The organism is Devosia sp. RR2S18 (assembly GCF_030177755.1).
Lineage (GTDB): Bacteria > Pseudomonadota > Alphaproteobacteria > Rhizobiales > Devosiaceae > Devosia > Devosia rhizosphaerae.
Map to the genome: position 1 here is coordinate 3633082 of NZ_CP126539.1, position 55702 is coordinate 3688783.

A 55702-nucleotide genomic window follows, 5' to 3' on the forward strand; every position below is an offset into this window, starting at 1 on the left:
GTGTTCTTGAGCAGCAGCACGGGAACATAAGAGCCGACCAGGCCTGCACCGATGGCGTAGACGAGATTGAGATAGAGTGGCCGGTCACCGGGCACGAGGAAGACGAGGTAGGCGACGGCAGCTACCAGAATGGCAATCGGAGTCACGAAGCGCTGGAAGAGAAAAGTCGTTAGGTGGCCCTGCCCGCGATAGCCCGCCATAGCGAGTTTTTCGACCGTGGCGTCGTCCATGAACGCCTTCTTGAGGTCCAGCCGCTCCACCACCCGCTTTACATAGGCCTTGGGCTCGGCCGTGCGCCGAACCGACCGTCCGTCAACAGCTGCCGCGGAGCCCCGTAGGCGAGCCATCTCCTCGGCCCGCATCTTCTCACGTTCGAGAGCCACCCGCTTGATGCGGTCCCGCATCTCGGACTTGACGATGAAGCTCGAGCCGAAGGTGAAGACCACCGCGCCCGCCGAGATCGCAGCTAGAACCGCGATCAGGAAGTCGCGCTGGGTGAGAAGCTCGACAATGTTCATGCCCGGGCGCCTCTCATCATCAGTAGTCGAACTTGACCATGCGGTTCATGACGAACACGCCCATAGCTAGCATGCAGACGCCAACCCCGAGCCAAATATTGCCCAGGCTGGTGGCGAAAAGCGGCTGAAGGTAGCTCGGGCTGACGAGGCTCACCAGAGTGGCGACGACAAAGGGCAGCGAGCCGATGATGCCAGCGGAAGCCTTGGCCTCTGATGAAAGCGCCTTGACCTTCTGCTTCATCTTCTTGCGGTTGCGCAGCACGCGCGCCAAATTGCCCAGTGCCTCGGACAGATTGCCACCCGCCTGCTGCTGGACCGAGATCACGACCACAAAGAAGTTCACCTCCGGCAGGGGAACCCGATCGAGCAGAACCTGCACGGCCTCGGTCATCGACATGCCGAAAGCCTGCTGGTCGAGCACCCGGCCGAACTCTGACTTTACCGGCTCTTTGGCGTCCTTGGCCACGACGCGAATGGAGTCGTTGAGGGGGAGGCCGGTCTTGACGCCGCGCACGATGGCTTCCACAGCATTGGGCAGTTCGTCCAGGAAACGATCCTGGTAGATGCGGCGCTTGCGGCTGACATACATGCGCGGCAACAGGTAGGCTGCCGCGACGGCGAAGATGGCGGCGAAGTAGAACGGGACCTGCACCACCACCAGAACGACGAACGCTACCGCACCAAAGATCACGCTGTTGCGAATAAAGGTTGCCCGCGACACGGTCATCCCGGCCTGAAACAGCAATTGGGAGAGGTTGACGCGCTTCTTGGCGTTGAGGGCATCGCTTTGCTGCTTGAGAGCTTGCTGCACGCTCTTGCGGCGCTGGTCACGCGTTCGCGCTGCGTCATTCTCCAGTCGGTTCACCCGGACGTTGCCCTGCAGGGCCTTACGGCGCTTGGCCGCCCGGCCGCTGCCGCCCAGCGCCGAAGGCACCAGCGCAAAGCCGACAGCACCGACTGTCACCATGGCCAGGAGAGCAACAAGGATCAGTGTCATGGTCGCTATGCCCCCAGGAGCTCGCGCTGCTCGGTGTTGGACTTCTCCAGCGCCTCGACCAGGTTTAGCTCTTCGTTGAAGTAGCGCGCCCGTTCGGCGAATTGCGGCTTGGTAATGCCCGTCGAGCGATGGCGACCGAGCAGCATGCCGTTCTGGTCCTCACCCATGATGTCGTAGAGGAAAATGTCCTGCGTCACGATCACGTCCCCTTCCATGCCGAGCACCTCGGTGATGTGGGTGATGCGGCGCGAGCCATCCCGCAGACGCGCAGCCTGCACGATTACGTCGATCGAGGAGACGATCATCTCGCGGATGGTGCGGCTGGGCAGCGCGTAGCCGCCCATAGTGATCATGGATTCGAGACGGCTCAGCGCTTCGCGCGGCGAGTTGGCGTGGAGCGTGCCCATCGAGCCATCGTGACCGGTGTTCATGGCCTGGAGGAGGTCGAAAGCCTCCGGGCCACGCACTTCGCCCACGATGATCCGTTCTGGGCGCATGCGCAGGCAGTTCTTGATGAGATCGCGCATGGTGATCTCGCCTTCGCCCTCGAGATTGGGGGGGCGGGTTTCGAGGCGCACCACATGCGGCTGCTGCAGTTGCAGTTCAGCGGAGTCTTCGCAGGTGATGACCCGCTCGTCCTTTTCGATGAATGCTGTGAGACAATTGAGCAGTGTCGTCTTGCCCGAGCCCGTACCCCCAGAGATCAGCACATTGGCGCGCACGCGACCAAGGATGCGCAGCACTTCGGCGCCTTCGGGCGAAATCGAGTTGTATTTGACGAGCTGCTGGAGGGTGAGCTTGTCCTTCTTGAACTTACGGATGGTGAGCGCCGCGCCATCAATGGCCAAAGGCGGCGCAATCACGTTCACGCGCGAGCCGTCGGGCAGGCGCGCGTCACAGATGGGGGAACTCTCGTCGACGCGGCGGCCGACCTGGCTGACGATGCGCTGGCAGACATTCATCAGATGCGCGTCATCACGGAAGCGCACATTGGTGAGGCGCACCTTGCCGCCCACTTCGATGTAGCACTTCTGCGACCCGTTCACCATGATGTCGGCGATGTCGTCGCGCGCCAGTAAGGGCTCGAGCGGCCCATAGCCCAGCACGTCATTGCAGATGTCCTCGAGCAGGTCTTCCTGCTCGGAAATGGACATGATGATGGACTTGAGCGCGATGATCTCGGCGACGATGTCGCGGATTTCCTCGCGCGCGGCGTCCTGCTCCATGGTGGCGAGCTGGCTGAGATCGATGGAGTCGATCAGCGCGTTGAAGATCGCCGACTTGGTCTGGAAATATTGCTTGTCGCGCTGTGCGTCGGCGGGGGAACGGACGTCCACCACCTCCTCGCTCGGACGCATACGTGCCGCCATTGCATCGGTGTCGCTGCTGCGGCGGGCGACAGGCGCCGGCTCCGCACGCGGTGGCGGAGCGCTCGCAATCGGTCGCGACATCTCGCCGATGCCGGGGGTGTTGCCACCAAAAGTTGTGCGCTTGCCAAACATAGTCGTCCTATCGTCCTAGCGCGCCTAAGCCCGCTTCCGGAAAAGGGAGGGAAGCATTGCCAGACCGGAGGTCCGCTCCCCCGCCGCTGCGGCGTGGCGGCCCGTGACCATCATGCCAATCGAGCGATAAACCTCGTTGATCTTGTGGTTGGCGGCGATCTCGGCAATCATCTGGCCGTTATTGGCAGCAGTCCCAAACAGCGCCCCATCGAAGGGGATTTGCCCAACCAACTGACAATCCACCGAACTGGCAAATTCGCCGGCCGTTATCTCCGGTCGCTTGGGCAGCCCGAGCTTGTTGAGCACCAGACGCGGGGCGGTTTCGGTGGGCCGCAGCGCTTTTATGGTGTCAGCTAGGTTCTTGGCGTTGCGCAGATTGGCGAGGTCGGGTTCGGCGACAATAACAACCTCGTCGATGGTGGCGAGGGTGTGCCGCACCCAGGCGTTCCAGGCATGGGGGATGTCCAGGATCACCGCCGGCACCGAGTTCTGGCACATTTCCAGCACCTGCTCGAAGTCGCGCTCTTCGAAGTCGAACGTGTTGTCCAGCGTGACCGGAGCGGTGAGCAGGCTGATGTGACTGGCAGCCTTGCTCATCAGGCGGTCCAGCATGGTCTGGTCGACCTTCTGATTGGCCAGCATGGCATCGGCCAGACCGTGAGGCGGATCTTGATTGAAGTTGAGGCCCACCGTACCGAAGGCCAGGTCCATGTCGAGGATCAGGGTATCCTGCCGCAGGGCGGTGGCGATCGCCCAAGCCACGTTGTGGGCGACAGTCGACCCGCCTGCGCCCCCTTTGGCCGAAACAAACCCGATGGTGCGCCCGATAGGAGCTGAGTTTTCCGACGCAAAGAGGTCGGTCAGGGTCGATACGATCTGCTGGGCGGTCGCCGGCAACACGATGTACTCGGAAATACCCGCGCGGATCAGCTCGCGGTAGAGCAGCACATCGTTGACATGGCCGAGCACCACGACGCGCGTGGTGGCGTCACACACTTCCGCCAACCGCTCTAGCGCACCAGGGATCTCCTGGGGTGGCAGCGAGGTTTCGACAATGATGAGGTTGGGTGTGGGATTGGCCTTATACGTTTCGACCGCGCCGTCGACGCCACCATTGTGGGTGGTTAGGGCCACCTTGGACATGCGCCGGTCGTGGATTGCGCTCTCGACCAGCTGAGCTGTCTGCGAGTGCTCACAAAAGGCCTGGATGGTGATGCGTGGGATGAGGCGCGCGCCGCCGGCGATCTCGGCCACGGGCTCTTCTGCTGCTTTGGGTTCTGGAGTGAGGAAACTCATCGACTACTTCTCCTGGCGCCGGTCTCCCGGCGCACCAACTCAATCGAGGCTGAAGCCCACTGAACCTGCGAAACTGCCACGGATTTCGCCCGAGCCGGCCACGCCATAGAGGCGCTCGATCTTGCCCAGGAAGATCGCTTCGGCGTCACTTGAGGGCGCACTGTGGTCGGTGGGTACGGCCACGTGCCCGGCCGGGCTGGAATTGACCAGATAGGGCGTGACCAGGATCACCAGCTCAGTCTCAAAGCTCTGGTAGGAGCGCGAGCGGAACAGCGCGCCGAGGATCGGAATATTGCCCAGCCCCGGCAACTGGCTGATGTCCTGGGCAGTGCGCTGGTCCAGCAGTCCACCAATGGCCAAAGTGTTGCCGGCCGGCAGTTCGACCGTGGTGACCGCCTGGCGCTTATTGATGGTACCGTCGGACTGCGGCTCGGAAACGGAGGTATCAACCTTGATCCCGACAATACCGGACGATTTAACAGTCGGGGTGAATTCCAACTCAATGCCGTAGGGCTTGAAGATCGTCGTAATATTCCCGTCGGCGTCGCGGTTGGCATAGGGCAGTTCACCGCCGGCAAGGAAATCCGCGCTCTCCCCCGACATAGCGGTTAGTGTAGGTTGCGCGAGCACGTGGATAGCCCCTCGGGTCTCCAGTGCCTTGATGGCAGCATCCAGCTGGACATTGCCCACGGGGAAGCTGCCGGTCGCGGCATCTCCACCCCAGCCGGTGCCGGCCGCAACTTGGTTGTTCAAACCGAGATTGACCGAGCCGATGGTGACCGTGCCGGAGAGATTGATGCCCAGCTGTTTGGCGACGTCGCGGCGGATTTCCGAGACAGTGACCTGCAGCATGACCTGCTGGGAGCCGGCTACATCGATGATGCTGGCGACGTTTTCAGGCGATCCGGCGAACTGAATGGCCACCGCTTCAGCCCGCGTCTTGTCCTCGCCGGAGAGCACCGTACCGGTTAGGACCACGCGATTGGCGTCGCCAAGCGCGATGGACTCAACATGGATGTTCGAGCCCGGAATGACTCGCGCCAGAGCCAGCTCCAGCGCATTGCCGACCTGCGAGGGCTCCTCGATCACTTTGACGTCCAGCACAGCAATGGTGCGGCCCTGGTCATCGATAAAGAAGATGTTGGTATCGCCCCCACTGATGCCCTGGATCATGGCGCGCGTGCGGGTCCGCATGACCGCTGCCGCGACGCCAGGCTGAGAGACAATGACTTCCGCGGCGCCGGCGGGCAGGTCCACCAGAGCAGTCTTGTTGATCTGCACCTCGAACTTGCGCGTCGCACCATAGGATGCCGGTGAAATGGTGAGGTGCGTTTCGCCTGCCGCAAGGGCAGGGCTCGCCGACAACATCGCTGCCACGGCCGGGGCTGTAAGGGCGCCGAGAGCCCGGCGCGCGAAACGAGCCAGCATCTGGTTCATGGGTTTCTCCGCGCTCATTGAGGCACCATTTCGGGGTCGACCGGCAGTTCGGTTGAATTGGGTTGAGAGAAGGCGGGCGAGGACGGAGAAACCGGCACCAACTGCCCGGAGCGACCGGCAAGCACCGATTGCTCTCTGCCGAAGCGGATCAGCCGCACAGACTGGTTGGTGTCGGGGCCCGCGGCCACTGTGTTGTCGTCGAAGTCAACGACCGAGCGCAGCGTCAACGTCAGTTGCCCACGGGTCGAGGCGTTGATCAGGGTCTGCGCCTGGGCGGGCGTCAGTTCGAGCGTGGCGATGGTGGAGCTATCGAAAACCACCGGTTTAGGACGTGGTTCGGACGGGTCGACGGCCCCGCCGCTTTCACCCAGCTCGCCAAGGCGCTGCCCGATTGCGAGCACACGGACGTTGGAGAGGATGACCTCGGACTGCTCACCGGCCTCGCCCTGGGTGGTGAGCACCACATCGACACGATCATTGGGGACTACGAATCCGCCGGCGCTCGACACCGCCGTCACACCGACAGAGACCCCTCGCATGCCTTCGGACAACACAGCCGACAAATAGCCCTGGTCGGAGCGCACGAGCTTGGCTTCGCGAATGGGCTCGCCCGGGAAGAACTCGAAGCGAGCAACGGCGCCGTCGAGTTCGGCAGCCGCATCGGGCATGGCAGAGATGGTGACGTATTCAGCACGGAGGGCGCCCTCGGGCCAGTCCTGCCACTCCAGCGTGTCGGGGCTCAGCCGCTCGCCCATGCCGATGGGTGCCTTGGCCACCAGGATCTGTGTCTGGGGCTCCTGGACGACTTGCGTCTGCACGATCTGTTCGGGCGCGGGACGTGACCCACCACGCGTTACGAGAAACGCGGCCAAACCACCTGCGACAAGCGCAACGACCAGCAAGATGATACGCGCCGGCTTCATGCCCAACTCCGGTTACACGAGGCGCATTTCGCCCCAAGCCATGAGCTGAACAGTGGACTCAAAGGGTCAAAGTTTGGTTAATCGGGGCTTTTTCGAGAGAGTTAACAGAGCGTTATTCTCTATAGGAAGCGGGCTTTGCGGAAACGAGGGGTCAGCCTTTCCTAAGCCGAAGTCGAGCACCGCCGAAGTGATGATCTTAGGCTGCGAGGTGCAAGAAGATGGTAGATTGCGAGTAAGTCAGCAGGCCGGCAATGGCCAGTGCGATCCCATACGGCACACCAGACTTGCGGTCGTGCAGGCGCTCCAACCAGCGATACCGCGCCAAGAATGGAGTAAGGGGCAGGCCGCGAAGCGCCAGAATGGCTAAGGTCAACACACCGCCAAGGAGGCCCGCATAGACAAGATAGGGTAGTGTCAGCCCAAAGCCGAGCCAGAGCGTGGTCGCGGCGGCCAGCTTGGCATCGCCCCCTCCAATGACGCGAAGAGCAAACAAGGCAAACCCCGCGGCGAGTACCACAAAAGCGCAGGCCAGGTGCATGGCAAATTGCTGGAGTGGCATGCCTACCAGCAGTGCCAGCAGAAGGAACGCTCCGGTAAGAAGCAAGACCAGCTTGTTGGAGATGCGCATGGTCAAAAGGTCGGACGAAGCCGCGAACGCCATAGCGAGGGGGAAGACGAAGAGGAGAATTGCGCTCATCGGTGTTCCGTTTCTAGTCGACGGTTTGCCAGGCACCTGTAAGTGCCGCTTGCACTTCGTCTTCAACGTAGTTGAAGAGTACCAACACGCTGTTTCCTGTGGCAGCCACCGCAACTATGAGCGTTATGGTGATAATGGAAGCGATCAAGCCATACTCGATGGCGGTGGCGCCCCGCTCACAGATCCATAAGCTACGAAAGCGCAGCGCCAGACTCTCTGACATCCCGCGAAGCGCTTTCTGTCTATCTGCGCAGGACATGAACACCTTGGCTCTCGACTTACCAGAAGGGTGGCAACGGCTTCGCGGCGGTTATTCGCTAGGCCTTGCGCGGCTGTGAGGAAGATCTTCATCCCCAGGCTGCTGTTTTTCACGTCACTGCGTGGCGCTTTCGTCCGGCACGCCACACATCGAACCTAAGCAAAACGGTAGTCGGGAGCGGTTGAAATTACGTTAAACGAAAGGCGGCTCACTGCGCCAAAACTCTTCAGTGGAAGCATGTGCATCAGCAAACTGGCAGGGCAGGAATCGCCAGCGGCCCCTGACCCGACTGATCTTTGCCAAAAATTCACCATTCGGGGCGAGAGTGGACGCTAGCTTCCTTTAGCCTGCGGACCCCGTATCATGCGTTCAGTTCTTGCCGCCGTTTTCGTGCTTGTGTCCCTGATGGGGGCAGCACCCGCGGTGGCGAATGACGGCGCCCCGATCAATGTGAACGTCAACATGGCACGCATTCTCAGGATCAACGCCGCCGCCGCGACGGTGATCGTGGGTAACCCGGGAATTGCCGACGTTACGATCCAGGACCCGCAAACGCTGATCCTCACCGGCAAGAGCTATGGCCAGACCAATCTCATCGTGCTCGACAGCGCAGGAAATCCCGTAGCCGACACCATGATCGAAGTGGTGCAGATGCAGGCAGGCGTGACCACGGTCTATAACGGCCTTGCCCGACAGAGCCTCTCCTGTGCGCCCGTCTGCCAGTCGGTCATCATGATGGGCGATGACCCGACCTACTCGTCACAAGTGCTGGCCTCAGCGCAATTGGTGCAGTCAAACACCAACTGACCTGCTGTTCACCTATCGTTAAGGCTGCCAGCAATCTGTCAAATCGGTGGCTCTTCAGCTAACGGCTAATTAGCCAAACCGTCCTAGCGTGCTGTGCATGACTGGACGCCTTGCATCGAGAATAGGCCGAAAGCTGCTCGGGAAGCGGCGCCGCTTTGCACGCGATGAACGCGGCGCGACCGCGGTTGAGTTTGGGCTCCTCGCCTTTCCCTTTTTCGCTATCGTCGGTGCCATTCTCGAACAATCACTCGTTTTTCTGTCCGGACAGGTGCTGACTAGCGCGGTTCAGGACGCCTCCCGGCTGATCCGTACGGGCCAAGCAACAGCCACCAACTTCGACATCGATAAGTTCCGCGACATCATGTGCGGTCGACTCTACGGCCTCTTTGACTGCAGCGAAGTCCATCTCATGGTGACAGCTTATACGAACTTTTCTGAGGTCGAGTTCGTGGCGCCAGTCGACTGGGACTGCGAAATCGAGTGTGGCTGGACAGAGGACCAGGAGTTTGCGCCAGGCACGGCCAACTCAGTCGTGATTGTCCAAGCACATTACAAGCGCCCGGTCATCGTGAGCTTTGGTGGCGCTGGACAAGGTAATCTCGGCGACGGACGGCGGCTCCTTGGCGCTGCGGCCGTCTTTATGAACGAGCCGTTCTGATGTGGGTCGCGAGAGCCATTTCGCTCCTCCGGAAGTTCGGCGTCACGGAGGGCGGTGCGGCTGCGGTCGAATTCGCGCTTATCCTCCCTGTCATGCTCCTGGCCTATGTTGGCACAATGGAGGCTAGTGCCCTCATTTCGATGGATCGCCGGATCCAGACCGTTTCAAGCGTGGTGGGCGATCTTGTTGCCCGCAAAGAGGCGCTTGTCGAAAATGACCTGCTGAACTTCTTCGGGGCGTCTACCAGCATCATGACGCCTTACACAACGGCGACACTCACTCAAACCATCACCCAGATTGAAGTGAAAAAAGACCGAACAGTTAAGGTCATCGACTCCTTTGTGTTCACCAATGGCAAGCTCACCAAACGCACCACGGAGGAGACAGATGATACCTACGAACTTCCTGAGCCCATGCTCGACATTTCGTTGCCTGCATTCATCATCGCCTCGGAGGCAAGTTACTCATACACACCGTTCTACGGAATCGTCTTCGACCAGCCGGTAAACCTCTATCGTCAGACTTTCTATCTGCCGCGGCATGGCAGCACCAAAAGGATTACGATGCCCGGCCCCTCCTAGCCGGTTGCGCGGCCTCGTCCCCCATGCCACAAGCCGGCCATCCTTCCTCGATCCGGCTAGATCCTCATGACCGATACCATCGTCCCCGTCTTCGATCTCGGCGGCGTGTTCGTCGACTGGAACCCCATGTACCTGTTCCGCAAGCTCTTCGACACCGAAGAGGATGCGCTGTGGTTCCATCAGAACATCTGCACGCTCGACTGGAATCTTGAGTTCGACGCCGGCGAGATCTATTCGGAGGGGGTGGCCAAGCTCATCACCCGCTTCCCCAGATACTGGCGCGAGATCCAGGCCTACGACCAGCGTTGGAAGGAGACTCTGGGCGGGTTCATCCAGGGCACCATCGACATTCATGACGAGCTGATCGCCAATGAGGTCCCCACCTTTGCCATCACCAACTTCTCGTGGGAAAAATGGGTGAGTTGCCTGCCGGAGTGGCCGTTCCTCGAGAAGTTTGACGGCGTCATCGTCTCGGGTCTAGAGGGCCTGGTGAAGCCGGATCCGCGGCTCTACCGCGTCTTTTGTGAGCGGTACGGCCTTGCCCCCGAAAGCTGCGTCTTTATCGACGACAGCGAGCCAAACATCGTCGCCGCTCGCAAATATGGCATGCATGGCTGCCACTTCAAGAACCCCGAGCTGCTCCGCAAGGAACTGATCGCGCTCGGTTTGCCGCTCGCGGAAAAGTAGGCGTCCGCGCCTACTTCGTCCCATACATGCGGTCGCCGGCGTCGCCGAGGCCGGGAATGATGTAGCCCTTCTCGTTGAGATGGCTATCGATCGAGGCGGTAAATACCGGAACGTCGGGATGGGCGGCGTTGAAACGTTCGATGCCTTCGGGGGCCGCGAGCAGGCAGAGAAAGCGGATATTGTTGGCGCCGCGCTCTTTAAGCTTGTCGATGGCGGCGGTAGCCGAATTTGCCGTTGCCAGCATCGGGTCGACGACGATGATCAGGCGGTTGTCCAGGCTTGAGGGTGCCTTGAAGTAATACTCGACCGGCTCCAGCGTAACGTGATCACGATAAATGCCGATATGGGCAACGCGCGCCGCCGGCACGAGGTCGAGCATGCCATCGAGCAGCCCGTTGCCCGCCCGCAGGATGGAGGCAAAGACGAGTTTCTTGCCCTTGATGGTGGGCGCATCGAGCGGCGCCATGGGCGTCTCGATCCGCACGGTTTCAAGTTCGAGATCGCGCGTCACCTCGTAGCACATCAGGTGCGCGATCTCCCGCAGGAGCCGCCGGAAGCCGGCGATAGATGTTTCCTTGTTGCGCATGATCGTCAGCTTGTGCTGGATCAGCGGGTGACCGATGACGGTGACATTGGCGCGGCTGACATCGTTCATCGGAACACCTTTGCTTTAGAGGAAACTTACGCCATGGCGGCCCGGCGACAGGCCGAGCCAGTGGGCGATGCTCTCGCCTATATCGGCGAATGTGGACCGAATGCCAATCTCGCCCTGCGACAGGCTTGGGGAAAAGACAAGGATCGGCACCTGCTCGCGCGTGTGGTCGGTGCCCGGCCAGGTGGGGTCGTTGCCGTGATCGGCCGTCAGAACCAGCAGATCATCGTGCCGGAGCTTGCTGATCATCTGGGGCAGCAGACCATCGAATAGCTCGAGTGCGGCAGCATAGCCAGGAACGTCGCGGCGGTGCCCATATTCGCTGTCGAAGTCGACGAAATTGGTCATGATGAACGCCCGGTCGGCGGCCATTTCCAGCGCTTCCAGCGTCTTGTCGAACAGTTGAGGAATGCCGGTCCCCTTTATCTTGTGGGTGACACCCTGCCCCGCATAGATGTCCGAAATCTTGCCTATGGCGTAAACTTGGTTGCCGGCCGCCTTGTTCCGGTCCAGCAGCGTCGGCTCGGGCGGCGCGATGGCGAAATCCCGGCGATTGCCGGTGCGCTTGAAGCTGGTCGCGTCCTCACCAATGAAAGGTCGAGCAATCACCCGACCGATCATCAGCGGCTTGGTAAGCTCGAAGGCAATTTCGCAGATTTCGTACAGCCGGTCCAAGCCGAAATGGCTTTCATCGGCTGCGATCTGAAACACCGAGTCGATCGAGGTGTAGCAGATGGGCTTGCCTGTCCGGATCGACTCCTCACCAAGTGCGGCGATGATCTCCGTCCCCGAAGCGTGCTTGTCGCCCAGAATGCCGGGCAGCTTGGCGCGCTGGATGAACTCGGCGATCAGTTTGGGCGGAAAGGTGGGTTCGGACTGCGGAAAGTAGCCCCAGTCAAAGGGCACTGGCACACCGGCGATCTCCCAATGGCCCGAAGGCGTGTCCTTACCCTTGGAGACTTCCCGGCCCACGCCGAAGCGTCCCCTCTTGGCCACTGCAGAGAGCCCTGGCGGCACGGTACCGCTCGAGAGCTGAATGGCCGCGCCAAGGCCCATCGCGTCCATGTTGGGCACGTGCAGCGGGCCATGCCGCAGCCCCTGGCGGTCGGCTCTGCCATCGGCGGCCCATTCGGCGATGTGCCCGAAGGTGTTGGAGCCTTGATCGCCATATTTCTCGGCGTCGGGCGCTCCGCCGATACCAACGCTGTCAAGAATGCAAAGAATGGCGCGTGGCATGGACTACTCCTGGCCCAACGGAGTGGGCGCAACGCTTTCAGGAATGAGGACGTGGATGGTGGCATCTGCGCCCAAGCGATAAGCTTGCTTGAGGCGGCGCTCCGCGTCAGCTGCACTCTCCTCGTCTCGCGCATGAATGCGGGCGATCGGAGTGTGGTGATCGACCGACGTTCCCAGTCCGACAAGACGATCAAAGCCAACACTATGGTCGATGCTGTCGGTGGGACGGGTCCGGCCGCCCCCGAGCGCAACGACGGCCATGCCAACGCCACGGGTGTCGATCTCGGCGACCTTGCCCTCACCATCGGCGTAGACGTCGCGCACGATAGCCGCGTGCGGCAGATAGTTGTCCATGTTGTCGACGAAGTCGCCGGGGCCACCCAGCGCCTGCACCATGATGGAGAAGCGCTGCGTCGCCCGCCCACTTTCAAGCGCGGATTCCGCGAGCATCCGCCCCGCAGCCTCGGTGCCGGCGACGCCAGTCATCTCGGCAACCTTGGCACACAGCGCCAGCGTCACTTCCCGCAGCCGCTCATCTTGGTGCTTGCCGGTGAGGAAATCCACCGCGTTGCGGACCTCCAGCGCATTGCCGGCGGCACTGGCCAGGGGCTCGTTCATGTCGGTGATAAGAGCGCCCGTGCGGAGCCCCGCCCCATTGGCGACCGTCACCAGGCTTTGCGCCAGATCCCGGGAGCGGTCCAAGGTGGGCATGAAGGCGCCCGAGCCCGTCTTCACGTCGAGGATCAGCACACCAAGCCCCGCCGCGAGCTTCTTGGCGAGGATGGACGCGGTGATGAGGGAGATAGACTCCACCGTCCCGGTCACATCGCGGATGGCATAAAGCGCCTTGTCTGCGGGCGCCAAATCGGCGGTTTGGCCGATGATGGCGCAGCCGGCTTGCCGCACGACTTGCCGGAAGAGAACATTGTCGGGATTGGTGTTGTAACCGGGAATGGAGTCGAACTTGTCCAGCGTCCCGCCGGTATGCCCCAGGCCGCGGCCGGAGATCATGGGCACATAGATCCCCATGGCAGCAAGAATCGGGGCCAGCATCAGCGAGACATTGTCGCCGACGCCACCGGTCGAGTGCTTATCAGCCACCGGGCCATCCAGGTCTGACCAATCGAGCACGTCGCCGGAATCGCGCATGGCGAGGGTGAGGGCGACCCGCTCCTCCATGGTCATGTCCTGGAAGTAGACTGCCATGGCGAATGCGGCAGCCTGCGCGTGGGAGACCGTGCCGTCGGCAAAGCCAGCGATGAACTGCGCTATCTCCTCGCGCGACAGCTTCAGGCCGTCGCGCTTGTGGAGGATGACTTCTTGGGGAAGGAAGGTCATGCGGGGTCTTTCGCCCTTCTTGTTAGGCTCCGTAGGGAATCCAGACGTTCTTCACCTGGGTGGCCTTGGTCAGCAGATAAGGACCCTCAAAGCGGCGATCCGCAAAATCATAGGCGCGGCCACCACTGGTCCAGGTCTGCTTGAGATTGCCGGCTGAGCTGCGCTCCACCATGGCTGAACCTTGTGCCGAGCCGGCGTACCAGAGGCCATCCACCCCATCATGCTCGGCCAGCGTCTTGGCAAGTGAAATGGAATTGCCAGTGACGATGTTGATCACGCCGTTGGGCACGTCTGAGGTTTCGATGACCTGGCAGAGATCGGTCATGCTGAGCGGCGCCGCTTCGGAGGGCACCAGCACGACCGTGTTGCCCATCGCCAGCGCCGGAGCGATTAGCGCAACCGAGCCCAGGAGCGGCAGTTCGGGTGGCGCCACGATCCCGAGCACGCCCAGTGGCTCGACCATGGCTGCTGCGACCGCGCGCAGCGGCGGGTTGTGGACGGCGCCATCGAACTTGTCGGCCCAGCCGGCAAAGGCAAAGAGCCGCTCGACGGCAAGCGCGACTTCGTCGCGCCCGTTCCTGCCGGTCTGTGCCGCAATGCGCGCGGCGAACTCGTCCCGCCGGTAATCGAGGTTCTCGGCAAGGAAATAGAGGATTTGTGCCCGCGTATGGGCCGCCGTCGTGGACCAGCCAAGCGCAGCGCGCGCGGCCTCAACGGCGTTGCGGATATCCTTGCGATTGCCGTCACCGACCTCCCCGATGAAGGCGCCGTCTGGCCCATGCACCGGGCGGGAATAGCCACTGTCGGGCCGCGCCTGTTTGCCCCCAATATACATCTTGGCGGTCTGATTGACTTGACCATTGTCGAGGGGATTGCCGGGAGTGGCTGAGAAAGCTTGTGGCTCGGGTATGGCAGCCGCGCCCAAGGTCTTTTCCCAGGCGGGCTTTAGGTACGCAGCCATCCCTTCGCGGCCACCTTCGCGGCCGAACCCGGACTCCTTGTAGCCGCCGAAACCGACTGCGGCGTCGAAATTATTGGTGCCGTTGATCCAGACCACACCGGCCTTGATCTTAGGCGCAATGTCGAGCGCGAGGTTGATGTTCTCGCTCCAGAGTGTCGCTGCCAGCCCGTATTTGGTGTTGTTGGCCAGCGCCACCGCTTCTTCGGGGGTGCGGAAGCTCATCGCCACCAGCACCGGCCCGAAGATTTCTTCGGCCACCAGCGCGTTCGCCGGCGAGACATTGGTTACGAGGGCAGGCTTGAGGAAGCAGCCGGTACTGGGCACCGCGCCATCGGGCTCATAGACCACAGCCCCCTCGTCAATGCCGCGCTGCATCAACTCGCGGATGCGCTCCACTTGCACGGACGCGACCATGGCTCCGATGTCGATGGACTTGTCGAGCGGGTCGCCCACGCGCAAGGTCGCCATCCGCTTCTTGAGCTTGCCGATGAACTGTTCCTCGATGCTCTCCTGGACCAGGAGGCGCGATCCGGCGCAACAGACCTGGCCCTGGTTGAACCAGATGGCGTCCACCAGCCCCTCGATGGCGCTGTCGATGTCGGCATCTTCAAAGACGATATAAGGGGACTTGCCACCCAGTTCGAGCGAAAGGCCCTTGCCCGTCCCCGCTGTCGCCACGCGGATGGCCTTGCCCACTTCGGTCGATCCGGTGAAGGCGATCTTGTCGACGTCGGGATGGGCGACGATGGCCTGACCGGTTTCACCGGCGCCGGTGACCATATTGACGACACCCTTGGGCAGCCCAATCCGCTCGCAGATTTCGGCAAAGAGCAGCGCGGTCAGCGAGGTGAACTCAGCTGGTTTTAGCACCACCGTATTGCCCGCTGCCAAGGCCGGAGCGATCTTCCAGGCCAGCATCAAAAGCGGGAAGTTCCAGGGGATGATCTGGCCACACACGCCATAGGGCACGTGGTCGGGGAACTCGCGGCTCAGATGCTGTGCCCAGCCTGCGTGATGATAGAAATGGCGGGCGACCAGCGGAATATCGATATCGCGGGACTCGCGGATTGGCTTGCCATTGTCCATGGTTTCAAGAACGGCAAAGAGCCGGGCGTGCTTTTGCACCGCGCGGGCGATCGCATAGAGGTATTTGCCGCGCTCGTAGCCCGAAAGGGCGCTCCAGCCGGGGAAAGCTGCCCGGGCGGCGCGCACTGCAGCGTCGACGTCGTCGGCGGTGCCATCGGTGATCTCAGCCAGCCCGGACCCGGTCGCCGGATTGTTCGAAGCGAACGTCTTGCCAGGTTCGGTCCACGCGCCACCGATGAAATGGCCAAAGGCGCGGCCATGGCTATCGAGCCAGGCGATCGCCTGATCCGGGCCTTCGGGCGCCGGGCCGTAGTCGAGCGTTTCGAATATTTGCGCGATCTTGTTCATTGGTGGCCTCCTGGCGAGCGCCTTTTATTCTTCTCTGCAGCGGAGCAACGCCCGCCCGCTAAACCATTGGCTGCCGGTAGTCGGCAGCGTAGTGACCGGTGATGCCGTGCTCCAGCTGCCGCTCGATATCGGTCAACAGCGAACTGGCGCCAAAACGGAAGAGGTGCGGCTGCAGCCAGTGCGTGCCCAGCTCTTCCTTCATCAGCGCCATGTATTTGACTGCATCGCCTGCCGTGGCGATCCCGCCGGCGGGCTTGTAGCCGATCTCGATGCCGGTCTCTTCGGCGAACCAGCGAATCATGCGGATCATCGACAGCGAGGTCACGAGGTTGGCGTTGACCTTCTCCTTGCCGGTCGAGGTCTTGATGAAATCGGCGCCCGCCATCATGCAGACCAGCGAAGCCTTGGCGACGTTGGTCTGGGTCGCCAGTTCCCCGGTCCCCAGAATGGTCTTGATGTGCGCCTTGCCGCAGGCCTTGCGGAACGCGCGCACCTGATCGTAGAGCGCCTGCCAATCCCCCCGCAGCACCATGCCGCGCTCGATGACGATGTCGATTTCCTCGGCTCCATCGGCGACCGAGGCTTCGATTTCCTTGAGCTTGGTGTCAACTGGCGCAAGGCCATGCGGGAACGCAGTTGATACGGCCGCCACGGGAATACCCGTGCCCGCCAGCGCCTCGACCGCCGTCTGGACGAAGGTATGGTAGACGCAGACGGCGCCGGGCAGGATGCGAAGTTCGCCGACGCCGAGCCGGTCGATGATGTCGGTGCGCAGCGGATGGCGGGCCTTGGCGCAGAGGCGTTCGACGCGTCCGGGGGTGTCATCGGCGTTGAGCGTGGTGAGGTCGATCAGGGTTATAGCCTTGACCAGCCACGCCAATTGGTAGTCTTTCTTGACCGTCCGGCGGGTGCCGATGGTACCGGCACGACGCTCCAGCGCCGAGCGGTTCATGCGCACGCGGCCGACCCAATCGAGGTCCAGCGGAAAGCCGGGATTACGTTTATGAACGACGTCTGAACGGTGGGTATCGACGATCTTGAGACTCATAGCTCCTCCACCAGCGCGGGGATGAGTTTGCTCAACTTCTCCGCGCCCGCAACCGCCATGGCCTTGGTGTGCTCATGGCTGATGTTCTCGGCCGACAGCCCCGCCCCCATATTGGTGATGGAGGAACAGGCCCAGACCTTCATGCCCAGGAAACGCCCCAGGATCACTTCGGGTGCCGTCGACATGCCCACGGCATTGGCGCCCAGGCGAATGGCCATCTGGATCTCGGCGACGGTCTCGAAGCTGGGACCAGAATACCAGAGATAGACGCCTTCGCCGAGGCCGATATCCAGCCGCTCGGCGACTTGCTTGGACTTGTCGCGCAGCTCGGGCGCGTAGCAATCGACCATGTTGACGAACCGCCGGTCGGTGGCCTCCCCGATCAGGGGGTTCATGCCGGCATAGTTGATGTGGTCGGCAATCAGCATCAGGTCGCCCGGGCGGAAGCGTTCATCCACCGAGCCAGCCGAATTGGTCAGCAGCAGTGTCTGCGTGCCGAGCTCGGCCAGCGTTTCGAGCGCCGGGCGCATGGCCGCAGCATTGCCATGCTCATAGTAGTGCTCGCGGCCCGTCAGAATGGCGATGCGCTTGCCGGCCATGGTCCCGATCAGGAGGTCACGGCCATGGCCGGAGACGCCCGCCCCCGGAAAGCCATTGAGCTCGGCATAGGGAATGGCAATGCGGTCCTCGAGCAGATCGCCGATGGCCGATAGTCCGGAGCCCAGCACCAGGGCGGCGACGATAGGCTCGCTGCCGGCGATCTTGCGGATGGTCTTGACGGGTTTGCTCATGCGATCACTTTCCCAGATGGTCCGGCCCGAAGCTGTGCGGCAGCAATTGCCCCAGCGTCTGCACCAGCCGCTCTCCGTCGACGCCGTGCGAGATGATCTCGACGTCGGGATCGGCGAATTCGCGGATGCGCTGCCGGCAACCGCCGCAGGGCGTCACCGCAATGGTGCCAGGCCCGGTCACATAGATGCGGGTGATCCGCCGGGCGCCGCCCGCGATCATTGCCGCGATGGCCGAAGTCTCGGCGCAGTTGCCCTGTGGATAGGCCGCGTTCTCGATATTGCAGCCGGCATAGATTTTCCCGTCACCGGCGAGGATGGCCGCGCCCACCGAGAAGTGGGAATAGGGCACATAGGCCTTGGCGCGAATGGCTTCGGCGGCCTCGAACAGGGCCTTGTCGGTTGCAGTCTCTGACATTCTGTGTTTGCGCCAGCGTTGCCGCTAGCGCTCCTTGGTATAGGGCACGCCGCCGGCCTTGGGGCCAACGGCCTTGCCGATAAAGCCTGCTAGAAGGATCACGGTCAGCACATAGGGCAGCGCCTGGATGGCCTGGACTGGCACTTCGATGCCCATGATCTGAGCGCTCTGGAGCCGGATCTGCAGGGCATCGAGAAAGCCGAACAGGAGACAGGTGAACATCACCGGCACGGGCTTCCACTTGGCGAAAATGAGAGCCGCCAGGGCGATATAGCCCTTGCCCGCTGTCATGTTGCTGCCAAAGCCCGAGCCTTGCGCAATGGAGAAGTAGGCGCCGGCGATTCCGGTGAGGAGTCCGGTGATGATGATCGCCTTATAGCGCATCGCCACCACGGAAATGCCTGCAGTATCGACCGCTTTGGGGTTCTCGCCGACCGCGCGCATGCGCAACCCGAAGCGGGTGCGGTAGACCACGAAGGCTGTCACTGCCACCATGGCAAACGCGACATAGACGATGATGTAGTGCCCCGAAATCAGCTCGGCATAGATGGGCCCGAGGATGGGAATGCCGGCCAGTTGCTCGGCAAACGGCAAGGTCACGGGTGAAAAGCGCCCGTCGCCCGAGAGCGCCGGTGTTCGCCCGCCCTGGCCGAACCAGGTCTGGCCGAGGAAGGTGGTCATGCCCGCCGCCAGCATGTTGATGGCGACGCCGGCAATGAGCTGATTGCCCTTGAGGGTGATGGAGGCAAGGCCCTGGATGAGCGTGGTGCCCAGGGAAACGACCATGCCAGCCAGCAGGCCCAGCCAGGCCGAGCCCGTGATGGCGGCAACCGCGCCCGCGGCAAAGGCCGCTGCCAGCATCTTGCCTTCAAGACCGATATCGAAAATGCCGGCCCGTTCCGAATAGAGCCCCGCCAGCGCCGCGAGGAGTAGCGGCGTCGACAGACGGATAGTGGCGTCGAGAATGGAGAGAATGGTGGCCAGATCCATCTTAACTCTCCGAATCCGCGGTTTCGCGCGAGATCGCTTCGGCTTTGTGCTCGGGGCGATAGAGCATGAAGGCGCGTTCGAGCGAGGGCCGGAACAGCCCTTCCATGGCGCCGGTGAACAGGATCACAAGGGCCTGGATAACGACGATCATCTCGCGCGTAATGCCCGGAATGACGAACTGCAATTCCTGTCCGCCCTGGTAAAGCGCGCCGAAGAGGAGCGCCGCCAAAAGGATGCCGATGGGGTGGTTGCGCCCCATAAGAGCCACGGCGATGCCAACGAAACCGGCACCGGCCACGAAGTCGAGCACCAAGCGGTTCTGCACGCCCATCACTTCATTAATCGCCACCATGCCGGCGAGCGCGCCCGAGATGGTCATGGTGACCATGATCATCCGGGAATTGGAAATGCCGGCATAGCGCGAGGCGGTCGGGTTGGCGCCAAGGACGCGCACGGCATAGCCGAACTTGGTACGCCAGATCAGCACATAGACAAAGATCAGCGCCAGGACGGCGATGACGATGGAGAGGTTGACCGGCGAATAGCCGAAGAACGAGAAGAACTGCCGCAATTGCGGCACGCGACCGGCCACATCGATGGTCTCGGATTCCGGAGCCATGGTGGTGACGGGCTTCAGAACGCGATTGACCATGTAGACCATCAACGCCGCGGCGATGAAGTTGAACATGATCGTGGTGATGACGACGTGCGAACCGCGCTTGGCCTGCAGATAACCCGGAATGAACGCCCAGAATCCACCCACAGCCGCTGCGGCAAGCATGGCCGCCGGCATGGCGATGAGCCAATGGGTCTGATCGAGCGCCAGCGCTACGACAATCGCGCCCAGCCCGGCCACATAGGCCTGCCCGTCACCGCCGATGTTGAAGAGCCCGGCATGGGCGGCAACCGCCACGGCCAAGCCGGTGAAGATGAAGTTGGTGGCGTAATACAGCGTATAGCCGAAGCCATCGCCGTAGCCGAAGGCACCATAGATGATGACCTGGATGGCATGGAGCGGGTTCTCACCCACCATCAGCACCACGGTGCCCGAAACCAGAAAGGCCAAAAGCAGATTGAGCGCCGGTAACAGGGCCACATCGGCCCAGCGCGGCAGGGGGCGGCGCGCACTCATTCGGCAGCCTTCTGATTGTTGATACCGGCCATCATCAGGCCCAGTTCGCCTTCGGTGGCGGATGCCGGATCGGCTTCGCCGACGATGACGCCGTCAAACATGACGAGGATGCGGTCGGCGAGCGAGCGGATCTCATCGAGTTCGACCGAGACCAAGAGGATCGCCTTGCCGGCGTCGCGCATGCGGATGATCTCGTTATGGATGAACTCAATCGCGCCGATGTCGACGCCGCGCGTCGGTTGGCCGATAATCAGCACGTCGGGATTGCGCTGCATCTCGCGGGCCAGGACTATCTTTTGCTGGTTGCCGCCAGAGAACAGCGACGATTTGAGGTTGATGTTGTCGGGCCGCACATCGAAGAGCTTGATGTGCTCGGCGGCGACCTTCTTGGCCGCGCCGATGTCGAGGAACGGACCCGAACCATATTCGGGGCTGTTCTGATAGCCCAGAATGGCGTTTTCCCATTCGGAGAATGTGGTCACGAGCCCCATGCGCTGCCGGTCTTCCGGCACATGCGCCAGCCCGGCCGCACGCGCGCGCGCGGCGCCATCATCGCCTTCGAGCGACAGGGGTTGGCCGTTGAGGATCACCTCGCCCGACTTTTGGTCGCGCATGCCGGTGACCGATTCCAGTAGCTCAGTCTGGCCGTTGCCGGAAACGCCGGCGATACCAACGATCTCGCCGGCACGAACGGCAAAGCTCACATCCTTGACGCGGGTTACGCCCATGTCGTCGGTAACGACCAGGTTCTGCACCTCGAGCAGCGTCTTGCCGGGATTGGCGGGGCCTTTCTCGACGCGCAACAGTACGCGGCGGCCCACCATCAGCTCGGCGATCTCTTCGGGATTGGTGTCGGCGGTCTTGAGGGTGGCCACCATCTCGCCCTGGCGCATGACCGAAACGCTATCGGTGATGGCCATGATCTCGCGCAGCTTGTGCGTGATGAGGATCACGGTCTTGCCCTGGGTGCGCAGAGTTTCCAGCACGCGGAAGAGATCGTCGGCTTCCTTGGGCGTCAGGACGCCCGTGGGTTCGTCGAGGATCAGCGTCTCGGCGCCGCGATAGAGCGCCTTGAGGATCTCGACGCGCTGCTGCTGGCCTACCGAAATGTCTTCAATGGTGGCGTCGGGATCGACTTCGAGGTCATATTCCTGCTCGAGCCGGTTCAACTCCTGGCGAGCACGGGTGAGGCTGGGCTTCAACAGCCCTGAGTCCTCGGCGCCGAGCACGACGTTCTCGAGGACGGTGAAATTGTCGACCAGCATGAAGTGCTGGTGCACCATGCCGATTCCCAGCGCCAGTGCATGGCGGCTGTCGGCGATCTCATGGGCCTGGCCGTTGACGCGGATCGTGCCGCTATCGGCCGTGTAGAAGCCATAGAGGATGGACATCAGGGTCGACTTGCCCGCGCCATTCTCCCCCACGATGCCGTGGATGGTGCCGCGCGCGACCTTAAGGTCGATGTCCTTGTTGGCGTGAACTGCGCCAAACCGCTTGTTGATCTTTTCAAGCTCAATCGCCCAGCCATTGGCTGGTACGGCTGCAGCGGCCGTTTCCGGCCGCTGCGTGTTCATGGAATCGTCCTGGCTCATCAAGCGAGGCTTAGAGAGGGCAGTTCGAGTCAGTGGTGTAGTCGTGGACTTCGATCTCGCCAGCGATGATCTGAGCCTCGTAGTCCTCGACTGCAGTCTCCATTTCCGAGGTGATCAGGTCGCGATTGTGCTCGTCGAGCGAATAGCCAACGCCCTCCTGCTCCAGGCCAAGAATGGTCAGGCCTGGCTGGAAGGTGGCGTCGTCCGCAGCTTCGGTGAGTGCGGTCTGCACGGCTACGTCGACCTTCTTGACCATGGAGGTCAGCACCGAACCGGGCTGAAGGTAGTTCTGGTTGCTGTCCACACCGATCGAGTACTTGCCCGCATCGGCCATGGCCTGCAGCACGCCCAGGCCCGACCCGCCGGCAGCGGCGAAGATTACGTCGGCGCCTTGGTCAACGGCAGCCTTGGCCAACTCACCGGCGGTGACCGGGTCGTTCCAGGCGGCAGGCGTCGTGCCGGTGTAGTTTTCGATGAGGTTGATGTCCGGGTTCACCGCACGGGCGCCCTGGGCATAGCCGCAGTAAAACTTGTGGATCAGCGGAACGTCCATGCCACCGATGAAGCCGACGGTGCCGGTCTCGGACTGCATTGCCGCCAGCGCACCCACCAGGAACGAGCCGGTGTGCTCATCGAACAGGATCGACTGCACGTTCGGCTGGTCGACCACGGTATCGATCACGACGAAGTTGGTGTCGGGGAACTCGGGCGCAACGGCTTCGAGAGCCGCGGTCCAGGAGAAGCCCGCCATGACGATGGGGTTGGCACCCTGACCGGCGAAACGGCGCAGGGCCTGCTCGCGCTGCGCATCATTCTGCAGTTCGAGGTCGATATAATTGCCGCCGGTCTCGGCCTTCCAGGCCTCGGCGCCATTATAGGCTGCTTCGTTGAACGACTTGTCGAACTTGCCACCCAGATCATAGATCACGGCAGGATCGGCAAGAGCCGCACCGGTCAGAACCGCGCTCAGCGCGACGCCACCAGCGATGGCCTTGGTCAGCTTGGAAAAATTCATTGTTGCAGTCTCCCTGTGTCGCAGTGGGCATATGGCAACGCTAGCCATGCAGAGTGCCCCCGCGCTAGCAAAAGATACAATCGTGCAAATGCACATCCCGCAAGGGGAAATAGCGGCATTTTATCCAAATGGTCAAAATTTGCCCATGCGGTGCGGGACGATAGCCGCATCAAGGCCACCGGTCGGGCTAGAAACGGTCTAGCAGGGCAAGGAATATGTCGCCCGCATTCACATCTGCGTAGAGCACGACAAGAATGGCTAGGCTGGCAAGGGTAAACAGAGCGAGCGTGTCGCGCGTGCGAGCGGGCATGGCTAGGATCGGAATGGCGGTTGCGAGGCGGCCAGCTATAGCCCGACTATGGCCATCGAACAGTGTCGCGCTGACGCGATCTCGGCTCATGGTTAGCAGTCTGTTAGCACTAAGGCAGGTCGGGGGGCGGCAGCGGCGTGACCTCGGCGCCCATGGCAGCGCCGAACCGCTCAAAGAAACCATCGATGACCCGCTGCGCCGAACTACCGATAAGTGCTTTCCCTAGCTTCATAATCTGCCCAGAGGCGCCGCCCTGGGCGGTGAAAACCAGCCTGGTGTTCTCGCCGTCGTCGGTCAGCACGATGTCGGCCGCGCCCTCGGCCATGCCAAGAAAACCACCCTTGCCTTTCCCGGTCAGTGTATAGCGCTCAGCCGGCACGATGTCGGTCAGCGCCAAGCCGCCTTTGAACACCGGCTGGGCGATGCCGAGATTGACCTTGATCTCGAGATCGAGCGTGTGCGGACCGGCCCACTCGATCTTGTGGCATCCCGGAATTGCAGCCTTGAGCACCTCGGCATCATTGAGCGCGGCCCAGACCTTAGTGCGAGGCGCAGCGATGATGTAGCGGCCGCCAAAATCCATGAGACACCCATCCCCTTGTTCGGTGCGGAGCGCGCCGCAGGACGACTGCAGCTCCCTGGTTTGCGATGGTGGCGACGATCATCCGGGCCGCCCTTTACGTGCGGCTTTTTCGCACCAATATCGTCTAAATAGTTGGCCCATCGGGCAGATGCAATTGTCAGGAGGCCAGCCAACAGCGATCTATAGGTCTGCCGAGGCACCGGCGGACCAGCGTCAGCCAATCGGAGCACAACATGGCCAGTGAACTCACCACCGCAGCGACCCCGCAAACGGCTCCAGCACCCGAGGGTGGCGACAAGCCGCTGCAATATCTGGACCGGGCGGTGACGGCCATCCGCAATCTCGGTCTCTGGCCAGAGAGTCAGGGCGAGGAGCCGATCACGGGCCTGCTCCAGCAGATCACCGAACTGGACGAGACGCGCGTCATCTTGATCGGGCGCACCTTGAGCCAGGCAAGCGCCTTCAACGAGGTGGTGCGCGAGCAAGTGGCGGCCATGCGCATTGCCGAGCGCTATGAAGACATCACCAAGGGCTTCGATTCCATTCGCGACGATGCCAAGGGCATGATCGACCAGCTGAGCGACAACAAGATCGATCTCCTGGAACGCGCCAACAATGTCTGGATGAAGGTGAGCCGCGGTGACATCGCGGACCGCTTCAACAAGATCCGTGACACTTATCTCCAGATCACCGGCGACACCAAGGACCAGATCGACCGCGAGCACATCATCCTTGAGGCCTATCGGGATTTCCGCGGGGCGCTCAAACAAGCTGAGGTGATGGCGCTCGAAGTGCTGGAGACCGCCGAAAATCGACTGGGCGAAAAGAAGACCATTCTACAGCAGGCCTCGGACGCCGTGGCGGGCTATGCCGGCACCGTCCCGGCCGAACGCGCGCGGCTGGAACTCGAACGCGATGAGAGACTGCGGGAGATGCAAAACGAGGAGCGGCGCTACCAGATCGCCAAGGACCTCTCGGACAATCTCACTATCTCTTACAACACCTCGGAAGTCGTGATGGCGCGGCTGATGCAGACTACCAACGCCAAGGAGCGGGTCTACCAGCAGTCCATTTCGTTCTTTTCGACCAATGAAACAGTGCTGACGGCGTTGTCAGCATCCTTCACGGGCATGTTTGGCCTGCACGAATCTACCGAAACGCTCAATGCGATGAAGGAGGGCATGAGCAAGAGCCTTGAGACCCTCGCCGAGATCGGCGACCGCGTTGGCGAGGAAGCAGTGCGCGCCGGCTACGGACCAACCGTGCGGGCTGATGCGGTCAAGAAGCTGGTCGATTCAGTCATCAACTTCCAGGAGAAGAGCCGCGGCATCATCAACGAGATGCGCGTGGCCTCGAGCAAGAACTCGGCGGAAATTCGCGATGCGGTCGAAGACGGCAAGCGGCGGCTCGCCACGCTCGCCGCCGAGGGCAATACCCTCCTGCTCGAAACCCAGAACTAACGAGGTCGAGACCCAAGGGTGACAGCCTTCGATGAGTGACGTGACAGCCAAGCCGGCTGCGCCCCTGGACGAGATGATGTTGGCGATGGACGTGGTGGATACACTGCGGCATCAGCAAGATCTGGCCTTGCGCGAGCTCAATGGCGCCGCCCGGGAGCGGCAGCTGATCGAGAAACTGCGCGAGATCTATCACCACCAGGGCATCGAGGTTCCGGACCACATTCTCAAGGAAGGCGTGGCGGCCCTCGCAGAAGCGCGGTTCACCTATGAGCCGCCGAGGCCGGGCTGGCGCACCACCCTGGCGCGCCTTTATGTCAGCCGCGACAGCTGGGGCAAGCCGGCGCTGGCGCTCCTTGCAGTTCTGGTGCTGGCGGTCGTGGCCTTCTTTGGTATTTGGCAGCCGTTTCAGCGGGGGCAGCAGGAGGCGGCGCGGATCGAACTCGCCGAGGGGCTGCCGGCACAACTCGATGCCCTTTACGAGACGATCTACCAGGAAACCAAGGTGCAGCAGGCGGTGCTCGAAGCGGAGGCCTTGCGCACGCGCGGCCAGTCCCTGGCCGCCGAGGGTGACAGGGCTGGCGCCTTGCAAGCTCTCGAGGATCTTACAGCACTGCGTGACCTGCTCCGGCAGGAGTATCGGCTGGTGGTGGTCAATCAGTCCGGGGCCCGGTCAGGATTCTGGACCTTTCCCGAGATCAATACCGCTGCGACCAACTACTACATCGTCGTGCAAGCGCTTGATGCCGACGGGGACGCGCTGCAATTGCCGATCCTTAACGAGGAGAATGGGGCGACCGAACTTGTGGACATCTGGGCCGTACGGGTGCCGGAGACCGTCTACACTGCGGTGCTCGCCGACAAGCAGGACGACGGCATCATCCAAGCCAATGAGATCGGCCGGAAGTCGGACGGTTTCCTCGAGGTGGAATACAATGTGCCGGTCATGGGCGGGGCTTTGACGCAGTGGTGACCCGATGAGTATCCGAGGACCCGAAGCTCTCGCCAGCCTCGACGAGGCCATGCGCGACATCAGGCGCGAAGAGGACGACATCTCGCGGCGCCTGGCGCGCTCGTCCGAGCGCCTGGGCAAAATCAAGGAGAGTGAAGCCGAGCTGTTCCGGCAATTAGCCCGGTTGCGGCTTGACCCTGCCGTGCAGGGAGATCTCGACGCGCGGATATCGAGCGCCGAAGCACGGGCGCGCGACATGCTCAAGGCTCACGCCAAGGCCTTGGCCGAGGCAGAGAATGAGGTTGCTGGAGGCGACGCCAAACTGATGCAGCTCAGTGCGGAGCGCGCCGAAGCCCTCAAGCTTTTCGAGGGACATCAAGCCGAACTGCGCGCCCTGGCGACCCGCATGGGACCAAGCATCGCTCGCGATCCCGCCTTTGCGGCCAAGCGCAGCCAGGCGAAGCAATTGGCAGAGGTTGCCGCCCAGTCGATGCGCAAGACCGAGCAGGCCGAGACGGACCGCGACGAAAAGGGCCGTCCTTACCGCGACGATGGGCTGTTCATGTATCTGTGGGAGAGTGGCTACGGTACCGCGAACTACCGCGCGAACAATCTCGTGCGCTATCTCGATGGGCTGGTCGCCAATCTTGTGGGCTTCAGCAAGGCGCGGCCGAACTTCGCCATGCTCAACGAGATCCCGCTGCGCCTGCGTGAACATGCCGAACGACAGATTGAGCTGGCTCGGCAAGCCGAACAAGAGCTCGATACACTGGAAACTGCCGCGATCGACGCTTCGGGCGGCAAACCGATACGCGAGGCGATGGAGCAGGCGCAAGCGCGGATCGATGCTCTCGACGCCGAGATCGTTGCAGCCGAGGACCGACGTGATGACGCCGCCCGGCATCTGGCGACGCTGTCGGAAGGCGGCAACCCCGCCTTCGAAGCGGCCTTAAGCGAACTGGTGATGGCGCTGGGACGGGAGGATATCCAGACCCTGCTGGCCGAAGCGCGTCGCACCCGAACTGGGCAGGACGACACCATCGTCGCCCAGATCGACGAAAATCGAGCCCGCGCCAAGGAGGAAGATGCCGAGACGCGTGACCTCAAGGGGCGCCTCAAGACCCTGGCGTCGCGGCGCCGCGAGCTCGAGGACATCCAGTGGGAGTTCAAAAAGCAGCGTTTTGACGACCCGCGCTCGACCTTCCGCGAGGATCGGCTGGTGGGCGACATGCTCAACGACTTCCTGCGCGGCTCGATCACGGCGGCGTCGTACTGGGATCATTGGCGCCGCTCGCAGAACTGGAGCGCTGGCACCGGTGACTGGGGCGGCGGTGTCGGCCTGCCTAATCATGGGCGGCAGCAGGGCAATTCGCCATGGCCGCAGGGTGGGGGCTTTACCTGGCCCGACAACAGCTTCGGAGGCGGTAAGAGCTCGCGCGGCGGCTTTGGCGGGGGCTGGGGCGGCGGCACGCGCAGCAGCGGCGGCGGCTTCTCCCGCCCGCGCAGCGGCTCCGCCGGCACGCGCAAGCACGGTGGTTTCAAAACGGGCGGCGGCTTCTAGCCGCCCGTTAGTTCTCCGTCGGGCTGGCCATCACCTCCCAGACATTGCCTTCGCTGTCTTCGAAGTAGGCCGAATAGCCCCATTCCGACTTCGTACCTGGGGTAATGATCCCGCCGCCAGCCGCCAGAACCCGGGCCAGAATGTCATCGACCTCGTCGGCATCGGCGGCCTTGTGGCTGAGCACGAACCCCGGCGTGCCGGCGATGGCCTCCTCTACGCCTGCCGTTTGGGCGATCTGCTCGCGCGGAAACAGGACAAAGGAGAACTTCTCGTCGAAGAAGAAAGCGACGTGGTCCTCCCCTGCCCCGATCTGGTCGTCGCCGATGTCAAAGAGCGCACGATAAAAGGCGAAGGCGCGTTCGAGATTGTCGACGCCGATGGTGATGATGGAAATCGATGGCTGCATGGGTCGGGCTCCGTTCCCGGTGTGAACGAGGCTGGCGCGTTCCGGCTCCATGAGAGGGACCGCTCGGCAATCCTATTCGTAATAGACGCTGATCCGCTGCCCGCCGATCTCGTGCACCTTGATGTCCATCTCGTAGATTTCGGAAAGAACTTCGGGCTGGATCATCTGGTCGGCCGGGCCTTGTGCGGCAACTCTGCCGTGCTTCATGGCGACGATGTAGTCGGAATACCAGGACGCGAAATTGATGTCGTGAAGCACCAGCACGACTGTCTTGCCAAGCTCATTGGCGGCGCGGCGCAAGAGCTTCATCATGCCCATGGCATGCTTCATATCGAGATTGTTGAGCGGCTCGTCGAGCAGCACATAATCGGTGTCCTGGCAGAGCACCATGGCAACGAAGGCGCGCTGACGCTGACCGCCCGAGAGCTCGTCGAGAAACCGACCGGCGAGGTCGCCAAGACTGAGAAATCCGATCGCCTCCTCGATTAGCGTGTAGTCCTCGGCGGTGAGACGCCCCTTGGAATAGGGATAGCGCCCGAATGAGACGAGGTCCCGCACCGTGAGACGCGCCGTCATGTGGTTGTCCTGGCGCAGGATCGACAGGCGCCGCGCCAGGACATCGCTCTTGGTCCTGCTGACATCCATGCCATCCACGGTCACTGTACCGCGGTCCATGCCCATCAGCCGGCTCACCATGGATAGCAAGGTCGATTTGCCTGCCCCGTTCGGCCCGATGATTGAGGTGATGCCCCCTGCCGGCAGGGTCAGGGTCACATCGTCCACCACGCAGGACGCGCCGTAATTCTTGGTGACGCCTTGGGTGATGATCAACGCGCAGCTCTCCGCAGAACCAGAACAATGAAGACGATGCCGCCCAGGAACTCGATAATGATCGAGAGTGCCGTGTCAAAGGCAAAGACCCGCTCGAGCAGGGTCTGCCCACCCACGAGGCAGGTTACAGCGAGGAGAGCGGCGGCGGGCAGCACATATTTATGGTGACTGGAGCCGACCAGCGAATGCGCCAGGCTCGCCACCAGCAGCCCGAAGAAGGAGACCGGCCCGACCAGCGCCGTCGAAATCGCCACCAGCACCGAGATCATGATCAGCATGATGGTGATGGTACGCTTGTAGTCGACGCCGAGGTTGATGGCGTTGGCGCGGCCCAGATTGAGCACGTCGAAGACATTGACCATGCGCACAATAACGATGGTGACCAGCGCCAGCACTCCATAAGCAAACAGCAGATGGTTGGTGTCGACGCGCGAGAAGCTGGCGAAGAACGTGTCCTGCAGCACGTTGAACGCATTGGGATCCATGATGCGCTGCATGAACTGAATGACGCTGCGGAACATAATGCCGAAGACGATGCCAACCAGCACCAGGAGGTGCAGGCTGCGCTCCTGCCAAAGGAAGAGCCAACTGAACAGGAGGCTGGCAAAGCCGATCATCACCACCATTTCCAGCGCAAAATGCACGTTGGGATCCAGGCTGACGATCGAGGTGATGCCGAAAAAGAAGACCAGCCCGGTCTGGAGGAGCACATAGAGCTGGTCGAAGCCCATGATAGAGGGTGTGAGGATGCGGTTATTGGTGGCCGTCTGGAACAAGACAGTGGAAACCGCCACTGAATAGGCGACCAGCACCAACCCTAAAAGCTTGCGGCCCCGGAAGGGGATGACGAAGCTCCAGCTGCCCTTGGCGTCTACCACCATGAAGCAGATGATCGAGACAATGGCGAGCAGCGCTAGCGCCCCGAGGACGATCTGGGGTCGCGTCAACCCGTGGCCGCTGAACAGTGGACGGGGCGCAGCGGTGGTAGCGGAGAGCTCAGGCGGCACTGCGGCGGGTCCTCAAGAGGAGATAGAGGAAGACGATGCTGCCGATTACCCCGACCACAACGCTGATCGGGATTTCGTAAGGCGCGCGGATGACCCGCCCGACGATATCGCAGGCGACCACAAAACCAGCCCCGGTAACGGCGACCCAGGGCACGGTGCGGCGCATATTGTCGCCGATCATGAGGCTGATGACGTTGGGGACCACAAGACCGAGGAAGGGGATGATGCCCACCGACACCAGCACCACGGCACTGATCAGCGCCACGACTACGAGGCCGAGCGTCATCACCTGCTGGTGGTTGAGCCCGAGATTGGTGGTGAAGTCCTCGCCCATGCTGGCGACCGTAAACCGATCGGCCGCGATATAGGCGACGACAGCGCAGACCAGGCCGATCCACAATAGCTCGTAGCGGCCCCGCAGTACGCCCGAGAAATCGCCGACTTCCCAGGCCAGCAACGTCGGCAATAGGCCGTAGCGGTAGGCAAAGAAAGTGGTGACGGCGCCGATGATGCCCGAGAGCATGATGCCGACCAAGGGCACCAGCAGCACGTCGCGCGCCGGCACCGTAGCGATGACGCGGAAAAACAGGAAAGTTCCGGCAAGCGCGAACACCGCTGCCACCAGCATCTTGGCCATGAGCGGCCAGCCGGGCGCCAACATGGTGACGATCAGAAAGCCCAGCAACGCCGACTCTGTCGTACCGACCGTGCCCGGCTCGACAAAGCGGTTGCGCACGATGATCTGCATGACGAGCCCGGCAATCGCCATAGACGAGCCGGCGAGCAGCAGCGACAGTGTGCGCGGAATACGGCTGATCAGCAGGACCTGAATCGGCCGGTCATCGGGGCTCGATGAGAGCAGCGCGCCGATCGACACGTCGCTGACGCCGACGAAGAGGCTGGCGATGGCCAGCGCCAGCGTCGCGGCAAGGGCGAGGAGCAGTAGACGCACGAGCGTGCCTTTGCGGTCGTTCCAGAATGGGCAAAACCCGGCGGACGGACCGCCGGGCTCGCAATCAGCTTGGGAAGGTCTCTATCAGGCGTCGAGGCCGGCGAGAACCTCATCGAGCATCAACATCAATCCATTGTAACCATGCATGGTGATGTAAGCGGCTTGCGGGTCGAGATAGACGATCTGGTCTTGCTTGGCGGCGGAGGTCTGGTTGACCAACTCGTTGTCGAGGAGTGCGGCGGCCGCGCCGGTGCTCTCACCGACACCGGCGTCGCGGTCGATAACGAAGAGCCAGTCGGGGTTCATCTCAAGGATGTACTCGAAGGAGACGCTGTCCCCGCCGTGGTCGCCATCTTCCACTTCGGTCATAGCCGACTCAAGACCGATCTCGTTGTAGATCCAGGAGACACGGGAATCGGGACCATAAACGCCAATATTGCCAGCATTGGTCACCAGCACCAGAGCGTTGCCCTTGTCTTCAGCGGCGGCCTGCACTTCGGCAACCTTGGCGTCCAGGTTGGAGATCAGCTCGGCAGCCTTGTCCTCGGCGTCGAAGATCTCGCCCAGCTTGGTCAGATTGGTTTTGACGCCCTCGACAATGGCGTTGTTGTCGATCGAGAGGTCGACGGTCGGCACGATCTCGGAAGCGGTCGGGTACGCCGTACGTGAACGACCGGCAACCAGGTAGATATCAGCCTCGGCAGCGGCGATGCCTTCGAAATCGGGCTCGAACAGCGAGCCGATCTGGATTGCGTCGGCCGGGATCTGGTCAGCCAAATAGGACGGTGCGTTGGAAGAGGGCACGCCATCGACCTCGACGCCAAGGGCGCTCAGATTGTCGAACACGGCCCAGTCCTGCACCAGCACGGTCTCGGGGACGCCGTTTATCGTCGTCTCGCCCTGAGCGTGGGTGATGGTTGTTTCCTGGGCCGAAACAAGGCTGGTCATCGACAGCGCGCCAGCCATCAAGGCGGCGGCAAAGGCGGAGATGCGAGTGTGGTGCTGCACGGGACTTCCATTCCGATTTGGCGGTCAAAACTGGAGCGCCGGGCTAAAGCTGACGACGCTTGTCCGGTTAGTACTCAGGCCGACGTGCGGAGTCAAAACCAAATTTGACTTCGCACATCATCTTTTCGAAGGAACGCTTCAGGACTTTGCCAGCAGGTTGCGCAGCTTGCCCAAGGCGGTGTCCTTATCCTCCCGATACGCGACCGTGCCCTGGAACTCGCCTTTGTCGTCGATCAGATAAACCGAGGCGGTGTGGTCCATGGTGTAATCGTCGCCCTCGAGCGGCACCTTCTCGTAGTAGACGCCCCAGGCTTTGGCGATCTTGGCGATCTCCTCGGGCGTACCGGTGACGCCGGTCATCTGCTCCCCCGCCCAGCTGGCATATTCGCCCACGATCTCGGGCGTATCGCGCTCGGGGTCCACGGTGACGAAGTAGGCGCGGAGATCCTGCGCCTCAGGGCCTAGTGTCTCGAACCAGCTGGCCATTTCGGCCATGGTGGTGGGGCAGACCTCGGGACAATGGGTGAAGCCGAAGAACAGCACCGAGGGCTGCCCAATGAACATGGTCTCGTCCATAGCGTCGCCGCGATGGTCTACGAGTTCATAGCTGCCCTTGCCGAAGGTCGAGGGGCCAGTGCTGGTGCTGGCGACAGCGGTCGTTCCCTGCTGGCGGAGCAGCAACGCTGCGGCGCCCACTGTTACCGCAAGTGCGATGACGGAAATCCAGAGCCAAGTGCGAATGGTGTGCAGCGCCATCTCAATGCCCCTGGTGGCCGTCATGGGCGGGTGCTGCATCCGCAGCAACAGCAAGGACCGGCAGCTTGATCTCGACCGAACCGGCCTGTTCGAAGGTCAGGGTCACCGGCACTTCTTCGCCTTCGACGAAAGGCTCCCTGAGGCCCATGAACATGATGTGGAGCCCGCCCGGTTCGAGGGTCACGGTCCCGCCGGCTGGGATCTCGATGCCGTCTTCGAGCTGGCGCATACGCATGACTTCGCCATCCATTGCCATTTCATGCAACTGGACCTCCGCGGCAGCCGGAGAGCTGGCGGAGATGAGGCGGTCCGCTTCGGCGCCGGTGTTCTCGATGGTGAGGAAGCCGCCGCCAACCGGCGCGTTGGGGAGCGTGGCGCGGGCGAATGGCAGCGAAATGTCGATGGGGCCGAGGTGGACAACACCATTATGGGCCAGGGCTGGCGTGGCAAAAAGGACAGCAGCAGCAAAGGCTGCTTGGATAAGACGGGTCATAACTAGATTTCCGAACAACAGGGGCTGAGGACGAAGGCGCGTCAGACCCGTCTCGGAGGGGCGCGGGACCCGCTGGGGGGGGAGGCAGGCGCCGGCTCGGGTATCGCCGCTCGCGACTTCCCGTCTGGAACGACCAGCAAAGGCAAATCGAGTGGGGCACCGGCGAGCGGCGGACCTGCGAAATCGATCTTGCCGACGCCAGCCGCCGGACATTTGGCCGGCCGGGATTGCCCCTCGTCCATTGGATCGCTGCCCAAGGGTATGCAGAGCGCCCAACCAGCATCGAGTGTGACATAGCCGAGCTCTTCAAACGCTAGCTGGCTCGCCCGAGCATGATGCATCGGGGCCAGGACCGTCAGCAGATAGATGGCGAGCACGGCCAGCGCTGTACCGATCTCCCTGGTTCTGCTGTGCGTCTTGCTCATGGGCCAAGTGATAGGACGCGCTCTGGGGCAACTCAATGGCCGAGTTTGTCGCAAGTGGCTCAGCGCGACGGCACGTATGTTTCGGAGCACAGCGCCATGAAGCTCTTCATCGCGGCCGACAGCGGGCTCGACTTGCGCCGTGCCACCAGCAGCTGGCGGAAAGCCCAGGGTTCCCCCAAGGGCGCACACACGAGGTCAGTGCCGGCCAGGAGATGCAAACTTGTGGAGCGCAGGAACCCGATACCAAAGCCCGCCTCAACCATCCGTACCAGTGCCGGGAAACTCTCGACGCGGAGGGTTTCGATCAGGGTCTTGCCGGCTGCGGCTGCGGCCTGACCGAGCAGACGATCGAGAGAACCGGCGTGGTGGATACCTACAATGGTGTGGTCGAGAACCCTGGCAAAAGCGATCTCCTTGCGCGGATCGATGCTCTCGGCCAGCGGATGATCGGGCGGCGCGAGCACCCAAACACGGTCATCCTCGAAAGGTCTGATCTCGAAACGGGCAAAATCGTAATTGTCCGAGACGATGGCGATATCCGCCCGTCCCTCGTCGAGTGCCAAGAGCGCCTTGGCAGCACCCATCTCGCTCACGGCAAGCTCGATACCGGTGTGCTTGGCGCTGTAGCGGGCCAGAAGCTCGGGCAGCCGGCCCGTTAATGCGGAGCTGGTACAAGCCAGCCGTAGGCTCCCGCGGAGGCCTGCGCCGAAATCGGCCATGACCAGATCGAGATCGGCAATGGACCGCAGGACGGTCCGGCACCCCTCGGCATAAGCCTCCCCCGCCTTTGTAAGGCGCACCCCTTGTGCGGAGCGGTCGAACAAGACCACGCCTAACCGGCTTTCGAGATCAGAGACGCGGCGGCTCACCGCCGAGGAGGCAATGCCCTCGCGTTCGGCCGCGCGACCGATGGATCCAGTCTCGGCCAGAAGGAGGATGAGGCGCGCCGTAACGCTGTCGAATGAAGTCATGATCCCCCCACAATAGCGGGGCTTGTGCCTCAGATCATCAGGGAGATGCCGCGCAGAAGATAGAAAATGCCGATGGCAGTGACGATCCAGCGCGTCCAGGCCTTGAAGTTGGTGTCCGTGACGCGCTGCAGCACCCAATAGCCGGCGCTCGTACCCAGCACGGCAACCGGCGCCGCGACGATCACCGCCGACCATTCGAGCGGCGTCAGCGCCGTCGCGGCGTTCCAGTAGAAAACCACCTTGGCACCATGGGAGAGTACCTGCGTTGCCGCCTTGGTGGCGATGATCTTGCGCCGGTCCATGGGCGTGCGGATAAAAAAGACGTCGACCGACGGCCCAGCCACGCCCACGGTAAGGTTCAGCCCCCCGCTCATCACGCCGCAGATGAAAGCGTGGTGCGGTTTGCTGGCGTCGAGCACCAGCCAGCGCGTTGGCAGCCAGACCAGGATCGGCATCAGCCCGATGGCAATGCAGACCGTGGCGAGGTCGGGGGTGTAACGCAGCACAAACAGCACCGCGCCGACGACAACAAGACCGAGTGAGATAGTGCCCAGGATGGGCCAATCGATATGGGTGCGGGAGAAAAACGCACGCGAGCCATTGGCGACAATCTGGATGGCGCCCTGCACCGCAATGGCCGTCGCGACCGGCAGAATGGTCAGCAGCAGCGCCAGCAGGATGAGCCCGCCGGCCATGCCGAAAATGCCCGATATCGTCGATGTCACGAAGACCGCCAAGAGCATGGCGGCGCTCACCCAAATGGTCATGGCCCTGTTTCCTTTGCAGCCCTTGTGGCGAGGTGCGCGCCATGCAGCCAGAGCCAATGCGGCATGAGGGGGTGCCGGGTTGACTATGGCGCGCAACCAGCGTTCCTCACCCGCCAAGTTGGAGTACCGCCATGCAGGACTATGTTCGCCGCATCCTCACCTCATCAGTCTATGAGGTCGCCGAGGAAACCCCGCTCGAAAAGATGCCGCTCTTGTCAGCGCGGTTGGGTGCGGACGTGCTGCTCAAGCGCGAGGACATGCAGCCGGTCTTTTCCTTCAAGATCCGCGGCGCCCACAACCGCATTGCGCAGCTGACCGCCGAAGAGCGGGCACGCGGCGTTATCTGTGCGTCTGCCGGCAACCATGCCCAGGGCGTTGCCCTGTCGGCGACGCGGCTGGGCATCCGTGCCATCATCGTCATGCCTACGACGACGCCTGTCATCAAGGTGGGGGCGGTGCGCCGTCTGGGCGGCGAAGTGGTGCTGTTCGGCGATGGCTTCGATGCGGCGCGTGCCCATGCGGCCGAACTGGCGGAAAGCCATGGATACGTTGTCGTTCATCCGTTCGACGATCCCGATGTGATCGCCGGCCAAGGTACGATCGGCATGGAGTTGTTGCGCCAGCACCCCGGTGATATCGGCGCCATCTATGTGCCGGTGGGCGGCGGTGGCCTCGCGGCTGGGATTGCCGCTTTCGTAAAATTCCTCCGCCCCGACATTCGCGTCATCGGGGTCGAGCCCGAAGAAGCCGCCAGCATGAAGGCTGCCATCACGGCAGGCCACCCCGTTGCGCTCGACCAGGTCGGGCTCTTCGCCGATGGCGTGGCGGTGCGGCAAGTGGGTACCGAGACGTTCCGGCTTTGTCGCGAGCTGCTCGACGATATCGTCACCGTAACCGCCGACGAGATCTGCGCGGCCATCAAGGACATTTTCGATGACATGCGCGCCATCGCCGAACCCGCAGGAGCTCTGGCGCTCGCCGGTTTGCGCCGGCAGGTGGAGCGGGGCGAAGCGCCGCGCGGCGCCCTCATCGCCATCAACTCGGGCGCCAATGTAAATTTCGACCGCTTGCGCTATGTCGCCGAGCGTGCCGAGATCGGGGAACGGGCGGAGGCGCTGTTCGCGGTCGAAATCCCCGAGCGCCCCGGCAGCTATCGGGCTTTTATTCGCCTCTTGGGACAGCGCTCCATCACCGAGTTCAACTACCGCTATGCCCATGGCGCCACGGCCCGCATTTTCGTGGGCATTAAACTGGGGCGCGGCGACGCGGAAAAGCGCGAAATCATCAGCATGCTCGAGGCCCATGGGCTTGCTGTTACGGATATGACCGACAACGAGGTCGCCAAGCTCCACGTCCGCTACATGGTGGGCGGCAGGGTGGCTGACCTTGTGGACGAACATGTCTACCGGTTCCAGTTTCCCGAACGCCCCGGTGCGCTGCTCAAGTTCCTCGAAGGCCTGACCGACGCCTGGAACATTTCCCTCTTCCACTACCGCAATCACGGTGCCGATTATGGCCGTGTGCTGGTGGGGGTGCAGGTACCGCCCGCAACGCGTGCCGATTTCATCGCCCATATCGACGCGGTCGGCTTCCCCTATTGGGACGAAACGGCGAACCCGGCCTATAAGCAGTTTCTCGAGCACGCCGGCGGCTGAAGCAACAAACCGCCGTCACAGCTTTGTCGTGCCTCCTATGCTCCAATAACACTCGTGCGATTGCTCGGAACGATTGGCGCTTCCATCTATTGCAATCGCTGAGACCGAACGTCATCTGCAAAGGGCGCGGCATGGTTCGGCTAAAGAACCACTGAGCGCCCAACGAACACACCAGAACACAGCCGGAGAAGAGCATGAGGATCACCAGAACTGCCACCATGATGCTGTTGGCAACGACCGCCACGGCTACCCTGATGCAGCCTGCCCAGGCGCTGGAAGCGCAGGCCTTCGTCGATCGCGTCGAAGAAGTCTACCGCCATTTCGGCTACGATCTGGAATTCGGCCCCGCTACTTTGGATGGCGATACCATTACGGTCGAAGGCGTCACGGCCAACCTCGTGGATGAAGAGGAAGACCATGAGGATGTCACCACCGAGACAACCTTCACCTTCTCTGGCGTAACCGAACGCGAAGACGGCAGCTATCTGGTCGACAGCCTCACCGTTCCGGACCTCGACACCCCCATCAACGCCGAGCCTCCCGGCCACATAACCCTAGCCGATATTCGTGCCGAAGGGCTCTACATTCCTGCTGGAGAGCCGACCGCAACGGACGGACTGCAGCTGGTTGAAAGCATCTCCACCGGTCCACTCGCCATCACGCGCGAAGGCGAAGAGGTCATCACCATGGACTCGCTGGTCGCCTCCAGCACCTTCGATCCTGAACTCGGTGCCGAGGATCTCCAATCCGTCACCTCCGAGCTGGCCATTACCGGCCTGTGGGCTGACCTTGTAACCCTAAACGACGTGGTAGACGGCGATGCCGAGACCATGCTGGAAGAAGTCGGATTGAGCGAAATCAGCGGCGACGTCACCCAGACGCTGTCCTGGTCGCTCGATGATGGCCACATGGTCATGGACGAATTCCTGTTCGATTTCGCCGATCTGGGTTCGCTCAACATCACCTTCGATGTCACCGGCGTGACCCCCGAACTGCTCGAAGAAGTTAACGCCATGGGCGAGATGAACGCCGAGAGCGACGAGGAACTTAGCGAAGAAGAGGCGCAGGCCCAGATGATGCAGGGCATGGCGCTGATGCAGAATGTGGAGATCGCCTCGGCCTCGATCCGCTATGACGACGCCTCGCTGGTAGGTAATCTCCTCGACTATTACGCCGAGAAGGCGGGCGTTGACCGTGCCACTTTCGTCGAGACGCTGCAGGCCCAGGCTGCAAACATGCTGGCTGGCGTCGGTGTAGCGTCGCTGGCAGACCTCTTGGATCCGGCCATCGACAACTTCCTTGACGATCCGCAGAGCCTGGAAATCTCCGTCAACCCGGCGAACCCCACCTCGCTCCTCGTCCTGATGGCGGCTGCGGCTAATCCCGAAGGCCTCATCACGGCCCTCAATCTGACAGTTGACGTGAACGAATAAGCCATCGACAAAGGCCCTCCCGTCGGGAGGGCCTTTTTCTTTACCGGTAGCCCGCCGCCTGGAGCTCGAAGAGTTCGGCATAGCGGCCCGCCCGCGCCAGCAGCTCCTCATGCGTGCCGGCCTCCAAGATCCCCCCATCTTCTAGAACCAAAATGCGATCGGCCATGCGCACGGTCGAGAAGCGATGCGAGATGATGACGGCTGTCTTCCCCGCGGCGAGGCCCTTGAAACGGGCAAACACATCCGCCTCGGCCTGGGCGTCGAGGGCGGCCGTTGGTTCGTCGAGGATGATGAGCTCGGCGTCGCGCATATAGGCGCGGGCGATCGCCACCTTCTGCCACTCCCCGCCCGACAGGTCTCGGCCCTTCTTGAACAACCGGCCCAGCTGCTGGTCATAACCTTGCGGCAGCTTGGCGATGACCTGGTCGGCAAGGCTGTTTTCGGCGGCGCTCTCGATCCGGCCTTGCTCGTGCTGCGCCTCGATGCGCCCCACCCCGATGTTCTCACGAGCGGTCAGCGAATAGCGGATAAAGTCCTGGAAGATCACCCCGATATGGGTGTGAATGTCGGCGACCGCGAAATCGCGCAGATCGATCCCATCAACAGTGATGCGCCCTTCATCGGGGTCATAGAGGCGTGTCAGTAGTTTCACGATGGTGGTCTTGCCCGCGCCATTCTCACCCACCAGCGCCAACGTTTCACTGGCCGCCAGGGTGAAGCTGAGATGGCGGATCGCCCAGGCATCACTCTCAGGATAGCGAAAGCCCACGTTGTCGAAGACGATGCCCTGCCGGATCGGGGCCGGAAAAGGCTTGGGCTCGCCCGGCGAGAGAATGGTCGGTTCGATTTCGAAGAAGGAGAAGAGATCGTCGAGGTAGAGCGACTGTCCCGCGATCTGGGTAAAGCCCAGCAGGATGCGTTGGAAGAGGCCGTTGAGCCGCAGGAACGATCCGGACAGGAAGGCCAGGTCCCCGATGGAAAAGACACCGGTAATGGTGCGCCAAACGATAAAGCCATAGGCGCCGTAATAGGTGATCGTGGCAATGGCGGCGAAGAGACCGCCCCAGCTGGCCCGCTGGATGGCAATGCTACGGTTCTCGACGAAGATCTGGTTGGCGAGCGTGCGAAACCGCGCCACGAGAAAGCCACCCAGCCCGAAAAGCTTGATCTCCTTGGCGGTTTCGGCACTAGCACCGATATGGCGGATATACTCGAGCTCCCGCCGCTCGGGCGTGCGCCAGCGCGACAGGTAATAGGCCAGTGTGTTGAACCGCGTCTCGCCCCAGATGGACGGCACGAAAGAAAGCGGCAACAGCAGAACAAGCCAGGGTGCATAGGCAAAAAGACCGGCTGCCAATGTGATGACAGTGATAATATCCTGCGCCTGTCCGAAGACCTGGCTCAGAAGCGCGTTGCGCCCGGCGGCCTGTCGGCGGGCCCGCTCCAATCGATCCTGATATTCGGCGGATTCGAAATGCATGAGATCGAGCCTGGCCGCGTGGGCCATCAGCTCGACACTCACGGTATTGGAGTGGAGTTCGGCGAGGATAGAGTCGACAAGCCCGGTGGCGCGGTTCAGGACATCGGACACCAGTACGAGGCCGAATTCGATCGCCAGCAGCAGAGCGACCGTGGAGAGCACGCCGCTTTTCCACCACGCACCGAAATCGCCACCCGGTGGAGTGATGCCGGTCAGGCGCACGACCTCATCGATGATAAGCTTGCCGACATAGAGCATCGCCAGCGGCTGGAACGCCGCTACGAGCCTCAGGCCAATGCTGGCGGACGTCAGAAACCGGCTGGTGCGCCAGATCTGCGCCAGGAGACGTCCCAGATGGCGTAGATTGTTGAGGCGCTCGCGAAAGCTGGGCGCATTCTCGGGGACGGGCGGCGGGCGGCGCCCGGGAAGGTCGGTCATTGTGGCACGATAGCCGGGCGCCTCAAGGAGGGAAAGCGGGGACGCAATCGCCCCCGCCGCATAGGCTTAGAAGCGGCGCGGCTCGGCAGGCTTGTTGCCCATGATCGCTTCGATCTGCTCCAGCACGTCCGGCGTCAGCTTGTCCTTGGCCTCAAGCGCTGAAAGATTGTCCTCCAGTTGCGCCTTCTTGGAGGCACCCAGGATTACCGTGGACACATGCGGGTTGCGCAGGCACCAGAGCAGCGCCAAATGATGAATGGGCAGCCCGATTTGCTTGCCCAGATCGGCAAGCTGGCGGATCTTAGCGAGCTTTCCCTGCCCCGCTTCGCTGGTCCACTCTTTCTTCAGCCACTCATAGCCGGGCAGATTGAAACGGCTGTCCTCGGGGATGCCGTCATTATATTTGCCGGTCAGGGCGCCCGAAGCTAGTGGCGACCAGATGGTGGTGCCCAGGCCCATGAGATCGTAGAGCGGCAGGTAGTCGCCCTCGACCTTCTCGCGTACGAAAAGATTGTACTGCGGCTGCTCCATTACTGGCGGCGTGATCTTGAGGTCCTTGGCCACCGCCCAGGCCTCTGTCAGCTGCTGAGCGCTCCACTCGGAGGTCCCCCAATAGAGCACCTTGCCCTGGGTGATGAGGTTGTGCATCGCCCAGACGGTTTCCTCGATAGGCGTGTCGATATCAGGCCGATGGCAGAAATAAAGATCGAGATAGTCTACGCGCAGGCGCTTGAGCGCAGCATGGCAGGCCTCGGTGACGTGCTTTTTGGACAGCCCGCGTTGCGTTGGCTTGTCGCCACCCCAGAAAACCTTTGAGGACACCGAATAACTGTCGCGGCTCCAGCCGAGCTTTTCGAGTGCTGCACCCATCAGCGCTTCGGACTCCCCGGCCTCGTACCCTTCGGCATTGTCGAAGAAGTTGATGCCTGCGTCATAGGCGAGGCTCATCAACGCCATGGCTTCGCTCTCGTCCACCTGCTTGCCGAAGGTGACCCAGCTGCCAAGCGAGAGTTCGCTGACCTTGAGGCCGGATTTACCCAAGCGACGATATTCCATGATAGTTTCCCTGAGGTTGGGCGGCTCCCCGCCGCTGGTCCATCGGTCTTTGCCGATGGACTAAGTGTTAGCGCCCTGTGGCGATGGGTGCAAGGCAACGGCCTTGTCCCTGTCATCAACTCGTGCGCAGCATTGCGAGTTGCCAAACGAGAGAACACGGAAAGGAATAGACCTATGCTCAAGGACAAGGACTCAGCCGCGATTGTCGCGGTCAGCGACATCGCTCGCGCGCGCGAGTTCTACGGGAATACGCTGGGGCTCGAACTGATCCAGGGCGACGACTTTGTGCTCGAATACCGGACGGGCGAGACCTCGCTCGTGGTCTACGTCTCTGAATATGCCGGCACCAACAAGGCTAATGCCGTGGTTTGGGCCGTGGGCGAAGAGATCGACGCGATCGTCGAAGACCTACGCTCCAAAGGCGTTCATTTCGAGCATTACGATGGCATGAAGCGCGAGGGCGACATTCACAAGGATGGCGACTTCAAGATGGTCTGGTTCAAGGACCCCGACGGCAACTTCCTTCACCTCAACAGCATGTAGAGATCAGGGCAACTCGCGCAGAAACCGCGCCAGGTCCTCGGTTACGTGATGCACATGCGGACCGCTGGCACGTCCGAGCTCCCACGCATCCACCTGCTCGTGGACGAAATCGGCAGCAGCCACGACATGCACCGTGCCCATGCCGACCTCGTGTGGCACCACGAGGTTCTTTTCGAGATCGTCGAACATCACCGCTCGCGTTGGATCGATCCCGTGGGCGGAGAAGAAGCCGTCATAAGCCTGCCGATGCGGCTTGGGCACAAAGGTCATGGCCCGGATATCGTGCACATGCTCGAAGAGCTCGTCTCCTCCCAGCCGGCGCAACACGGAGCGAGCGTGGCCGGTGTCGCCATTGGTGAGGATGAACTTGCGACCCGGTAAGGCCCGGATGGCCTCCACCAAATCTGGGTGCGGGTCGACCGGCGCATAGTCGATGGCGTGCACCGTATTGAGGAAATGATCGGGATCGATCTTGTGCCGCTGCATGAGGCCATTCAGCGTCGTGCCATAGTCGCGATAATAGCCCTTCTGCAGTTCGCGTGCGGCGGCAAACTCGAGCTGCGTCACCTCCATCACGTAGTTCGTGATGAGCACGTCGATTTGTGCAAAGAGGTTGCAGCTGCGCGGGTAAAGCGTGTTGTCGAGATCGAATACCCAGTCGGTGACGTGGGACAAGCTGCGGACGAGGTTCGGCGTCAAATCATTCATCGCGCCACTATGCGGGAGAAAGGTGAAGCCTTCATCTAACGTGTTCGTGGCCTAGGCGCCCGGTTGCACGACCAGCCGCCCTCGCACTTGGCCCTGGAGTATCTCGGCTGCCCGAGCGGGTAGGTCTTCCAGCCGCGCTTCCTCGGTCATCGGGCTGTACGCACCGAAATCGAAGGTGTCGGCAATCCTCTGCCAGGCTGCAACCCGCGCGGCATAGGGCTGCATCACACTATCGATGCCAAGCAGCGACACCCCCCGGAGAATGAATGGCAGTACATTGGTCTCAAGCGTTATACCAGCTGCGTTGCCGATGCTGGCCACCGCCCCGCCATAGGCAATTTGCTTGAGGAGCTTGCCCAAGACTGCTCCGCCAACATTGTCCACCGCTGCCGCCCATTGCGCTGACTCGAGCGGCTTGTCGGGAGCTGCGAGGAACTCGCCGCGATCGACCACCCGAGCTGCTCCCAATTGCTTGAGCGCTTCGGCATGTTCGGGCCTCCCCGAAAGCGCTGCAACCGAATAGCCCAACCGCGCCAGGAGCGAAGTCGCAATCGAACCCACACCTCCCGCCGCCCCGGTGACCAATACTTCTCCCGCAGAAAGCGTTAGCCCCGCCTGCTCCAGCCGCTCGATGGCGAGCATGGCGGTCAGTCCGGCCGTGCCCACCACCATTGCCTCGCGCGTCGAAAGCCGCTCCGGCAGCGGCACCAGCCAATCGGCCTTGACCCGCGCCTGTTCGGCAAAGCCTCCCCAGTGGGTCTCGCCCACGCGCCACCCGGTGAGAATGACTGCCTGCCCCGGCGCATAGCGCTTGTCGGCGCTCTCGCGCACGCGACCGGCCAAATCGACGCCCGCGATATGGGGATAGCTGCGCACCAGCCCACCTGCCCCGGTAAGGCAAAGGCCGTCCTTGTAGTTGAAACCGGCCCACTCCACGTCGACCGTCACATCGCCCTTGGGCAGCCGCTCCTCGGCGAGTTCCTCCACGGCCGAACTCACCTGGCCTGCCGCGTCCTTGTTGGTCACCAGCGCGCGGAAACTCATGGGCTTCACCTCCCTGCTCTGTGCTGAAGCTTGGCACGGTACACCCCGCATCGCCACCCTGCGCCGGAAAGCGATGATGAAAAAGGCCCCGAACACCAGGAGGTGCCGGGGCCGAGGGCCAGATCGGTTATGCCGCTAGCTCTTGTCGCGCGGATCGTGCGTATGCTTGCTGTCGCGCACGCCGCCACCACCCGAAACATCGGAGTCGCGCGTGTTGGTGGGCGCACCGGGCTCAGGCCCGCGCCCTTCAGTGGGATCGGGCAGATCGGGCCGCTGGTGGCTGCTGCCGGGTCCGCCATGGTGGCGGTTCGCGGTGTCGTTCTTGTCGGAAGTGGACATGGATCACCTATCCTGCTGGTAACCCTGATGGGTGGTGTTCTGCTTGCTGTTGCCCTGGCGGCCCTGCTGATCGAAGTTGCGATCGGCGCGGCTAGCCTTCTTATCGGCCACGTCGTGGAGGTTTTTATCTCCACCGGGACCGGCTGGGCTCTGGTTCTCGGGAGGAATGGGCGGCAAGTGCTTGCTCATGGTCAGTCTCCTTTGCTCAGGGACTAAACCCCCGGCGCATCGTGCCTGTTCCAAATCGTGACTCACGTTTTGGTTGGCTGGCCAGCCCCAGCGGTCCCTAAAGCGCTGTCACGGTTAGCTTAGGTGAGTGACGGAACAAGAGGTTGGGTTCGGCGCTTTTGGTGGACCTAACCATTAGGATACCTCCCCATGTTGATCAGATCCCTTTTCCTTGGCACCGCCCTTATCATGGCCGCACCGGCCGTTGCCCAGGATACAACCGCGCCGATGGCTGCCACCGCCATGCCGGCTGCCGAAATCACCGATCCGGCGCAGTTTGCCACCATGGCCGCTAGCAGCAACATGCTCGAGATCGAGTCCAGCACCCTGGCGCTCGAGCAGTCGCAGAACGAAGATGTGCGCGCGTTCGCCGAGCAGATGATCGCCGACCACACCGCCGCCAGCGAACAGATGGCAACCGCCGCAGCCGAAGAAGGCGTCACCCCGCCGATGGGCCTGCAGCCACACCACCAGGAAATGCTCGACAGCCTGACCGGCCTTGAAGGCGAGCAGTTCGACGCAGCCTATATGCAGCTGCAGGTGCAGGCGCATGACGAAGCCGTTGTCCTGTTCGAAACTTACTCGACCCAAGACGAAGACGGTGCGCTGAAGGAATTTGCTGTCGCCACCCTGCCAGTGCTCGAAGAGCACCAGGAACATGCCCATAGCATGACCGGCCACTAAGCCCTAGGAGCCACAGGATGGCTATCATCTCCACGCGCGCTCATGGCGTGCTGGATTATCTAAGCGGAGCGGCGCTGATTGCAGCGCCGTTCCTGCTTGGCTTCGCAAATGGCGGCCCTGCGCAATGGGTGCCCATCATCATTGGCGTGCTCACGATCCTCTCCAGCTTGGCAACCAAATACGAGTTGGGGGCGGTCCACCTGATACCCTTCCGGGTGCATCTGGTCTTGGATGTGCTGATGGGCGTCGTGCTCTTGGCCTCGCCGCTGGTTTTTGGCTTCACCGACCAGATTTGGTGGCCACATGTGCTGTTCGGGGTGATCTATATTCTGGTTCCGGCATTGACCCGCAAGGTCGAGCCGGACGGAGTCTATTCATGACCGACAAGCCAAAAAGCCAAGACAAGAAGCAGCCCAAGGACAACCCACCGCCTGCGGGACCGCATGCGCGGCCCGATCTCGTGGACGAGAGCAAGACGCCCGGGACCGGTGCCCTGCCCGACAAGAAGGGTGGCGAGGCCGATGTCGGCAGCGAATAGTCGATGCCCTCCCACCTACTTGCACCGGCCTCGTGCAACCGAGCCGCGGCGATAGGGTTTACCGAACGGAATAACTGCGAGGACCCGATGAAGCCCAAGAGCATTGCCGCCATTGTCGCCATCATAGTTGTGCTCGGCATCGTCGCCGCCGTCGTTAGCGTTTGGCAGAGCACAGGGGTGGATCGCGATGTGACGACACCTGCATCGCTCGAGAGCCAATCGGTTGATCCCTAGCGCTGGTCGAGCGGCTCGCAAGTCTCGTCCGCGGCTGGCCAGATCTCTATGGGCTTCGATGCGGCCGCGCCCAGTTCCAGGCATTCCCCTTGGGCGCAGAAGGTCCACCCGGTGCCCGTAGCCCCGGAGGCACCGAGGACCAGTTTTGGGATGAGCGGCAGGTCGGGCCGGTAGTGCCAGGCGTTCCCCACGCGGCGGGCATTGTCGGGCAGCTCCATGCCGGCACCACTCGATTCGATGCTCGCCCCCACCAGCTCCAGTCCCTTCTCCTGCACCACCCACTGCTCCCACCACTGGGTCTTTTCCGCCGAGTGCGTCCAGGACAAGGTGAAGCTCGCGGCGGCAAGGGTCAGCACCTTGCCAGCGGCCAGAACGCAAAGCGGGTCACTCACCCCCGGCAACCGCCGCGCGCGCTTGCCGGCCCGCCAGCAGGTGCCAGGCGATGACGATAATGGCGCCGACCAGCCCCAATCCATCCGATACAGGCAACGCGATGATCAGCAGGAAGGCGGACACCATGGCTAGCGCCCGCTCGGGCAAGCCCATGCGATGCTGGAAGAAACCGATCACGGCCGCACCCCAAAGGCCGATGCCGAGCGCAGTCTTGCCCGCAGCGTAGGCAACGGCAGGGTAGAACCCGATTTGCTCCGCCAAGGCCCCGCTCTGGAACATCAATTCGGGGGTAAAGACCGCAATAAAGGGAATGATGAACCCGGCTAGAGCAATCTTGATGGCTTCCAGCGAAATCTTGAGCCCGCTTTCGCGCGCAATCGGCGCCGCTGCGAAACAAGCCAGCGCCACGGGCGGCGTCAGATCGGCGAGAATGCCGAAATAGAACACGAACATGTGGCTGACGATCAGCGGCACGCCCAAAGCCAGAAGAGCCGGACCGGCAATTGTGGCGGTGATGATGTAGTTCGGCACCGTTGGGATGCCCATGCCAAGCAGCAGGCAAGTGAGCATGGTCATCACCAGCGACAGGAGCAAATTGCTCTCGCCGACCTGGACGATGAATTGACCAAAGGTGTTAGCCATACCCGTTAGTGTCATCGTGCCGATGATGATGCCAACGATGGCGCAGGCGATACCCACCGGCAGGGCGGTTCGGGCGCCCTCGGCCAACGAGTCCCGGCACAGTGCTAGGGTTTCGCGCCCGCCCCGGCTCAGGGCATTGACCAAGATCAGGAGTGCAACCGCCGAGAGCAGCACGTTGGTCCCAAAGCGCAGGAAGGCAGCGGCGACCAGCGCAAGCCCTATCCAGAAGATGTAGCGGATCACCGTTCCCGGCAGCTTCAGCGCCACCGAACCGCCCAGGATCAGCAGCACAGTCAGCGCTAGGCCGATGGTACCGGCATAAAGTGGAGTGTAGCCGGAGAACAGCAGATAGATGAGCCCGATCAACGGCAGCAGCAAAAACCACTGCCGCCGGATAGCGGCCCAGGGCGAAGGCAGTTCGCTCGCAGGAAGGCCATGGAGCCCACGCTTGCCGGCTTCAAGATGCACCATCCAGAACGCCGAAGCGAAATAGAGCAGCGCCGGGATCAGCGCGGCTTTGACGATCTCGATATATTCGACCCCGATGGTCTCGGCCATGATGAAGGCGACGGCGCCCATGACCGGCGGCATCAATTGTGCGCCCATGGAGGAGGTGGACTCGACGCCGCCCGCGAAGGCAGGGCGATAGCCGAAACGCTTCATCAGCGGGATGGTGAATTGGCCGGTCGTCACGACATTGGCGACGCCGGAGCCGGAAATGGTGCCCATCAGCCCCGAAGAGATTACCGCCACCTTGCCCGCGCCACCTTGCGAATGGCCGACAAGGCCGAGCGAAACGTCGGTGAATAGCCGGATCATGCCGGCGCGTTCGAGAAAGGACCCAAACAGGATGAACAGGAAAATATAGGTCGACGAGACCAGGACCGGAATGCCGTAAATGCCTTCGGTGCCATAGGCCATGTGATCGATCACTTGGTCGAAGCCATAGCCCCGATGGTTGAGGGGCGAGGGCAGATACTGTCCCAGAAAGCAGTAGGCGAGGAAGGCGCCGCAGATAATCGGCAGGGCCGGCCCCATGACCAGCCAGGTGGCCGCAAACAGCGTTGCCAGAGCAAGCACGCCCATGGCGAGGTCGATGTCGCTGGGATTGCCTGCCCGCGTAATAAGCGGCCGATACTGAAAATACTGGTAGAGTGCCACGCTGAAGGAAGCAGCTGCCAAAGCCCAGGCGACCGCCTTCCAGGCGGGCTTAGCGTCCCGGCTGGCGGCAATCAGGGGGAAGCAGAGGGCCAACAGGAAGCCGACGTGGAAAGCCCGGACCACTTGGCTCGGCAGGGTCAGCAGATGGGCGGCCGTCGCGATCTGGAACAGCGAGAACACCACCGCAAACCAGAACAGCACGCGCCCCTCGAGCGAAAGGGGGAAGCCGCGCGCCAGAGGGTCACGAAAATGCGGATCGGCCGCTTCGGCCTCAAGCGCGCTCTGCGCCATAGATCTCGCCTCCAGAATGGACGGATAGAAGGAGAGGCCGCGTCCGGCTAGGACGCGGCCTCGATCCTTATTGGACGCCAGCTTCCTGGTAGTAGCGCTCGGCGCCCGGATGGAGCGGGATGGCGAGGCCATCCAGCGCCGTGTCGAGCGAGATGTCGCGTGCCGCAGCGTGGGCGGCCACCATCTGGTCGAGGTTCTCGAACATGAGCTTGGTCATCTGATAGGCGGTCTCGTCGCTGACCCCGGCATGGGTGACGAGCTGATTGCCCACTGCGGCCGTGCTCACATCCTCGTCCTGCCCCTCATAGGTGCCGGCCGGAATGACGGTCGCCACATAGGGTGCGCCGATCGACTCCACAACGTCAGCGGGAACTTCCACGATGGTGATCGGCATGGTCGCGGCAAGATCCTTGATGAAGGCCACGCCCAGCCCCGAGGACTGCAGGGTGGCGTCGAGCTGCCGGTTCTTGATGAGTTCGGCCGATTCCGCATAGGGGAGATATTCCACCAAAGCGAGATCGTCATAGCTCATCCCGGCAGCTGCCAGGATGGCGCGGGCGTTGAGTTCGGTCCCCGAAGCCGGTGCGCCCACCGACACGCGCTTGCCGGCCAAATCCGCAACGGTCTCGATGCCGGACTCTTCGGAGGCCACGATCTGGATGTAGTTGGGATAGATCGCGGCGATGGCGCGAATGTCGGTCAGCGGTTCGCTGAAGCCCACCTCTTCATTACCCTCCCAGGCGAAGGCGACGGAATCGCCCAGCGCGAAAGCGATTTCGCCGCGTTGATCCTGCAGCAGGTTGAGGTTTTCGACGGAAGCCTTGGTGGACTGCACCTGGGTGCGAACACCATCCATGTTGGCGCCATACATCTCCGAAAGGGCAACGCCGAGCGGATAATAGACGCCCGAAGTGCCGCCGGTCAGCACGTTGATGAATTCCTGCGCCTTGCTGGCGACCGTCGCCCCACCCAGGAGCGAGAGGGCGAGCGTGGTCCCGGCGAGTAGCCGAAGGGGCTGGCGGATCATGCAAATTCCTCCTGTTGCATGTCTGGTTCTTGCCGGCCGCCTCCTCAGATGGCCGGAACGAGCAACGATCCTTCCTTGTAGCTGGACGCTTGGCAAGACCTATTAGCCGCCGCACACCTTTTAGACAGCGACACCCAACGGCTATTTTTTAGCCGTTTTGGCGCCTGCTTGGTCAAAGACCTCCTGAAAGCACCATCCCGATGAATCCGCCATTCCATGGCTAAACCACCATCGCTTATCAAGATTCTGGTTTCACCACGGTTTGGCACGCTTCCTGCAATAGTATTCGCAGCATCGCTGAGATGCACCGAATTAGGCGTCCAAGGCTGGGCGCTCCAGGCACCGCCGCCAATCGTCCTCCGCTACCGGTCTCATCCGGGGCCCAGGCTCGATTGGCGGCTTTTTGTTTTCTGGCCACGCAAGCGGCCAAGCCAGACGGAGCGGAGACAATGTTGAGCAGGTCTTCAAACGGAAAGTGGGGACGCCCATGAGCGAGAAACTCGTCATCATCGGCAATGGCATGGCGCCCGGTCGCATGCTGGAAAACCTCTTTGAGCATGCCCCCGGCCGGTTCGACATCACCATCTTCAACGCCGAGCCGCGGGTGAACTATAACCGCCTGATGCTCTCGCCGGTCCTTTCGGGGGAAAAGACCTACCAAGAGATCATCACCCATGACGAGGCTTGGTACGCCCACCATGGCGTGACACTCCACAAATCCGCGCCCGTGGTCGAAATCGACCGCATCGCCAAGCGCGTCGTCTCGAGCAGCGGCATTGCGGCGGAATATGACAAGCTGGTCATCGCCACCGGCTCCTCCCCCTTCATCCCGCCCCTGCCCGGCCGCGATCTTGCCGGCGTCCTCACCTATCGCGATCTCGACGACGTCGAAAAAATGCTGGCGGTCGGCCCTGGCGCCCGCGCCGTAGTCATCGGCGGCGGTCTGCTTGGCCTTGAAGCAGCGGCCGGCCTCCGGCTACGCGGCATGGACGTCACCGTCCTCCATCTGGCGCCCACGCTGATGGAGCGCCAGCTCGATCCCGCCGCGGGCTATCTTCTCGAAAAGGCCTTCGCCGAACGCGGCGTCCGCGTCATCACCCGCGCCAACACCAAAGCCATCCAGGGAAGCGAAAAGGTCGAATCGGTTGAGCTCGAAGACGGCACCATCTTGCCCTGCGACATGGTGGTGATGGCCGTGGGCATCCGTCCGGCCACCGCGCTCGCCAAAACCGCCGGCCTCGCGGTCAATCGCGGCATAGTGGTCGACGACCAGATGCGCACCGACGATCCCGCCATCTTTGCGCTGGGCGAATGCGTGGAGCATCGCGGCGCCTGTTATGGCCTCGTCGCGCCGCTCTATGAAATGGGCGCGGTGCTCGCCAAGACTCTGGTGGGGGAACCCGCTGCCTACAAGGGTTCGGTCACCTCCACTAAGCTTAAAGTCACCGGCATCGACCTCTTCTCGGCAGGCGACTTCGCGGAAGCAGAGGATCGCGAGGAGATCGTCCTGCGCGACGCCAGCGCCGGCATCTACAAGCGCCTGGTGCTCAAGGACGACCGCATCATCGGCGCGGTGCTCTATGGCGACACCGCCGATGGGCCCTGGTTCTTCGACATGCTCAAGCGCGGCACCGACACCCGCGAGCTGCGAGAAACGCTGATCTTTGGCCAGTCCTATCAAGGCGGCTCGCCGCTCGATCCGACCGCTGCCGTAGCCGCCCTGCCCGACGAAGCTGAGATCTGCGGCTGCAATGGCGTGTGCAAGGGCAAGATCACCGGCGCCATCACCGGCAAGGGCCTCCAGTCCCTCGATGATGTGCGCGCCCACACCAAGGCATCAGCCTCTTGCGGCTCCTGCACCCACCTGGTCGAACAACTCCTGCAGGTGACCCTGGGCGACAGCTACAACCCCGCCGCCGTCCAGCCCATGTGCGGCTGCACTGATCTCGGCCATGACGATGTGCGCCGGCTGATTGTCGCCAAATCGCTCAAATCCATTCCGGCCGTGATGCAGGAGCTCGAATGGAAGACCTCCTGCGGCTGCGCCAAGTGCCGGCCGGCACTCAACTACTACCTCGTTTCCGATTGGCCCGGCGAATACGAGGATGATGGGCAGTCCCGCTACATCAATGAGCGCGTCCACGCCAACATCCAGAAAGATGGCACCTATTCGGTGGTGCCGCGCATGTGGGGCGGCATGACCAATCCCCGCGAACTGCGTGCCATTGCCGATGTCGCCGACAAGTTCGCCATTCCCGCCGTCAAGGTGACCGGTGGCCAGCGCATCGATCTCCTCGGCGTCAAAAAAGAAGATCTTCCCGCCGTCTGGGCCGATCTCAATGCCGCTGGCATGGTTTCGGGCGCCGCCTATGCCAAGGGTCTGCGCACGGTCAAAACCTGCGTTGGTTCGGACTGGTGCCGCTTCGGTACCCAGGACTCCACGGGTCTGGGCATCCGCATCGAGAAGTTCATGTGGGGCGCCTGGACGCCCGCCAAGCTCAAGCTCGCGGTCTCGGGCTGCCCGCGCAACTGCGCCGAAGCCACGTGCAAGGATATCGGCGTCATCTGCGTCGACAGCGGCTTCGATATTCATTTCGCCGGCGCCGCGGGCCTTGAGATCAAGGGCACCGAACTCCTCTGCCACGCCGATACCGAGGACGAAGCGCTCGAGATCATCGTGGCGCTGACCCAGCTCTATCGCGAGCAGGGGCGCTATCTCGAGCGCATCTACAAATGGGCCAAGCGCGTCGGCACCCCCTCGATCCTGGCCAATGTGGTCGAGGACCGGGCCAAGCGCCGGCACTACTTCGAGCGCTTCGTCTACGCCCAGAGCTTTGCCCAGGTCGACCCCTGGGAGGAACGCGTCAACGGCAAGGATGCCCATGAATTCGCCGCCCTGGCTGAATTCGGCATCCCGGTCGCAGCGGAATAGGAGCGGAGAAAACACCATGAGCGAATGGATCGAAATCGGCCCCCTTGATGCCATCCCCCGCCGCGGCGCCCGCTGCGTCACCACGCCGGGCGGCAAGATCGCGGTCTTCCGCACCCAGGATGACCAGATCTACGCCGTCGAGAACCGCTGCCCCCACCGCAACGGCCCCTTGAGCGAAGGCATCGTTCATGGCGCCGCGGTCACCTGCCCGCTCCACAATTGGGTCTTCGACCTCGCGAGCGGTCAGGCCATCGGCGCCGACGAGGGCCAGGTCCGCACCTTCCCGGTGCAGGTCATGGACGGCCGCATCTTTCTTGCGCCCGACATCGTCGAAGTCGCCGCCGAATAGCCCGTACGCACTCCAGTTTCACCCTTGCCCATTGGGAGACCCAGGCAATGTCCTATGTAGCACCGACTGATTTCGTCACCCGCATGATCGATGCCGGCGAATCAAAGATATTCATGTCCACCCGCGACACGCTGATCCGCGCCTTCATGGCTGGCGCCATTCTGGCGCTGGCAGCCGCCTTTGCCATCACCGTCAATGTGCAGACCGGCCAGCCGCTCGCCGGCGCGATCCTTTTTCCGGTCGGCTTTTGCTTGCTTTACCTGCTCGGCTTTGACCTTCTCACCGGCGTGATGACGCTGGCGCCCCTCGCCCTTATCGACAAGCGACCGGGCGTCACGCTCAATGGCGTGCTGCGCAATTGGGGTCTGGTCTTTGTCGGCAATTTCGGCGGCGCCTTTGCCGTGGCGGTGATGATGGCGGTGATCTTCACCTTTGGCTTCACCGAAGCGCCCAATGCAGTGGGTCAGGCCATCGGCCATATTGGGGAGGGCCGTACCGTGGGCTATGCCGATCATGGCGGCGCCGGCATGCTCACTCTCTTCATCCGCGGCGTGCTGTGCAATTGGATGGTCTCGACCGGCGTTGTCGCGGCCATGATGTCGACCAGCGTTTCGGGCAAGGTCATCGGCATGTGGATGCCCATCATGCTCTTCTTCTACATGGGTTTTGAGCATTCCATCGTGAACATGTTCCTCTTCCCCTCGGGGCTGCTCCTGGGTGCCCAGTTCTCCTTCATGGACTACATGATCTGGAACGAGATCCCCACGGTCGTCGGCAATCTCGTGGGTGGCCTCGCCTTTGTGGGCCTCACCCTTTACGCCACTCATGCTCGCACTGGCGCCAAGCGCCAGCCGGCCAAGGCCGCCGTCCGTATGGCGCCTGCCGAATGAATGAGATGATGGGGAGCCTGCACCAGCAGGCTCCTGCCTTGGCGGAGCTGGTGGTCTCGATCGGCCAGCACTCCGACAAGGGGCTGAAGGAAACCAATCAGGATTTCCATGGGGCGCTCATTCCCGAGCGCCCCCTTTTGACGCTCAAGGGTATCGCCGTCGCCATCGCCGATGGTATCTCCACCAGTGCGGTCAGCCGCGTCGCTGCCGAGACCGCCGTCAAATCCTTTCTTACCGACTATTACTGCACGGCCGAGACGTGGCCGGTGAAGATCGCAGCCCGCAGGGTGATCGCTGCCACCAATTCCTGGCTCCATGCGCAGACCCGCCGCGGCCCCCACCCCGAAGATCCCGATCGCGGCCATGTCTGCACCCTGAGTGTCCTCGTGCTCAAGTCCCGCTCCGCCCACATCTTCCACATGGGCGATAGCCGCATTGCGCGTCTGGTGGGGCGGAGCCTCGAACCGCTGACGGTCGATCACCGCATCACCACGGCCGAACACTCCTATCTCGCCCGCGCTCTTGGCATCGGACCCAATATCGAGATCGACTACCGTGTCGTGCCGACCCAGCCTGGCGACATATTCGTGCTCTCGACCGATGGAGTGCATGAGCACGTCGGCGGATCTGATATTGCGGACGCGGTTTCGCGGTGCGCAGGGGACCTCGACGCGGCCGCCCGTCGCATCTGTGAGCTGGCGCTTGATCGCGGCAGCACGGACAATGTCACGCTGCAACTGGTGCGCGTCGACAACCTGCCAGCTGGCGAAGTCAGCGATTTCCTCGACCCCACGGCTGGTTTGCCTCTCCCCCCAGCTCTGGGGCCGGGCGACACAATCGATGGCATGACCGTGCTCGCGCAACTGCATGGCAATGCCCGCAGCAGCGTCTATCTCGTGGAAGACCAGGCTGGAACGAAGCTGGTGCTCAAGGCACCAGCGCCCGAGATGGCTGGCAACAGCGCCTATCTTCGGCGATTCGCCATGGAAGAGTGGATCGGCAGACGCATCGACAATCCCCACGTCGTCCATACTCCGCCCCAGATTGGCCACCGCAGCGCACTCTACCTTCTCGTCGCGCATGTGGACGGGCAGACCCTGACTCGATGGATGGCGCAGAACCTCCAACCTGCCTTGGCGCAGGTCAGAGAGATCGTCGAGCAGATTGCCAAGGGTGTGACGGCTTTTCATCGTCTGGCCATGGTCCACCAGGATCTGCGGCCCGACAACATCATGATCGGCAGCGATGGCAGGGTGACAATCATCGACCTGGGCTCGGCCAGCGTGGCCGGCGTGACCGAACTCGCTGTCGGTTGGGATGAGGGCTTCTTGCCCGGTGCCATTCAGTACACCGCGCCCGAGTGTTTTCTCGGCGAACCCGCCTCGGAGCGATCAGACCAATTCTCGCTCGGCGTAACGGCCTATCAACTGCTGACGGGCCGCATCCCCTATGGCGCGGAGATCGCACGCGTGCAGCGCCGGGGAGACCTCCACCGCCTCCGCTACCAGCCCGTCGGCGATAGCATCCCCGCCTGGGTGGATCGCACCCTGAAGAAGGCCGTCCACCCCGATCCGGAGCAGCGCTACGAGGCTCTCTCCGAATTCCTCTATGATCTCGCCCACCCCAATCCCGAATTTCTCCAGGCGCCGGAGCGCCAACGCAGCGTAGAGCAGCAGCTGATGATCTGGCAGCTGGTCAGCGCCATGCTGGGCCTGGCGACTTTGGTGCTCTTTGCCATGATGATACTGAACTGATGCAGGACTTCATCGGAGCCATGCGCAATGGATGGTTGTGCTCCTCTTCCGCCCCACTGATAAAAGCTGGTAATGTCGAGCTCTGACCTTTCCGTCCTCATCATTGACGAGAACCGCCTCCGCGCCTCCATCATCGAGGAGGGGCTGCGCGAGGCCGGACATGGACGGGTCGCCGTGATCCATGACGTCAACGAGGTGGCACGCACCATCCAGGCCACCATGCCGGATGTGATCGTCATCGATCTCGAAAACCCCAAGCGCGACACGCTGGAACACTTCTTCTCGCTCTCGCGGGCAGTGCAGCGACCAATCGCGATGTTCGTCGACCGCTCCGACGGCAGCATGATCGAGCAGGCGGTGGAAGCGGGGGTCTCCGCCTATGTGGTGGACGGGCTCAAGAAGGAACGGGTCAAGCCCATTCTCGATATGGCCATTTCC

At 62.3% G+C, this 55702-nt stretch carries 59 protein-coding genes (2 of these 59 running past the window's edge); 19 read left to right on the forward strand and 40 right to left on the reverse strand.

What is annotated here, in order from left to right; all coding sequences use genetic code 11:
- From QOV41_RS17985 to QOV41_RS18020, 8 genes are all read right to left on the reverse strand, one after another.
- Positions 1–518, reverse strand: the 5' portion of a protein-coding gene (locus QOV41_RS17985) for a type II secretion system F family protein (RefSeq protein WP_284578230.1). 481 nt of this gene lie to the left of the window's left edge; only the first 518 of its 999 coding nucleotides appear in the window; the start codon lies at positions 516–518; the stop codon falls past the left edge of the window.
- 19 nt (positions 519–537) lie between these two features.
- Positions 538–1515 (reverse strand): type II secretion system F family protein, encoded by a 978-nt coding sequence (locus QOV41_RS17990; protein ID WP_284578233.1) that lies wholly within the window; start codon positions 1513–1515, stop codon positions 538–540.
- A gap of 5 nt (positions 1516–1520) precedes the next feature.
- Positions 1521–3017, reverse strand: coding sequence for a CpaF family protein (locus tag QOV41_RS17995; protein WP_284578235.1), 1497 nt, complete (start codon positions 3015–3017; stop codon positions 1521–1523).
- A gap of 24 nt (positions 3018–3041) precedes the next feature.
- Positions 3042–4313, reverse strand: coding sequence for an AAA family ATPase (locus QOV41_RS18000; protein ID WP_284578236.1), 1272 nt, complete (start codon positions 4311–4313; stop codon positions 3042–3044).
- A 39-nt stretch (positions 4314–4352) separates the two neighbouring features.
- The gene (locus tag QOV41_RS18005) at positions 4353–5750 is read right to left on the reverse strand and encodes a type II and III secretion system protein family protein (RefSeq protein WP_284578238.1); all 1398 of its coding nucleotides are present in this window, start codon (positions 5748–5750) and stop codon (positions 4353–4355) included.
- 14 nt (positions 5751–5764) lie between these two features.
- Positions 5765–6673 carry a Flp pilus assembly protein CpaB gene (gene cpaB, locus QOV41_RS18010; RefSeq protein ID WP_284578240.1) on the reverse strand — a complete coding sequence of 303 codons (909 nt, stop codon included), beginning with the start codon at positions 6671–6673 and terminating at the stop codon, positions 5765–5767.
- Between the two features lie 196 nt (positions 6674–6869).
- Positions 6870–7370: an A24 family peptidase gene (locus QOV41_RS18015; protein ID WP_284578241.1), complete on the reverse strand. Its 501-nt coding sequence runs from the start codon at positions 7368–7370 to the stop codon at positions 6870–6872.
- Between the two features lie 13 nt (positions 7371–7383).
- Positions 7384–7629, reverse strand: coding sequence for a Flp family type IVb pilin (locus tag QOV41_RS18020; protein WP_350151180.1), 246 nt, complete (start codon positions 7627–7629; stop codon positions 7384–7386).
- Between the two features lie 363 nt (positions 7630–7992).
- Here QOV41_RS18020 and QOV41_RS18025 point away from each other — a divergent pair, with 363 nt between their 5' ends.
- From QOV41_RS18025 to QOV41_RS18040, 4 genes are all read left to right on the forward strand, one after another.
- Positions 7993–8436: a pilus assembly protein N-terminal domain-containing protein gene (locus QOV41_RS18025; RefSeq protein ID WP_284578243.1), complete on the forward strand. Its 444-nt coding sequence runs from the start codon at positions 7993–7995 to the stop codon at positions 8434–8436.
- A gap of 97 nt (positions 8437–8533) precedes the next feature.
- Positions 8534–9094: a TadE/TadG family type IV pilus assembly protein gene (locus QOV41_RS18030; RefSeq protein WP_284578244.1), complete on the forward strand. Its 561-nt coding sequence runs from the start codon at positions 8534–8536 to the stop codon at positions 9092–9094.
- Positions 9094–9675 carry a TadE/TadG family type IV pilus assembly protein gene (locus tag QOV41_RS18035; RefSeq protein WP_284578245.1) on the forward strand — a complete coding sequence of 194 codons (582 nt, stop codon included), beginning with the start codon at positions 9094–9096 and terminating at the stop codon, positions 9673–9675. The genes QOV41_RS18030 and QOV41_RS18035 overlap by 1 nt, the downstream gene beginning before the upstream one ends.
- 66 nt (positions 9676–9741) lie before the next feature.
- Positions 9742–10362: an HAD family hydrolase gene (locus QOV41_RS18040; RefSeq protein WP_284578246.1), complete on the forward strand. Its 621-nt coding sequence runs from the start codon at positions 9742–9744 to the stop codon at positions 10360–10362.
- A 10-nt stretch (positions 10363–10372) separates the two neighbouring features.
- Here QOV41_RS18040 and upp read toward each other — a convergent pair whose 3' ends face one another.
- The 13 genes from upp to QOV41_RS18105 form a co-directional block, all read right to left on the reverse strand.
- Positions 10373–11017 carry a uracil phosphoribosyltransferase gene (gene upp, locus QOV41_RS18045; RefSeq protein WP_284578247.1) on the reverse strand — a complete coding sequence of 215 codons (645 nt, stop codon included), beginning with the start codon at positions 11015–11017 and terminating at the stop codon, positions 10373–10375.
- Positions 11018–11032: 15 nt separating this feature from the next.
- Entirely contained in the window at positions 11033–12250 is a 1218-nt protein-coding gene (locus QOV41_RS18050; protein ID WP_284578248.1) for a phosphopentomutase, read from the reverse strand.
- A gap of 3 nt (positions 12251–12253) precedes the next feature.
- On the reverse strand, positions 12254–13588 hold the full coding sequence (deoA, locus tag QOV41_RS18055) for a thymidine phosphorylase (protein WP_284578249.1): 1335 nt from the start codon (positions 13586–13588) through the stop codon (positions 12254–12256).
- A 22-nt stretch (positions 13589–13610) separates the two neighbouring features.
- Entirely contained in the window at positions 13611–15983 is a 2373-nt protein-coding gene (locus QOV41_RS18060) for an aldehyde dehydrogenase family protein (protein ID WP_284578250.1), read from the reverse strand.
- Between the two features lie 58 nt (positions 15984–16041).
- Positions 16042–17031: a deoxyribose-phosphate aldolase gene (gene deoC, locus QOV41_RS18065; RefSeq protein ID WP_284578251.1), complete on the reverse strand. Its 990-nt coding sequence runs from the start codon at positions 17029–17031 to the stop codon at positions 16042–16044.
- On the reverse strand, positions 17028–17822 hold the full coding sequence (locus QOV41_RS18070; protein ID WP_284578252.1) for a purine-nucleoside phosphorylase: 795 nt from the start codon (positions 17820–17822) through the stop codon (positions 17028–17030). The genes deoC and QOV41_RS18070 overlap by 4 nt, the downstream gene beginning before the upstream one ends.
- A 4-nt stretch (positions 17823–17826) precedes the next feature.
- Entirely contained in the window at positions 17827–18237 is a 411-nt protein-coding gene (locus tag QOV41_RS18075) for a cytidine deaminase (RefSeq protein ID WP_284578253.1), read from the reverse strand.
- 24 nt (positions 18238–18261) lie between these two features.
- The gene (locus QOV41_RS18080; protein WP_284578254.1) at positions 18262–19227 is read right to left on the reverse strand and encodes an ABC transporter permease; all 966 of its coding nucleotides are present in this window, start codon (positions 19225–19227) and stop codon (positions 18262–18264) included.
- Between the two features lies 1 nt (position 19228).
- A complete protein-coding gene (locus tag QOV41_RS18085) occupies positions 19229–20359 on the reverse strand; it encodes an ABC transporter permease (protein ID WP_284578255.1) in 1131 nt (376 codons plus the stop codon).
- The gene (locus QOV41_RS18090; protein ID WP_284578256.1) at positions 20356–21933 is read right to left on the reverse strand and encodes an ABC transporter ATP-binding protein; all 1578 of its coding nucleotides are present in this window, start codon (positions 21931–21933) and stop codon (positions 20356–20358) included. Before QOV41_RS18090 ends, QOV41_RS18085 begins: the two co-directional genes overlap by 4 nt.
- Positions 21934–21961: 28 nt before the next feature.
- Positions 21962–22951 carry a BMP family lipoprotein gene (locus tag QOV41_RS18095; RefSeq protein WP_415926778.1) on the reverse strand — a complete coding sequence of 330 codons (990 nt, stop codon included), beginning with the start codon at positions 22949–22951 and terminating at the stop codon, positions 21962–21964.
- A 202-nt stretch (positions 22952–23153) separates the two neighbouring features.
- Positions 23154–23366 (reverse strand): hypothetical protein, encoded by a 213-nt coding sequence (locus QOV41_RS18100; RefSeq protein ID WP_284578260.1) that lies wholly within the window; start codon positions 23364–23366, stop codon positions 23154–23156.
- 19 nt (positions 23367–23385) lie between these two features.
- On the reverse strand, positions 23386–23859 hold the full coding sequence (locus tag QOV41_RS18105; protein ID WP_284578261.1) for a CoxG family protein: 474 nt from the start codon (positions 23857–23859) through the stop codon (positions 23386–23388).
- Positions 23860–24092: 233 nt separating this feature from the next.
- On the opposite strand from QOV41_RS18105, the gene QOV41_RS18110 reads away from it, so the two are divergent.
- From QOV41_RS18110 to QOV41_RS18120, 3 genes are read left to right on the forward strand one after another with little or no spacing between them, the layout of a single operon-like run.
- On the forward strand, positions 24093–25319 hold the full coding sequence (locus QOV41_RS18110) for a cell surface protein (protein WP_284578263.1): 1227 nt from the start codon (positions 24093–24095) through the stop codon (positions 25317–25319).
- 31 nt (positions 25320–25350) lie between these two features.
- Positions 25351–26289, forward strand: a complete 939-nt coding sequence (locus QOV41_RS18115) for a DUF6384 family protein (RefSeq protein ID WP_284578265.1) — start codon at positions 25351–25353, stop codon at positions 26287–26289.
- A 4-nt stretch (positions 26290–26293) separates the two neighbouring features.
- Positions 26294–27829 carry a coiled-coil domain-containing protein gene (locus tag QOV41_RS18120; RefSeq protein WP_284578266.1) on the forward strand — a complete coding sequence of 512 codons (1536 nt, stop codon included), beginning with the start codon at positions 26294–26296 and terminating at the stop codon, positions 27827–27829.
- Between the two features lie 7 nt (positions 27830–27836).
- Here QOV41_RS18120 and QOV41_RS18125 read toward each other — a convergent pair whose 3' ends face one another.
- The 10 genes from QOV41_RS18125 to QOV41_RS18170 form a co-directional block, all read right to left on the reverse strand.
- Positions 27837–28235 carry a VOC family protein gene (locus QOV41_RS18125; RefSeq protein WP_284578268.1) on the reverse strand — a complete coding sequence of 133 codons (399 nt, stop codon included), beginning with the start codon at positions 28233–28235 and terminating at the stop codon, positions 27837–27839.
- A 72-nt stretch (positions 28236–28307) separates the two neighbouring features.
- Complete coding sequence (locus QOV41_RS18130) at positions 28308–29066, reverse strand: iron ABC transporter ATP-binding protein (RefSeq protein ID WP_284578270.1); 759 nt, start codon at positions 29064–29066, stop codon at positions 28308–28310.
- Positions 29063–30031 (reverse strand): iron chelate uptake ABC transporter family permease subunit, encoded by a 969-nt coding sequence (locus tag QOV41_RS18135; protein ID WP_415926779.1) that lies wholly within the window; start codon positions 30029–30031, stop codon positions 29063–29065. Before QOV41_RS18135 ends, QOV41_RS18130 begins: the two co-directional genes overlap by 4 nt.
- Positions 30032–30062: 31 nt before the next feature.
- Entirely contained in the window at positions 30063–31025 is a 963-nt protein-coding gene (locus tag QOV41_RS18140; protein WP_284578272.1) for an ABC transporter permease, read from the reverse strand.
- A gap of 84 nt (positions 31026–31109) precedes the next feature.
- Entirely contained in the window at positions 31110–32033 is a 924-nt protein-coding gene (locus tag QOV41_RS18145) for a siderophore ABC transporter substrate-binding protein (protein ID WP_284578274.1), read from the reverse strand.
- Positions 32034–32171: 138 nt separating this feature from the next.
- Positions 32172–32813 carry an SCO family protein gene (locus tag QOV41_RS18150; RefSeq protein WP_284578275.1) on the reverse strand — a complete coding sequence of 214 codons (642 nt, stop codon included), beginning with the start codon at positions 32811–32813 and terminating at the stop codon, positions 32172–32174.
- On the reverse strand, positions 32791–33282 hold the full coding sequence (locus tag QOV41_RS18155; protein WP_284578276.1) for a copper chaperone PCu(A)C: 492 nt from the start codon (positions 33280–33282) through the stop codon (positions 32791–32793). Before QOV41_RS18155 ends, QOV41_RS18150 begins: the two co-directional genes overlap by 23 nt.
- A 41-nt stretch (positions 33283–33323) precedes the next feature.
- Positions 33324–33707, reverse strand: a complete 384-nt coding sequence (locus QOV41_RS18160) for a hypothetical protein (protein WP_284578277.1) — start codon at positions 33705–33707, stop codon at positions 33324–33326.
- Positions 33708–33766: 59 nt separating this feature from the next.
- Positions 33767–34678, reverse strand: coding sequence for a LysR family transcriptional regulator (locus QOV41_RS18165; RefSeq protein ID WP_284578278.1), 912 nt, complete (start codon positions 34676–34678; stop codon positions 33767–33769).
- Positions 34679–34707: 29 nt separating this feature from the next.
- On the reverse strand, positions 34708–35445 hold the full coding sequence (locus tag QOV41_RS18170; protein WP_284578280.1) for a TSUP family transporter: 738 nt from the start codon (positions 35443–35445) through the stop codon (positions 34708–34710).
- Between the two features lie 131 nt (positions 35446–35576).
- Here QOV41_RS18170 and ilvA point away from each other — a divergent pair, with 131 nt between their 5' ends.
- Positions 35577–37100 carry a threonine ammonia-lyase, biosynthetic gene (gene ilvA / locus QOV41_RS18175; RefSeq protein WP_284578281.1) on the forward strand — a complete coding sequence of 508 codons (1524 nt, stop codon included), beginning with the start codon at positions 35577–35579 and terminating at the stop codon, positions 37098–37100.
- Between the two features lie 194 nt (positions 37101–37294).
- The gene (locus QOV41_RS18180) at positions 37295–38533 is read left to right on the forward strand and encodes a hypothetical protein (protein ID WP_284578283.1); all 1239 of its coding nucleotides are present in this window, start codon (positions 37295–37297) and stop codon (positions 38531–38533) included.
- Positions 38534–38573: 40 nt separating this feature from the next.
- On the opposite strand, the gene QOV41_RS18185 is transcribed toward QOV41_RS18180, so the two are convergent.
- Positions 38574–40451, reverse strand: coding sequence for an ABC transporter ATP-binding protein (locus QOV41_RS18185; protein ID WP_284578285.1), 1878 nt, complete (start codon positions 40449–40451; stop codon positions 38574–38576).
- Positions 40452–40517: 66 nt separating this feature from the next.
- Entirely contained in the window at positions 40518–41507 is a 990-nt protein-coding gene (locus QOV41_RS18190) for a potassium channel beta subunit family protein (protein WP_284578287.1), read from the reverse strand.
- Positions 41508–41681: 174 nt separating this feature from the next.
- Here QOV41_RS18190 and QOV41_RS18195 point away from each other — a divergent pair, with 174 nt between their 5' ends.
- Positions 41682–42050 (forward strand): VOC family protein, encoded by a 369-nt coding sequence (locus QOV41_RS18195; protein ID WP_284578289.1) that lies wholly within the window; start codon positions 41682–41684, stop codon positions 42048–42050.
- A gap of 3 nt (positions 42051–42053) precedes the next feature.
- On the opposite strand, the gene QOV41_RS18200 is transcribed toward QOV41_RS18195, so the two are convergent.
- The 4 genes from QOV41_RS18200 to QOV41_RS18215 all read right to left on the reverse strand — a co-directional run bounded on the left by QOV41_RS18200 (position 42054) and on the right by QOV41_RS18215 (position 44330).
- Positions 42054–42758: a pyrimidine 5'-nucleotidase gene (locus QOV41_RS18200; RefSeq protein WP_284578291.1), complete on the reverse strand. Its 705-nt coding sequence runs from the start codon at positions 42756–42758 to the stop codon at positions 42054–42056.
- A 51-nt stretch (positions 42759–42809) separates the two neighbouring features.
- Positions 42810–43802: an acrylyl-CoA reductase family protein gene (locus tag QOV41_RS18205; protein WP_284578293.1), complete on the reverse strand. Its 993-nt coding sequence runs from the start codon at positions 43800–43802 to the stop codon at positions 42810–42812.
- 135 nt (positions 43803–43937) lie between these two features.
- The gene (locus tag QOV41_RS18210; RefSeq protein WP_284578295.1) at positions 43938–44141 is read right to left on the reverse strand and encodes a hypothetical protein; all 204 of its coding nucleotides are present in this window, start codon (positions 44139–44141) and stop codon (positions 43938–43940) included.
- Positions 44142–44144: 3 nt separating this feature from the next.
- Positions 44145–44330, reverse strand: a complete 186-nt coding sequence (locus QOV41_RS18215) for a hypothetical protein (RefSeq protein WP_284578296.1) — start codon at positions 44328–44330, stop codon at positions 44145–44147.
- A 189-nt stretch (positions 44331–44519) separates the two neighbouring features.
- Between QOV41_RS18215 and QOV41_RS18220 the strand changes: the two genes are divergently transcribed.
- The 4 genes from QOV41_RS18220 to QOV41_RS18235 all read left to right on the forward strand — a co-directional run bounded on the left by QOV41_RS18220 (position 44520) and on the right by QOV41_RS18235 (position 45825).
- The gene (locus tag QOV41_RS18220) at positions 44520–45053 is read left to right on the forward strand and encodes a DUF4142 domain-containing protein (RefSeq protein WP_284578298.1); all 534 of its coding nucleotides are present in this window, start codon (positions 44520–44522) and stop codon (positions 45051–45053) included.
- Positions 45054–45070: 17 nt separating this feature from the next.
- Positions 45071–45433 (forward strand): SPW repeat domain-containing protein, encoded by a 363-nt coding sequence (locus QOV41_RS18225; RefSeq protein WP_284578299.1) that lies wholly within the window; start codon positions 45071–45073, stop codon positions 45431–45433.
- Positions 45430–45591 (forward strand): hypothetical protein, encoded by a 162-nt coding sequence (locus tag QOV41_RS18230; protein ID WP_284578301.1) that lies wholly within the window; start codon positions 45430–45432, stop codon positions 45589–45591. The genes QOV41_RS18225 and QOV41_RS18230 overlap by 4 nt, the downstream gene beginning before the upstream one ends.
- A gap of 87 nt (positions 45592–45678) precedes the next feature.
- Positions 45679–45825 (forward strand): hypothetical protein, encoded by a 147-nt coding sequence (locus QOV41_RS18235; RefSeq protein ID WP_284578302.1) that lies wholly within the window; start codon positions 45679–45681, stop codon positions 45823–45825.
- Here QOV41_RS18235 and QOV41_RS18240 read toward each other — a convergent pair.
- From QOV41_RS18240 to QOV41_RS18250, 3 genes are all read right to left on the reverse strand, one after another.
- On the reverse strand, positions 45822–46217 hold the full coding sequence (locus QOV41_RS18240) for a DUF1850 domain-containing protein (protein WP_284578304.1): 396 nt from the start codon (positions 46215–46217) through the stop codon (positions 45822–45824). The genes QOV41_RS18235 and QOV41_RS18240 overlap by 4 nt on opposite strands.
- Positions 46210–48312 (reverse strand): TRAP transporter permease, encoded by a 2103-nt coding sequence (locus QOV41_RS18245; RefSeq protein WP_284578305.1) that lies wholly within the window; start codon positions 48310–48312, stop codon positions 46210–46212. Before QOV41_RS18245 ends, QOV41_RS18240 begins: the two co-directional genes overlap by 8 nt.
- A gap of 67 nt (positions 48313–48379) precedes the next feature.
- On the reverse strand, positions 48380–49339 hold the full coding sequence (locus QOV41_RS18250) for a TAXI family TRAP transporter solute-binding subunit (RefSeq protein ID WP_284578307.1): 960 nt from the start codon (positions 49337–49339) through the stop codon (positions 48380–48382).
- Between the two features lie 487 nt (positions 49340–49826).
- On the opposite strand from QOV41_RS18250, the gene nirB reads away from it, so the two are divergent.
- From nirB to QOV41_RS18275, 5 genes are all read left to right on the forward strand, one after another.
- Positions 49827–52271, forward strand: coding sequence for a nitrite reductase large subunit NirB (gene nirB, locus QOV41_RS18255; RefSeq protein WP_284578308.1), 2445 nt, complete (start codon positions 49827–49829; stop codon positions 52269–52271).
- Positions 52272–52287: 16 nt separating this feature from the next.
- Complete coding sequence (gene nirD, locus QOV41_RS18260) at positions 52288–52620, forward strand: nitrite reductase small subunit NirD (protein ID WP_284578309.1); 333 nt, start codon at positions 52288–52290, stop codon at positions 52618–52620.
- A 47-nt stretch (positions 52621–52667) separates the two neighbouring features.
- A complete protein-coding gene (locus tag QOV41_RS18265) occupies positions 52668–53510 on the forward strand; it encodes a formate/nitrite transporter family protein (RefSeq protein WP_284578310.1) in 843 nt (280 codons plus the stop codon).
- Positions 53507–55264, forward strand: coding sequence for a bifunctional protein-serine/threonine kinase/phosphatase (locus QOV41_RS18270; protein ID WP_284578312.1), 1758 nt, complete (start codon positions 53507–53509; stop codon positions 55262–55264). Before QOV41_RS18265 ends, QOV41_RS18270 begins: the two co-directional genes overlap by 4 nt.
- A gap of 72 nt (positions 55265–55336) precedes the next feature.
- Positions 55337–55702, forward strand: the 5' portion of a protein-coding gene (locus QOV41_RS18275; RefSeq protein WP_284578313.1) for an ANTAR domain-containing response regulator. Its footprint extends 222 nt past the window's final position; 366 of the gene's 588 nt are visible here — the first part of the coding sequence; it begins with the start codon at positions 55337–55339; the stop codon falls past the right edge of the window.

Coding starts and splice junctions, on each gene's coding strand:
- QOV41_RS17990 (WP_284578233.1), bottom strand. CDS start 1,515: ATGACACTGATCCTTGTTGCTCTCCTGGCCATGGTGACAGTCGGTGCT.
- QOV41_RS17995 (WP_284578235.1), bottom strand. CDS start 3,017: ATGTTTGGCAAGCGCACAACTTTTGGTGGCAACACCCCCGGCATCGGC.
- QOV41_RS18000 (WP_284578236.1), bottom strand. CDS start 4,313: ATGAGTTTCCTCACTCCAGAACCCAAAGCAGCAGAAGAGCCCGTGGCC.
- QOV41_RS18005 (WP_284578238.1), bottom strand. CDS start 5,750: ATGAACCAGATGCTGGCTCGTTTCGCGCGCCGGGCTCTCGGCGCCCTT.
- cpaB (WP_284578240.1), bottom strand. CDS start 6,673: ATGAAGCCGGCGCGTATCATCTTGCTGGTCGTTGCGCTTGTCGCAGGT.
- QOV41_RS18015 (WP_284578241.1), bottom strand. CDS start 7,370: ATGAGCGCAATTCTCCTCTTCGTCTTCCCCCTCGCTATGGCGTTCGCG.
- QOV41_RS18020 (WP_350151180.1), bottom strand. CDS start 7,629: ATGTCCTGCGCAGATAGACAGAAAGCGCTTCGCGGGATGTCAGAGAGT.
- QOV41_RS18025 (WP_284578243.1), top strand. CDS start 7,993: ATGCGTTCAGTTCTTGCCGCCGTTTTCGTGCTTGTGTCCCTGATGGGG.
- QOV41_RS18030 (WP_284578244.1), top strand. CDS start 8,534: ATGACTGGACGCCTTGCATCGAGAATAGGCCGAAAGCTGCTCGGGAAG.
- QOV41_RS18035 (WP_284578245.1), top strand. CDS start 9,094: ATGTGGGTCGCGAGAGCCATTTCGCTCCTCCGGAAGTTCGGCGTCACG.
- QOV41_RS18040 (WP_284578246.1), top strand. CDS start 9,742: ATGACCGATACCATCGTCCCCGTCTTCGATCTCGGCGGCGTGTTCGTC.
- upp (WP_284578247.1), bottom strand. CDS start 11,017: ATGAACGATGTCAGCCGCGCCAATGTCACCGTCATCGGTCACCCGCTG.
- QOV41_RS18050 (WP_284578248.1), bottom strand. CDS start 12,250: ATGCCACGCGCCATTCTTTGCATTCTTGACAGCGTTGGTATCGGCGGA.
- deoA (WP_284578249.1), bottom strand. CDS start 13,588: ATGACCTTCCTTCCCCAAGAAGTCATCCTCCACAAGCGCGACGGCCTG.
- QOV41_RS18060 (WP_284578250.1), bottom strand. CDS start 15,983: ATGAACAAGATCGCGCAAATATTCGAAACGCTCGACTACGGCCCGGCG.
- deoC (WP_284578251.1), bottom strand. CDS start 17,031: ATGAGTCTCAAGATCGTCGATACCCACCGTTCAGACGTCGTTCATAAA.
- QOV41_RS18070 (WP_284578252.1), bottom strand. CDS start 17,822: ATGAGCAAACCCGTCAAGACCATCCGCAAGATCGCCGGCAGCGAGCCT.
- QOV41_RS18075 (WP_284578253.1), bottom strand. CDS start 18,237: ATGTCAGAGACTGCAACCGACAAGGCCCTGTTCGAGGCCGCCGAAGCC.
- QOV41_RS18080 (WP_284578254.1), bottom strand. CDS start 19,227: ATGGATCTGGCCACCATTCTCTCCATTCTCGACGCCACTATCCGTCTG.
- QOV41_RS18085 (WP_284578255.1), bottom strand. CDS start 20,359: ATGAGTGCGCGCCGCCCCCTGCCGCGCTGGGCCGATGTGGCCCTGTTA.
- QOV41_RS18090 (WP_284578256.1), bottom strand. CDS start 21,933: ATGAACACGCAGCGGCCGGAAACGGCCGCTGCAGCCGTACCAGCCAAT.
- QOV41_RS18100 (WP_284578260.1), bottom strand. CDS start 23,366: ATGAGCCGAGATCGCGTCAGCGCGACACTGTTCGATGGCCATAGTCGG.
- QOV41_RS18105 (WP_284578261.1), bottom strand. CDS start 23,859: ATGGATTTTGGCGGCCGCTACATCATCGCTGCGCCTCGCACTAAGGTC.
- QOV41_RS18110 (WP_284578263.1), top strand. CDS start 24,093: ATGGCCAGTGAACTCACCACCGCAGCGACCCCGCAAACGGCTCCAGCA.
- QOV41_RS18115 (WP_284578265.1), top strand. CDS start 25,351: ATGAGTGACGTGACAGCCAAGCCGGCTGCGCCCCTGGACGAGATGATG.
- QOV41_RS18120 (WP_284578266.1), top strand. CDS start 26,294: ATGAGTATCCGAGGACCCGAAGCTCTCGCCAGCCTCGACGAGGCCATG.
- QOV41_RS18125 (WP_284578268.1), bottom strand. CDS start 28,235: ATGCAGCCATCGATTTCCATCATCACCATCGGCGTCGACAATCTCGAA.
- QOV41_RS18150 (WP_284578275.1), bottom strand. CDS start 32,813: ATGACGGCCACCAGGGGCATTGAGATGGCGCTGCACACCATTCGCACT.
- QOV41_RS18155 (WP_284578276.1), bottom strand. CDS start 33,282: ATGACCCGTCTTATCCAAGCAGCCTTTGCTGCTGCTGTCCTTTTTGCC.
- QOV41_RS18160 (WP_284578277.1), bottom strand. CDS start 33,707: ATGAGCAAGACGCACAGCAGAACCAGGGAGATCGGTACAGCGCTGGCC.
- QOV41_RS18165 (WP_284578278.1), bottom strand. CDS start 34,678: ATGACTTCATTCGACAGCGTTACGGCGCGCCTCATCCTCCTTCTGGCC.
- QOV41_RS18170 (WP_284578280.1), bottom strand. CDS start 35,445: ATGACCATTTGGGTGAGCGCCGCCATGCTCTTGGCGGTCTTCGTGACA.
- ilvA (WP_284578281.1), top strand. CDS start 35,577: ATGCAGGACTATGTTCGCCGCATCCTCACCTCATCAGTCTATGAGGTC.
- QOV41_RS18180 (WP_284578283.1), top strand. CDS start 37,295: ATGAGGATCACCAGAACTGCCACCATGATGCTGTTGGCAACGACCGCC.
- QOV41_RS18185 (WP_284578285.1), bottom strand. CDS start 40,451: ATGACCGACCTTCCCGGGCGCCGCCCGCCGCCCGTCCCCGAGAATGCG.
- QOV41_RS18190 (WP_284578287.1), bottom strand. CDS start 41,507: ATGGAATATCGTCGCTTGGGTAAATCCGGCCTCAAGGTCAGCGAACTC.
- QOV41_RS18195 (WP_284578289.1), top strand. CDS start 41,682: ATGCTCAAGGACAAGGACTCAGCCGCGATTGTCGCGGTCAGCGACATC.
- QOV41_RS18200 (WP_284578291.1), bottom strand. CDS start 42,758: ATGAATGATTTGACGCCGAACCTCGTCCGCAGCTTGTCCCACGTCACC.
- QOV41_RS18205 (WP_284578293.1), bottom strand. CDS start 43,802: ATGAGTTTCCGCGCGCTGGTGACCAACAAGGACGCGGCAGGCCAGGTG.
- QOV41_RS18210 (WP_284578295.1), bottom strand. CDS start 44,141: ATGTCCACTTCCGACAAGAACGACACCGCGAACCGCCACCATGGCGGA.
- QOV41_RS18215 (WP_284578296.1), bottom strand. CDS start 44,330: ATGAGCAAGCACTTGCCGCCCATTCCTCCCGAGAACCAGAGCCCAGCC.
- QOV41_RS18220 (WP_284578298.1), top strand. CDS start 44,520: ATGTTGATCAGATCCCTTTTCCTTGGCACCGCCCTTATCATGGCCGCA.
- QOV41_RS18225 (WP_284578299.1), top strand. CDS start 45,071: ATGGCTATCATCTCCACGCGCGCTCATGGCGTGCTGGATTATCTAAGC.
- QOV41_RS18230 (WP_284578301.1), top strand. CDS start 45,430: ATGACCGACAAGCCAAAAAGCCAAGACAAGAAGCAGCCCAAGGACAAC.
- QOV41_RS18235 (WP_284578302.1), top strand. CDS start 45,679: ATGAAGCCCAAGAGCATTGCCGCCATTGTCGCCATCATAGTTGTGCTC.
- QOV41_RS18245 (WP_284578305.1), bottom strand. CDS start 48,312: ATGGCGCAGAGCGCGCTTGAGGCCGAAGCGGCCGATCCGCATTTTCGT.
- QOV41_RS18250 (WP_284578307.1), bottom strand. CDS start 49,339: ATGATCCGCCAGCCCCTTCGGCTACTCGCCGGGACCACGCTCGCCCTC.
- nirB (WP_284578308.1), top strand. CDS start 49,827: ATGAGCGAGAAACTCGTCATCATCGGCAATGGCATGGCGCCCGGTCGC.
- nirD (WP_284578309.1), top strand. CDS start 52,288: ATGAGCGAATGGATCGAAATCGGCCCCCTTGATGCCATCCCCCGCCGC.
- QOV41_RS18265 (WP_284578310.1), top strand. CDS start 52,668: ATGTCCTATGTAGCACCGACTGATTTCGTCACCCGCATGATCGATGCC.
- QOV41_RS18270 (WP_284578312.1), top strand. CDS start 53,507: ATGAATGAGATGATGGGGAGCCTGCACCAGCAGGCTCCTGCCTTGGCG.